Below are 46,018 nucleotides of genomic sequence, written 5' to 3'. Positions count from 1 at the left end.
TCCGCCAGGTAGGCCCGGCCTTTTCCGGTCAGTTGTGGCTTGCCATGACGTTGAACGGCAAGTCTGAGGCCGTAAAATTTCTTCAAATATAGTTCTGGGATCGATGCTGAATTGTTCTTTTCAAGTTCAAGCAAAGCGTCTTGCTCGAACGGACTTAGCTTGCAAAAAATTATCTTATTGAGAACTTTTTCGACTAGGATCGTTAGGCCAATCATGATCGCGTTTCGCTCCGCATCCTCAGGCGTTCTTGCATAATTTTCGACTGTTTCCACGTGTAATTCGGTGGCGCCCTTTGAAATGTGAAAACTTCCTTGCCATTTGCCTGGGCGAATTTCATGACTCACCGCGCCTAGGAAAAACCCCATGTATTCGACCGGATTGTCGTAAATCATAGTGACCTCCCTAAAAAGGCAGTTGTAGCGTGTGCAGGGCCAATTTCCAGCATCAAGGAGTTTTTTTGCCGATCAACAGTGTTTTTGTCTCAAATAGGGAATCGCGGAATACTACTTACTGCTAAGCCAGAATTTGACAGAGTAATGGAAATATTTCTCTGTGGAAATAGCTAAGTGTAGGTTAAGGGGGGCGTTTGTCAACGTAGTTATAGTTTGCGTCCAAGTGCTGTCTTTTGCTGTCGAGTGACTTATCAGACGCAACATTGGCAGCGAGCTAAAGAAAGTGGAACGGCAGCGTCAGGATCATCTTGATTGGGCAATTGAACAATGGGGGAGCGGTGTGGACGATGAATTTTTGTCGGATACCACGTCGCATCCATCAGAGAAATCCAAGCATTTTCGGTTCCAACCAGAGGCAGATACAACCACACTGCCACCTCCCGGCGATAGCAACGTTTCATAGGCTCGGCAGAATATGATTCCAGTCATTCCTGTATGAATGCGGCGTGGCGCGTCGAGTCGCAGAGGATGCGTTTGCTGATGCGTGTCCAATGCTCTTTGAACTTAGGTTACTTGCTTCTATCAAATAAACAGGCCGCGAAAGAATCATGTCTATCAGTTCAGCCAGTATTTATCGAGACGAATTTTGTGGTCTGAGAGCAGGTATTGTCTGCATAGTTAACAGCTGAAAAGGAGTTATATCATGCTGCAACACAGTGAGATCAAGCGACGCTTCGACCGCATTGAACACGATATCGAAGAAGCCGCAACTGCTTGCCAGGCCAGTGCAAAACTGCCGCAAGATTTGAAAGATTGCGTTATGCAGTGGGAACACCACTCGACTAAAGCGAAGAAGATTTTTGATTCGCAAGATGACAGGAACATACGTCGTTGCGTAGATGATCTTGAAGAAATCGGCGGCCGCGCTGAGCTGGCGCTGCAAGGCGCTGTTGGGGTGGACGCCAAGGTAAGAACCGCCGTAGTGCATGCGCACAGTGAGCTTGCCGACCTCAAAAGGCAATTGCATTAAAACTGTCTGAAAAAATGAGCAAATTTGATGCCGGCCTGCGTCCCATCCGTGGAGTAGCTGGTGGATTTTCGCCGAGTGAGGTACAAAATCTAGGTATCTCGGCAAGTTGGCTAAAGGGTTCCTACGTTTGCTTAGCCCAAGGGGTGCTACGTACAGCTCTACATAGCGCCCCAAAGCTGACAGAATTTGCGTCAGCGTGATTGTCAGCCTGATTCATACGAGTACCAACTCCTCGCATCCCATTCGATATCGCGCGTCGCCGCTTCGCGCAGCGTGCATTTTTCCCGGAAGGCCAACTGCATGTAAGACGCGATATCGGCCGCACCGCCAAAGACGGGCGCCTGATCGCCGCCTGTCATCAAGACGTCGCTGGCGGCACGGAAATCTTGCCACCAATGGCGCAGCGAACCATTCTGCAGCGCCTGCATCAATCCTGCGGTCAGCGCTGTCGGCACCGCATCGTCGATGGAGAACAGATGTAAGCCACTGATTGCGCGGGGATTGCATTCGATCACGCATGGGCCGTCGGCGTCCGAGTCGATCCAGTCGAAGGAAATCTGGCCGGTAAATTCAAGCCTGGCGACGATTTTCTCGACACTACGCCAATATAGCTGGCTACGATCTCGACATCGAACCCAATCCATTTCTACGGCAGACGCCATTTCAGCGTTGGCTGCTGCAGTTCCGCTATCAGCATCTCTACTGGCCTTTGATCGCTGCCTTGTCGCTGCCTTATCTCTGCTGGTATTCGGATTGGATGGACAGGCTCGGAGAGTCAATGCCTATGCTCGGAGAGTCAACGCCCACGCTCGGAGAGTCAACGTCGAGCCTCCGAGGTTTGACGTCCTGCCTCGGAAGCTAAATTCCACTTCGCCGCGGGCTCGCCGGCAGGATTAAGGGGCTCTGGGGCGCTGCCGTTGAGCCGCATTCAGGCTTCATTTCAACAGAAATTCTGTATGTTTTAGCAGCCGTACACTTTGCGTCCGTTCACCCACTGGTAGCGCCCGCCGCGCGGCCCGATGTGGCAAGTTGCATCCGGTGCGGTGCGGCGCCGATAAAGCCAGGGGGCGACCGGATGCGGGTCTGACCATAATCCTGTTTTTTCATCGCGGGCGGTTGCCTCAAGCATCTTCAGATCGCTGCCCTTTTTCGCAGTAGCCCAAGCCATGCCGCGCTCCACCTGAGCCTGGCTTGCATCAATACCGTTGCAGCGTACGGTCGCAACGGTGCGATCGTAACTGTCGATGGCTTTTGCATCGTATTGCACATCCTTGCCAGAACATAGCTGGAGCAGCGATTGCCTGGCCTGTAGCCCGAACGCTTGTTTTATTTCCGGCGCATCGATGCCGGCGAGGCGCAGCTTGAGCCGGCTTTGGCCGAGCAGCAGAGTCATGCTGTCGCCATCGGCCACGCTGACAACCTTATACGCGTGCGCGGCCAGCGGCGCGATCAGCAGTAAAGTGGCAAGCAATATTCTCATTTACACTGTAGCGAAGTCCAACGGTTATATGGTGCAGCGTAGAGTCAGGCGAGCCTGGCCCAACGCTGCTGATCCGATAGCTTACAGAGGAGGGGCAATGAAGAATATAAGAGGTATCGTATTTGATCTCTACGGTACGCTTTACGATGTGCACTCGGTCGCAGCAGCCTGCGATACCTATCATCCAGGGCGGGGACGCGAAATCAGCACGGTCTGGCGGCAGAAGCAGCTTGAGTACACCTGGTTGCGCAGCCTGATGGGCGACTATGTCGATTTCGAACAGGCCACTCGCGACGCCCTGGTGTTTACTTCCAGGCAGCTGCAGCTGCCGCTTGACGATGCGGCGCGTCTGGCGCTCTGCCAGGAATATCTCAGGATTGCGCCGTATCCAGAGGTGCCCCAGGCGCTGGCAAGGCTGCAGGCGATGCAGCTGCCGCTCGCCATCTTGTCCAACGGTTCTGTTAATTCCATCCGTAGCGTGGTTGCCGCATCCGGATTGGAGCATTGCTTCCAACATCTGATCAGCGCCGACAGCGTCCAGATCTTCAAGCCGCACGACAGCGTCTACCTGCTGGCCGAGCAGCAGTTGAGTTGCGATCGTTCGGAGCTTCTGTTCGTTTCGTCAAACGCTTGGGATGCATCCGGAGCGCGGCATTTCGGTTACCCCGTGTGTTGGATCAACCGGGCAGGCAACGCGTTTGACGAGCTGGGACAGTCTCCCGATCATGTGGTGCAGGGACTGGACCAGCTGGCTGACTGGATGGAAGCGCAGCAGCATACTGTTTGAAATTACCTAGCTCAAAAGCCGCTCACGTTTCTGCTCTTCGTCAAAAAACAGGCGCGACGGCTTGATCAGGTCGCTACGGCTGATGATGCCGACCAGGCGCCGGCTTTGCAGGTCGCTGACCACCGGCAGCCGTTCCAGATGATGGGTCGCCATGCGCGCCGCCACGATGCGGCAGGTTTCGGACGGCAGCGCAACCAGGGCGGCGGATTGCTCCGTGTGCGCGGGATTGAACAAGGTTGTCAGAAGATTGCCGCCGTCAGCTTGCGGACTGAAACTGCTGCGTTCGACCATTCCCAGCAAACCGTACTCTATGTCGACCACCGGGTAGCAGCGATGCGTTTGCTGCGTGCCGAAATAGCGCTCCAGGGTTTCCGCGATGGTGAGGCTGGCAGGAATTGCCATTGTTGCATGCGTCATCACCTCGTCAACGTGCTGGCGTTCCAGCGGATCGACGCCGTATTCGCGATAGATGTGATAACCGCGCCGGGCGATCTTCTCGGTCATGATCGAGCGCCGCATGGTCAGGACGGTGAAGCCGTAGGCGACGCCGGTGGTGAGCAGCAGCGGCAGCAGGGCGTTTGTGTCGTGGGTCAGGCCGAAGGCGAACACCGCTGCGGTAAGCGGTGCGCCGAGCACGCCGGCCAGGACCGCGGCCATGCATACGAGTGGCCACAAATGCGCGTCGCCGCCTGGCAGCCACGGCGCCAGCACGGTGCCCAGGCCGGCGCCGATAATCAGCAACGGCGCCAGGACGCCGCCGGAGGTGCCGGAGCCGAGCGCGATGACCCAGATCACGGCTTTCACCAGCAGCAGGCTGAGCGCCAGCTGCAAGGCCAGGTTGCCGTTGAGCAGATCGCCGATGACATCGTAGCCGACGCCTAGCGCACGCGGTTCAAAATAGCCGCCTATGCCTACCGCGACGCCACCCAGTGCAGGCCACCACATCCAGTGGACGGGCAGCTTGCTGAACAGGTCCTCGACTCGGTACAAGGCGGTCGACATCAGCGCCGACAAGGCGCCGCCCAGGACGCCGGCGACGACGCAGGAGAACAGCGCGCTGGGGCCGATTTCCGGCGTCTGCAATGGAAACAACGGACCGGCGTCCAACAGCAGCGGCCGGGTGAATCCGGCTACCGCGCAGGCGACGATCACCGGCAACAAGCTGCGTGGCCGCAATTCGAACAACAGCAACTCCACTGCCAGCAGCACGGCGGCCACCGGCGTGCCGAACACCGCAGTCATGCCGGCAGCAGCGCCGGCAACCAGCAGGGTCTTGCGTTCAGCCGCCGTCAGATGGAAATGCTGGGCGATCAGCGACCCGATGGCGCCGCCGGTCATGATGATCGGGCCTTCCGCGCCAAACGGGCCGCCGCTGCCGATCACGATGCCGGACGATAAAGGCTTGAGGATGGCGACCTTAGCTGACATCTTGCTTTTGCCGAACAGGATCGCTTCGATCGCTTCCGGAATGCCGTGGCCGCGAATCTTGTCGGAGCCGAAGCGCGCGATCAGGCCGACGATCAAGCCACCCACGACAGGTAGCACGATGACCCAGGCCCCCAGATGATGGTCGGCGGGTGAACGGGTGACGAAAGACAGCGTTTGATAGAAGAACAGGTTGGTGAACAGCCGGATCAGGTTCAACAAGGCGTATGCCGCCAGTGTGCCGAAGCCGCCGATGACTACCGCAATCAAGGAAATTCTGAGCAGGCGCGTGTCAGCCGCGAAATCGCGTTTGTGCAAATGGGGGTTCGAAGACATGGTGAAATCCTCAGGTATTGATAGTCGGCACGCGGAAGATATCGGTCAGGGTATTCAGTTCGGCGCGGTGCAACTCCGCCAGCTTGGCGAGGCAACGTTCGCCCGCCGGCAACAGGTGGATATTGACCTGGCGGCGGTCGATCTCGCTGCTGCGGCGTTCGACCAATTCGAGTTTTTCGCAACGTGAGATCAGTGCTACCACGCTGTGATGCTGCGATTGCAAACGTTCGGCAAGTTCACCGACACTGGCCCAGTCGCGGCCGGGCGTGCCTTTTACGTGCAGCAACAGCAAATACTGCTGCGGCGTGACACCCTCACTCTGGGCCGCTTCTTCACTGAAACGCAGGAATTTCCGGAGTTGATAGCGGAATGTCGATAAAGCTTCAAAGTCTTGCTTGGACAGGGATCGGGGTTGCATTTGACGCTCGGCTCTACGCGGGATGGGATTTTTGAGATCGAATAATATATCACAATACGATATATTTGTTTTGAGGTGGGAAATCTGACTCTGATTGGTTTCCTTGCTTGTCCCGAGCTGCGGCCAGGAAAATCTGGGAAATAGTAATAAAATGCGGTTTCCATCAGCGCAGGAAAAAAGCAGATGAATCCAGATCACGGCAAGGTTGCGGAGTTACCGATACAGCTTTTCGATCAGCAGAAAGATTGGGCCGCATGGCTGAAAAAGAACCATGACAAGGCGTCTGGAGTCTGGCTGCGTCTGGCGAAGAAAAATTCGGATCGGGGCTCGGTTTCTTACCAGGAAGCGCTAGAGTTAGCCTTGTGCTACGGCTGGATAGATGGCCAGAAAAAGAGTGACGATGAAGATTACTGGCTGCAGAAATTTACGCCGCGTTCAGCCAGGAGCATCTGGTCCAAGATTAACCGCGACAAAGCCTTGTTGCTGATAGAGACCGGACGGATGGCGCCGCCTGGTCTCAAGGAAGTCGAGCGCGCCCAAAGCGACGGCCGTTGGGACGCTGCTTATGACTCGGCGAGCAGCTCGACCGTGCCGGCCGATTTCCAGGCGGCGCTGGACGCCAGTCCGCGGGCACAGGCATTTTTTGCCACCCTCAACGGCAGTAATCGCTACGCTGTCCTGTTCAGGATTCAAACTGCTAAAAAAGCGGAGACCCGCGCCAAGCGCATCCAGGATTTCACCCACATGCTGGAACGACATGAGAAGTTGCATCCTTGAGTCCCTGCTTGCTTCGGTTGTGAGCCGGGCGCCGGCAGTGGAAAGATCAGCGATTTGGCGGCGTGATGCGCAATGTGCCCGGTCATGTGGTGGTGTTCCTGGTGGATGTGGCCATAGAACACGGTCACGTTGGCGTGCGGCATAACGTGATCACTTGATCGACAAAACCCTATACCGGTGTAACCTGTTATTTATTTCCGTTTTGCCCCTGTTTTTAGCCCCGTCTAAATTTTTGCCGGAACCGGTTTTTCGGGAATAAATCTTTCATATCAACGGTCTTGTGTTGCATGAACCCTGGAAGCGCCTGGATGATAGCCTCGACAAAAAAACAGCGATTCCAAGCAAGCGTACTGCCGCACTTGAATTCCGCATTCAACCTGGCGTGCTGGCTCACGCACAGCCGTCCGGATGCGGAGGATGTGGTGCAGGAGGCGTATTTGCGAGCCTTTAAATTCTTCGACGGTTTTCATGGCGAAGACAGCCGCGCCTGGTTGCTTACGATTGTGCGCAATACTTTCTACACCTGGTATCAGCAGCAGCATCGGCAGGAAACCGAGTTTGACGAGGAGCTGCACGATTTCAACGCCGGCGACGGCGTCGGCATGGCGTTTGCTGACAACAACCCGGAGACGTTATTGATGCAAAAGGACAGCGAGCGGCAGTTACAGCAGGCGCTGCAAGCCTTGCCGCTGGAATTTCGCGAGGTGATGGTGATGCGCGAACTGGAAGAGCTGTCCTATAAACAAATTGCCGCCATCGTTGGCATTCCCATCGGTACCGTAATGTCGCGCCTTGGGCGCGGCCGTAAATTGCTGGCGACAATTCTTGCGCCGGCCAGGCAGGAGGCATGATGGATCATCAGGAAATACTGGAGCTATTGCCAGCATATGCAGATCAGGAGCTCGGCGTAGTAGAGGCGCTGGAGGTGCAGCGTCATCTTGAGAGCTGTGCCGATTGTCAGCGCGAATATGCCGCGCAGCGCATCGTCAGCGCACGCTTCAAGAAGGAGGCAGTATATTTCGATGCCCCGTTGCACCTGGCGCAGCGCATCAAAGCGGCTTTGCCGCAGGATGTGCCACGGGCCAAGCCTTGGCATATCAATTGGCAGAATTTCGGCGCCGCTTTGGCGGCTGGGCTGGCGCTGGCGTGGAGCGTCGGCTTGTATCTCAATTTGCCGTCAGACCAGGAAAAAATGACTGAGGAAGTAGTGGCCAGCCATGTTCGTTCACTCCAGGTAAATCATCTTTCGGACGTGGCCTCAAGCGACCAGCATACGGTTAAACCCTGGTTCAACGGTAAATTGAATTTTTCTCCGCCGGTGGTCGATCTGGCGTCCCAGGGGTTTCCGTTGATCGGCGGCCGCCTCGATTATCTTGGAGGCCGGCCGGTGGCCGCGCTGATTTACCGGCGCGCGCAGCATCCGATCAATTTGTATATATGGCCGAGCAGCGACAAGGACAGTGCGCCGCAGTTGCAAAATCGTCAGGGCTATCATCTGGTGCGCTGGACCTGGGATGGCATGAATTACTGGACGGTGTCTGATCTGGCCGCGAACGAATTGGAAAATTTCGCTGGGATGGTGCGCTCTACGGTACGTCAATAACTGGGACCGAATGCTTCTTCAGCCGCGCTGCGCTGCAGCATCGCGCAGCCATGCGATACGTCGCCGATAAGATGTTGTCTTTTATTCCACTATGGAAGAAATGCCGAAGCGAATTTCTGCTCATGGCTTGGTCATGTCATCAGCGTTTTTTGATAAGCGCCAACAAATTAATAACATTTTCTTGTTTGACAGATAGCCATTCGTAGACGAAAGTGAATAAGTCCGGAATGGCAGTAATTCGCGGCAACTAGCTCGCTTGTCTGGATGGCGGGCCGCGGATATGCATAGCTGCCAGTATTGACAGTTCAAGAAGAATCACCAAAAGCGTACTATCAAGGAAATGAAGCGGGCCACGTGCCCGGCGCGCCGTTATTGCGGCAGAGCCGGGTATTCGCAATCTTTCCATACACTGCAATATCGTTATTTTTTCTTGCGCTAAGCGGGAAGCCGATACATTTTGCAGTGCTGGGACGGCCTGTCCTTTTGACACTAAGCTAAGGAGATTGTAATGGTTAGGCTGAATGAGGCAACCGTCACTTTTAAAGGACTGGCTTACGAATTTGATAGCACCGCCGAGGCAGCAGAATTCAAGAAACGCCTGGAAGCCGGCGGCGATCCAAAGCGTTATATCGATACGTTTAGATGTGTTGACATCTACACAACCCCGAGTAAGCGCGAGGTACAGGAAGCCTGATGTGACTGGCTTTCCTTGTTGCTTGTGTTGATGCAAGGACGGCATACAGCGACGCTGTCTTGATGCTGCTGTCTTGATGCTGTTCTGTGCTAGGATTCCTTTCGATAAATTCAATGCGCCACTGCATCTGTCAGATGCGGTGGCGTTCGTCGTTGAACCATCAACAGGAGAAACTATGCAGCTCATCGGTATGCTTGATTCACCCTACGTCCGTCGCGTCTCGATTTCCTTGCAACTGCTTGCCATTCCGTTCGAACACCGGTCTATCTCGGTATTCAGCACTTTCGAACAATTCCGGCAAATCAATCCGGTAGTTAAAGCGCCGTCGCTGGTGTGCGACGATGGCGAACTGTTGATGGATTCAACGCTGATCCTGGACTATGCCGAAGCATTGGCGACGCCTGGAAAAAGCCTCATGCCGACCGCTATCGGTGAGCGTCTGCATGCATTGCGGGTGATCGGACTGGCGTTGGCGGCATGTGAAAAAACTGTGCAGATTGCCTATGAACGCAACTTGCGACCGGTAGAAAAGCAGTACGAGCCATGGGTCACTCGTGTCCAAGGCCAGCTGTTTGCTGCGTATCAGGCGTTAGAACTGGAACTGCGTAATAAGCCGCTGGAAGTCACCAGCACGACCATTAACCAGGCCGGAGTGACGACCGCCGTTGCCTGGCATTTCACGCAAATGATGCTACCTGAAATCGTCATTGCGGCGGATTATCCGACGCTGCAATCATTCTCTGAACAGGCTGAACATCTGGCTGAATTCATCGCCGCGCCGCCGCGATAAAAATCTGAGGAGCCGCGCTGCCGGGGCCGGCAGCGTTGCGTCTATTGCGGATGTTTGGCGTCGTGCATGCCGCCGGTGTCGTCGCAATAGGACGGGCGGACGTCGGGATCGTCGCATTTCAGGCGTGGATAGGCACAGCCGGTCAGCAGCGAAATGATGGCAAGTATTCCTAGTGCTGTTTTCATGAGAGCCGCCTGTGGCCTGGGTTTTGATACCGGGGAGGGTAATTCCGAACTTACTTCCGAACCTAATTCATCATGCGGCATTGCCGCTGCTCGCACTTGTAAAGCTGTTGCTGACCGTCCTGGCAACTGACCTGATAGGTTTCGACAGCGCCGGTCCTGGCGATCAAGGTTGCGCCGGCGGCGGGGATGCAAGCCGTCTTTCTCGCCATGCGCTCCACGGTGTCAGATAACTCGCCACCTTTCCGTTTGGTAGACTGCTGCGGCACATCGATAATTTGTTCGGACGGGCTCAGCGATTCTGACAGCGATACCGGCGCCGGGGTGCTGCCGCGCGGTGGCGGTGTATAGGTGCGCACGGTAGGTTGCGCGACGCAGCCGGCGAGGATGATAGCGGCGATGGCGAGATATAGAGATGGACTTTTCATGCGTCTCCCAATAAACAATGCATCAAGCTTCTGCCTGAATCGAGTGTGCTAAATGTATCACCTTTTGGAACTGTTGAGCTTGGCTTTAAGTGTAGTCCCGGATGGCAAAAATGGAAACCGCAGGCGGCTGCCAGTGCTAACAAAGGATACGGCGCGCCCGGTCAGAATTTCAGGGTCTTGAGATAACCCGTCAGCTCCAGATAACCGCGTCCCGTACGCCGGCCGTCGCGATTGATAGTTACAGCACCTTCCCAATACACCGATCCGGTCGATAGCCGCGAGTCCAGTTCCTGATCGTCTTGCAAGGGGACCAGCGACCATTCGATAGCGCCGGTACGCAATACCTGTTGCACCGGATAGCTGGCGTCGGTGCGCGGCGAACGCCAGTTGCGTTGCGGCTCGAAACTGACTTGCTCAGGCGCGAATTGCGTCACTTTGCCGCTAGCATCGCGCAAGGCGGCATGCGCCCATATCTTGCTACCGCTACGGCTGCGAATCTGGAACGCCATCAAGGCCGAGCCATCGTCCAGATTTGCGCCCAGCCAATCCCAGCCGGTGGCGTCGGCGTCCAGCACGCTGGTCGACCATTCATGATCGAGCCAGGCGCTGCCGCTAACCGCCTGTTCACGGCCGGAGCGGATCAGCTTGCCGCTGACCTGCAACTGCGGTTCGCTATAGTAATAGCTGGCTTGCGCCGCCTGCGGCCCCTTGCGTGAATAGCCGCGCTCGCCTTGCAGCAAGGGCGGCTGGCTTGGCGTCAAATTCAGTTGCAGGGTAAATTCGTCGGCGGCGATGCTGGCCTGATAGCTGCCGTCGGCGTTACGCAGCAAGCGCCAGTCGTCCAGAGCGACATCAGTGTTGCCTTCTTTTGCGTAGGCCAGGCCGAAACCGGCGCGGGCGCTTTTTTGCGCATGCAAGAGTTTGCCCCGGCTGGGGTCGGACAGCGCCGCATGAGCAATGATCAATTGGGTCGGCGCGAAGGCGCTTGGATTGGCGCGATCATGTTCGGTGGCGGAGCGGAAGAAGGTGATCTGGAAGCCTATCGGTTTGCCGTCCGGAGTAGCCAGCCAGCCGGTGGCGTACCACCACTCGGTGCGAAAAGCGGGATGGGCGCCGCTATCCTGCGGCAGGGTCACGGGCCGCTCCGGGCTTACCTGCGCAAACTGGGGCGGCGCCACAAATGGCGCTGGCGCGGCCAACAGCAGCAGGGCGCCTGATAGCCCGCATAGCCAACCACGCAGCCAGCGACCAATCTCGTGCAACATTACCAATCCTCCCTTACCGAATGCAGCACATCGACAGACACCGCGCGCAAGCCTGCCAGCAAAGCCGTGGCGCCGGCGGATAACAGCAGCGACAACGCCACCGCCGCTAAACCCAGCCATGGCATGTGTAGTTCCATGGACCAGTGAAACGATTGCGGATTGACGATGAACACCAGAATCAGGCTGATGACCCAGCCGAGCAGGAAACCGACCAGCATGCCCAGCGCGGTCAGCAAGCCGCCTTCCAACGCCAGCATAGCCAGGATCTGGCGGCGCGTGACGCCGACATGGCGCAGCATGCCGAACTCCCGCGCCCGCGCCAGCGTCTGCGCCGAGAAGGTGGCCGCGACGCCAAACAGGCCGATCACGATGGCGACGATTTCCAGCAGATAAGTGACGGCAAAACTTCTATCGAAAATCTTCAAGGTCAGCGCGCGGATTTCTCCTGGCTGGGAGAATTCCAGGTTTGCCCCGAACGGCAAAGCACGCAACGCCGCAATCACCACGTTGGGATCGGCGTCGCGTTGCAAGCTGAGGGCGGCGTCGGTGATTTCAGTATCGCCGCTTAAGCGCTGGTAATCCGCCAGGCGCAACTGGATTGCTCCCGATTGCCGCGCATAATCGCGCCAGACGCCGGCCACCGTGAAGCGATAGGAATGTGTCGCCAGCGGTAGCGTGATTTGCTGGCCCAGATGATAGCCGTACAGATCGACCATGGCTTCCGAGACCCAGATCGGCAAGCTATCCGCGGCAATCGCGCTGGGCGGCAGTACCGGGCCTGTCATGGGCAGCATGCGCGCCGGATCGGCAGCGTCGATGGCGCGTGCGATCAATATCACTGGTGGCCGCGCCGGGTCCAGCGTCAGCGTTGAGGTGCGCAAGAAACTGGCGCTCGCCACGCCTGGCGCCGTGCTCAGCAATTGTTGCTCGGCAGGCTGCAAGGCGCCGGTCTCACCGCTGCTGGCCGAGCGCACATACAGGTCAGCCGACAGCAATTGCTGCATCCAGTCGTCCACCGATACGCGGAAACTGGTGACCATGATTGCCATTGCCACGATCAGGCTAAAGCTTGACAGCACGCCGCCGAGGGCAATCGAAGCTTGCCCCGGCACATTCGCCAGGCGCGCCAGCACCAGCGTTGTGATGAGGCCGTTGCGACGTCCCAGGCTGAATCTCTGCAGCGCGGAAAACACCAGTGCCGCCACCCGCGGCATCAATGTAATACCGCCGATCAGCAGCAGTGCGACTGCGATATAACCGAAGATGGGCAAGTCGAACCAGGGCGGCAATTGCGTCAGCACGGCGCCGAGCAGCAGGCAAGCCAATGCCGGCCACGGCGTCGCCAGCCGCGCCAATGCGGTTTCTTCGCTGCCGGCTTTGAGTGCCGCCGCCGGTTGCGCCCGCGCCGCTTCCAGCGCCGGCGCCAGGCTGCCGAGCAGGGCGATGCCGCTGCCGAGCGCAAAAAAAACCAGCGCCGCCGGCAGATCGAATTGCACGCTTGCCTGCACCCCGCGGAAATAACCGCCGCCGAGGTCGCCGCCAAAAAAATGCAAGGCAGCCGCCGCCAAGATATACCCCAGCGCCAGTCCGAGCAGCGCTCCCAGGCAGCCTAGCAGGCCGCCTTCCAACAACACCTGGCGTAATAGCTGTGCGCGCCGCAAGCCCAGCACACGCAGCAGGGCAAATTGGGAGCGGCGCCGGATCACCGACAGCGCCTGGGTCGAGAACACCAGGAAGGCGCCGGTAAACAGCGCCACCAGCGCCAGTACATTCAGATTGATGCGATAGGCGCGCGACATATTATTGTTGCGGCTGTCCTGATCCTGGCTTTCTGATACCTGCAAGCGCAGCGGCCACTCAGCTTGCAAGGCGCGCTTGAATGCTTCCCGATTGACGCCTGGCTGCAGCTTGAGGTCGATACGCGATAGTTTGCCGATGCGGCCGAAGCGCCATTGCGCCGCACCGATATCCATCACCGCAAGCCGCTGTCCGGCCCGCGCGCGCACCAGGCCGCCGGCCACCCGCAGCTTGACGATGGCAGTGCCGTTGCGCACAGCCAGGGTTTGGCCCGGCCGTACTTGCAGCCATTGCTGGGCTGCCGGCGACAGGAAGATGGCGTCGTCGGCCAGGGTGTCGAACGGCCGCCCCGGATCGGCTACGCCAATCAAGTCGGGCGTGATACGGGCGGCGCGAAAAGTATCGACGCCAAGCACTTTCAGTGCGCTGCTCTGGCCCGGTACGGTGACGTTGAGTTCCAGCACCGGGCTGGCTACGGCTACGCCATCGCGTTTTGCCAGTTGCGGATAGACGGCGTCGTCGAACCAGCCTTGCACCCCGCGCAGCTGCAGATCGGACTGGCCGGACAAGCTTCTGGTGGCGGCCGAGAATTCATTGAAAGCAGCGCCGTTGATCAGATCGACCGCATAGCCCAGTGCGACGCCGAGCGCGATAGCGGCAATCGCCACCAGCGCCCGTACCGGATGCGAACGCCATTCGCCCGCCAGCAGCCAACGCGACAAGATCACGATCGGATTACCCACTCTGAAAGCCAGGGCGGCGCTCGATTTCATTGCGTCGTCAGGAGTCAAGATTTTTCAGGCAACGGCTGCAGACCGTCGGCGCTCATGATCAGGATGCGGTCGGCACTGGCCGCTGCGGCGGCAGAATGGGTCACCATGATGGCCGAGGCGCCGTTGGCCTTGATCTCCTGACGCAGCAGGGCCAAAACCTCATGTGCAGTATCCGGATCCAGGTTGCCGGTCGGTTCGTCGGCAAGGATCAGCTTGGGCCGATGCACCAAAGCGCGCGCAATGGCGACTCTTTGCATTTCACCGCCTGACAGCTGGCGTGGGAAATCGTTGCCGCGGCCAGCCAGCCCGACTGCCGCCAGCAACTCCAGCGCTCGCTCCTGCGGCGCATCGTTGAGCAGCAAGGGCAGGGCAACGTTCTGTTGCAAAGTCAGGTGCGGCAGCACATGGAAGGCCTGGAAAATGAAGCCCATTTTCTGGCGCCGCAGCAGGGTAGCGGCATCGTCGTCGAGGCTCGACATGCTAACGCCATCGATCAACACCGAACCGCTGTTGGCGCTGTCGAGGCCGGCGATCAGGTTCAGCAAGGTCGACTTGCCGACTCCGGAATCGCCCATGATGGCGACGTATTCGCCCGCGCCCAAGGTGAAATCGAGATGCGCCAGCACCACCCGGCCATGACCGTAGGACTTGCGCAGGCCGCGGCATTCCAGCGCCGGGAAGGCGGTATCAGCGGCGGCATCGTCGGTATCGATAGGAAACATGGTGTCGGTGTGCATGCGAGCTTGATTTGTCGAATAGGGTAAATGCCAGCAGTGTAGAGGATTTTGCGTAACGACCCGGGTCCTTCAGGCAAACCAGCCTTTGCCCACTTCCTTGCCCGCTTGCCGTAGCTCAATAGTCAATAGAATGAAAATAATGTATCAAATGATTGCAGAAAGTTGGAATAAACTGGTTAGGCCGGCCGTTTAACTGCTATTCCAGCCGTCATTCCGAGAGCTGGTGCCGGGCTGCATTTTTTTCTACCGATCAACCTGAGGAGGAATCATGCGAAAGACCATATTTCTGTTACTAAGCTGCGCCACTCTTGCCGGCCCCGCCCTGGCAGAAGCGCCCAAGGCCGTCAAAGGGATGCTGGTAGATGCAGACGGCCGCACACTGTACACCTTTGACAAGGATACGGTGCCCGGCAAGAGCGCTTGCGAGGGCGGTTGCGCTGCGAATTGGCCAGCGGCACAGGCTGATTCCTATGACAAGGCCGCCGGCGACTGGAGTTTTGTGACAGCTGCTGACGGCAAGCGTCAATGGGCCTACAAAGGACATCCGCTGTACCGCTTTGCCATGGACCAGAAACCCGGCGACGCCACCGGTGACGGCAAGGGTGGCATGTGGCACACGGCGAAACCCTGATCAAACGCGGCGCGCTGAGCGCCGCTAGCAGGAGGCAGCTATGAAAGCAATTCGGTTCTTTTTAGTCATTTTCTTGTTGCTGCTGTCCGGCTGTTCGCCAAACGACGCTGGGCACAGCGGCGATAAGCCGTCCGGCGACAGCAGCCGCAGCAGTTATTGAAGATTAATACGACGATTAATACTGACGACTAGCCTGGGTGCTAGAGCAGGCGCTTATGAGTTTCGAGGCCGACATGGTGGTCTGGCTGCCGGCGTTGCGGCGTTATGCCCGCGCGCTGACAGGCGATGCCGCGTGGGCCGACGATCTGGTGCAGGACACGGCGGAACGCGCCCTGAACCGATGGCATACCTTGCAGCCGCACAGTAATTTGCGGGCGTGGCTGCTGACCATCCTCAGGCATCTGTATATCGACCAGTTGCGCAAGCGCCGCGAGATCGCCGTCGACGACGACAGTGCACCCTGGCGCACGATGGCGGCGCCGGCCGATGAAGTCGACGGCCTGTTTCTGCTCGATGTCCAGCGCGCGCTGTATTGCTTGCCGGTCGAACAGCGCGAGGTGCTGCTGCTGGTCGGCCTGGAAGAGCTCAGCTATCAGCAGGTAGCGAGCATCCTGGAGGTTCCGGTCGGCACGGTGATGTCGCGCTTGTCGCGCGCCCGGGAGCGCATGCGCTCTCTGTTGAAAGAAGATCCAGGCAGCAAACGGCCGCCTCTTACAGTAGTAAGGAAGGTAGTGAAAGACAAGTAGCGAGATACAGGTAACGAGATACAAGTAGCGAGATATAGGTAGCGAGATATAGGTAGCGAGATACAAGCCATGAATGAAGAGACCACATCCAGGTTGCCAGATCCGGACCAGGCGCATCTGCAGACGCTATCGGCATGGGTCGACAATGAGCTTTCCGACGCCGAGCGGGCTGTCGTCGTTGAGCATCTGGCGAGCAATTCACAGGATAGCGCGCGCGTGGCTGATTACCGGGCACAGAATGCTGCCTTAAAAGCCTTGTTTGCGACACCGCAAGACAACGTCCGGTGCATTTTTCTACCGCGCCGGGAGCCGTTGTGGCGGCGTGCCGGGGTAGCCGGCGGCTGGCTGGCAGCGGGTCTGTTGTGTGGTGTGGCGTCCGGCTGGCTGGGCCCGTATTTCTCTAACGATCAGCCGGCGTTCGCCAAGCGCGCCGACATTGCGTACGCTGTATATGCGCCAGAGCAACGGCATCCGGTTGAAGTTGCCGCAGCCGAAGAAGAGCATTTGATCAACTGGTTGTCGAAGCGCCTCGATCGTCCGCTGACGGCGCCATCGCTTCAGGAATACGGTTACATGCTGGTTGGAGGGCGCCTGCTGCCTGGGGAAACCGGACCGGCGGCGCAGTTCATGTATCAGAACGGCAAGGGTGAGCGCCTGACCCTGTACGTTACTGCGGCAGCCAAGGAAACCACGGCGTTCCGGCTGCTGAATGATGGTAAACGGAGTACCTTTTACTGGGTAAATCAGGGCATGGGATATGCACTGTCCGGCCAAACCTCGGTGGCCCGTTTGCGCTCGATGGCGATTGATGTATGCAGCGCTTTGGGCGGCCATCCCGAAGCATGGCGTTAATGCATCTGCTGTGCTGTCGACTAGCCGTCAGCGCCAGCCGCAAGCGTTTTCTCAAAAAAATACGCACGTCGCTGGAATAGTTGCGTCGCGCCCTTCGTTTACACAATACAGGCAGGCTTATCGCCGGACAATGTGGCGTCAAGTACCTGGTAGCGAGCCGATATTGCGGGTCGCTTGGTTTGCGCTTGGTTTGTTTACGCATGCGCGGCCGCCCTTGCATCGGGCATTCATTTAGGACGACATCATGCTTACCATGTTTAACGAAGTTCCTTTGGTAGTACTGCTACTGGCCCTCTCGGGCTGCGCCGGAACGCAAGGTACGTCGGGCTACGCCGGCAAACCGAGTTGCCAGAAACTGACCACCCAAGCTGAAATTAACGGCAAGGTAGAGCCGGTTACCGGCGTTGCTTGCCAGCAAAGCGACGGCACCTGGCAATTCATGCAAAATACCGACGGGCCATATTACGGTTACCCGTATGCCTATTACGATCCTTGGTATTGGGGACCGTACGGCTTCTTCGGTGCGGACTTTGTCTTTATAGACCGGGACCATCATCACCATCACTTTGATCACGGTTCGATGATGCATCAAGGTGTTGCGGCCGGTACTGGGGCTGGCGCAGGTACTGGTTTCCATGCGCGAGGCATGGGTGGCGCGATGCGCCACTGAACACGCATTGGGACGGCGCCGGGCGACCATCGAATGGCCGCCGGGCGGCGTTGCGTGAATGCATGCTGCGGACGCGGCGCTAATCGTTAATAAGCCTTCACAGAAGGGGGCAAGCGCACTATATTGAGACAAACAGCCCATAATTTTCTGTCCACCTCAGCCCGGAGGAGGATCATCATGTCAGTTTCCGCCACCTTGGAAGATTGCCTGCGCGACAAAGGCAGTCATTACAAAATCCTGCATCATCCGCACACCCGCACCAGCATCGAAACCGCAGAGGCAGCGCATATTCCGGGCGATCGCCTGGCCAAAACCATCGTCCTGGAAGACGAACATGGCTATGTGGCGGCGGTGCTGCCATCGACCTACCATTTGCAGTTGTCCGAGCTTTGGGACAAGACCGGGCGGCGTCTGGTGCTGGCCGACGAAGCCGAACTGCGAGAGCTGTTCAAGGATTGCGATATCGGCGCGCTCCATCCGGTGTGCACCGCCTACGGCTTGCAAACTTATCTCGACGAGAGCTTGGTGCGGCAGCCTGAAATCTACTTCGAGGCCGGTGATCACGAAGCCTTGATCCAGATGCATACGGCGCAATTCCTCGATCTCATGGATCAGGCTGAAAGAGGCAATTTCTCCTATCGGATGTAAGGCATTGCCATGCAACTGATCACGGTGAAAATCGAGAAGCCGGAAGCGACTAACTTCATTCTTGGCCAGGCCCATTTCATCAAAACCGTGGAGGATCTGCATGAAGCCCTGGTGGCTGCGGTGCCAGGCATCCGCTTTGGCCTGGCCTTTTGCGAAGCCTCCGGCAAATGCCTGGTACGCTGGTCGGGCACCGATCCCGCCATGGTCGAGCTTGCAAAACAGAACGCGCAGGCGATTGGTGCCGGCCATTGCTTCATCATTTTCCTGGGTGATGGTTTCTATCCCTTGAATGTCTTGAACACAGTAAAAATGGTGGCGGAGGTATGCCGCATCTTTTGCGCAACCGCCAATCCGACCGAAGTGATTCTTGCTGAAACGGAGCAGGGGCGGGGCGTGCTGGGTGTGGTGGACGGCCTTTTCACTAAAGGCATCGAAGGCGACGACGACATCAAGTGGCGTAAGGATTTGTTGCGGCAAATCGGTTACAAGCTATGACCGCTCGCACAGTTCGCAGCGCTTTATCGATTAAGTGAGAGACAAAATCAAGCCGCACAAAGTTAAAGCCCGCCAGCGCTAAAGTTTGCTAAACTCAACTGGACATCACCAAGCGCGAGGGAGCGGGTATGAGCCAGTGCAAGCCTCTGACGTTGCATGTTCCGGAACCGAGTGGCCGGCCTGGTCACGAAACCGACTTCTCCTACCTGCATCTGGCTCCCGCCGGCGCCGTACGCCGGCCGCCGCTGGAAGTGCTGCCGTCCGACACCAGCGATCTCGCCTATGCCTTGATACGGGTGCTCGATGACGACGGCAACGCCGTCGGCCCGTGGGCGATAGAAATAGATCGTCAATTGCTGCGGCGCGGCATGCGGGCCATGATGAAAACCCGGATTTTCGACGCCCGCATGGTGATCGCCCAGCGCCAGAAAAAAATGTCCTTCTACATGCAGAGCCTGGGCGAGGAAGCGATCGGCACGGCGCATGCGCTAGCGTTGCAGGAAGGCGACATGTGCTTTCCCACCTATCGCCAGCAAAGCCTGCTGATGGCGCGCGATGTACCGCTGGTGGACTTGATTTGCCAGCTGCTGTCGAACCAGCGCGATCCGATGAAGGGACGGCAATTGCCGGTGCTGTATTCGGTGCGCGCTGCCGGTTTCTTCTCCGTTTCCGGCAATCTTGCAACCCAATTCATCCAGGCGGTCGGCTGGGGCATGGCCTCGGCGATCAAGGGCGATACCAAAATCGCTTCTGCCTGGATTGGCGACGGCTCCACCGCCGAATCCGATTTCCACACCGCGCTCACTTTTGCGCATGTATATCAGGCCCCGGTGATTCTTAACGTGGTCAACAACCAGTGGGCCATCTCCACCTTTCAGACGCTCGCCGGCGGCGAAAGCACCACGTTCGCCGCGCGCGGCATCGGCTGCGGCATCGCCTCGCTGCGGGTCGACGGCAATGACTTCCTGGCGGTGTACGCCGCCTCACGCTGGGCCGCAGAACGGGCGCGCTGCAACCTGGGGCCGACCCTGATCGAATGGATCACCTATCGCGCCGGCCCGCATTCGACCTCCGATGATCCGTCCAAGTACCGGCCGGCAGATGACTGGTCGCACTTTCCGCTGGGAGATCCGATTGCCCGTCTCAAACAACATCTGATACGGATTGGCGCATGGTCCGAGCAGGAACATCAGGACACCGAAAAGGAATTGGAGGCAGAAGTGATCGCGGCCCAGAAAGAGGCAGAACGCTACGGTACCCTGGCCAGCGGCCAGATTCCTGAGCCGGCGACGATGTTCGAGGATGTCTATAAAGACATGCCCGAGCATCTGCGGCAGCAGCGCCGCCAACTGGGAGTGTGATCATGGCAGCCCAGAAAGATGTCAAACCGGCGACGGAGCAGATGACTACGCAGATGACCATGATCCAGGCGCTGCGTTCGGCGATGGACATCATGCTGGAGCGTGACAGCAATGTGGTCATTTTCGGTGAGGACGTGGGTTTTTTTGGCGGCGTGTTCCGTTGTACCGAAGGCTTGCAGGCGAAGTACGGCGCGTCGCGCGTATTCGACGCTCCGATCTCTGAAGGCGGCATCGTCGGCGCCGCCGTCGGCATGGCTGCCTACGGCTTGCGGCCGGTAGTCGAAATTCAGTTCGCCGACTACTTCTATCCGGCCTCGGACCAGATCGTCTCCGAGGCGGCGCGCCTGCGTTACCGTTCGGCCGGCGAATTCACGGCGTCGATGACGATCCGCATGCCCTGCGGCGGCGGCATCTATGGCGGCCAGACCCACAGCCAGAGCCCGGAAGCCTTGTTCACCCACGTCTGCGGCTTGCGCACGGTGATGCCATCCAATCCGTATGACGCCAAGGGCTTGCTGATTGCATCGATCGAGAATGACGATCCGGTGATCTTTCTGGAACCGAAACGCCTGTATAACGGTCCCTTCGACGGCCATCACGACCAGCCGATGGTGCCCTGGTCCAAGCATCCGTTGGGCGCGGTGCCGGACGGCTATTACACCGTGCCGTTGGAGTCTGCGGCGATATTTCGTGCGGGCGCCGAGCTGACGGTGATTACCTACGGCACCATGGTGTTCGTGTCGGCAGCCGCGGCGCGTGAGACCGGCATCGACGCCGAGATTATCGATTTGCGCAGCCTGTGGCCGCTCGACCTGGAAACTATCGTCGCCTCGGTCAAGAAGACCGGGCGTTGTGTGGTGGTGCACGAGGCCACCCGCACCAGCGGCTTTGGCGCGGAATTGACGGCATTGGTGCAGGAGCACTGTTTCTACCATCTGGAGGCGCCGATCGAGCGCGTGACCGGTTGGGACACGCCTTATCCGCACGCTCAGGAATGGGCTTATTTCCCTGGTCCGGCCCGTGTCGGCGCGGCCTTCAAACGCGCGCTGGAGGCAAGATGAGTGTCCATGTCATCAAAATGCCGGATATCGGCGAAGGGATAACCGAAGTTGAATTGGTGGCGTGGCGCGTCACGCTTGGCGAGCGCGTGGTCGAGGACCAGGTGCTGGCCGACGTCATGACCGACAAGGCCACCGTCGAGATTCCGTCGCCGGTGGTGGGGCGGGTGGTGTCGCTGGGCGGCGAGCCCGGCCAGGTGTTGGCGGTAGGAGGCGAGCTGATACGGATTGAGGTGGAGGAGGCAGAGCATGCAAGTGCGGCAGCGACCGCACTGGTGCAGACACCAGCGCCGTCAATGCCCGCGCCGCCAACACCAGCGCCGGTCGCCGCGTCGTCGAGCGAAGCCCATGCGCCAAAGCTCGTTATGCCGGCGCCAGGCTCTGGCTCCGTGCTCGCGATGCGGCAAGCCGCGACCAATTTGTCGACTGCGTCGACAGCGCCTACTGCATCGCCCGCCGTGCGCCGACGCGCCCACCAGCTCGGTATCGAATTGCAAAATGTACCTGCCAGCGGCGCCGACGGCCGTATCACGCATGAAGATCTCGACGCTTACGTCACTCGTTGCAGCAGTTCGCCGGTGGCCAGTACCGGCGACAATCGCTATGCCGAGCGCCACGACGAAGCGGCGATTCCGGTGATTGGCTTGCGTCGCAAGATCGCTCAAAAGATGCAGGAAGCCAAGCGCCGCATCCCGCACTTTACCTACGTTGAAGAATGCGATGTCACCGAAATCGAGGCGCTGCGCGCGCATCTGAACACAAGATGGGCTGGCGAACGCGGTCGCCTGACCTTGTTGCCGCTGCTGATGCGCGCCATGGTGCTGGCGTTGCGCGAGTACCCGCAATGCAACGCCCGCTTTGACGATGACGCCGGCGTGGTCACACGCTATGGTGCCGTGCATATCGGCATAGCGACCCAGACTGCAGCCGGCTTGATGGTGCCGGTGGTGCATCACGCCGAGGCGCGCGACCTGTGGTCGAATGCGGCTGAAATCAGCCGTCTGGCCGAGGCTGCGCGCGCGGGGCGTGCAGTGCGTGCAGAACTCTCCGGCTCAACCATCACCGTCACCAGCCTGGGCGCCTTGGGCGGCCTGGTATCGACGCCGGTGATCAATCATCCGGAAGTGGCGATTGTCGGTGTCAACCGGATTATCGAGCGGCCGGTGGTGCGTGACAATCTGGTGGTGGCGCGCAAGATGATGAATTTGTCATCCTCTTTCGACCATCGGGTGGTCGACGGCCTGGATGCAGCCGAGTTCGTGCAAGCGCTGCGCGCTTATCTCGAATCTCCCGCCACCTTGTTTGTTGAGTAACACGGATTCGATGCGGGGATTCCCTGGTCCGGGAAATAGGCGGATAAATGGACGGATCGGACGGATCAATCGCAGCTAGACATAGCCTGAAAAGGCGATTATCTTGAAATACAGGCACTCCCGCCAAGCCGCATTTCAACTTCTAAAAAAAGTGACGCTACGTAATTGGGCCAAGTTACTGTTGCTGATCAGCTTGCTCGGGCTGCTGGCGTTTGCGGCCCGGCTGGTCAATAACGAGTTGCGTACATCTGAATGGCAAGCGCGCCATCTGACCGAACTTGGCCGCAAACTGACATTCAAAGTTGAATCCGGGGCAAGCAACGCTATCCGGTTTCCCAAATCCGGCCCATACGACGAACGCCTCGGGTATAGCAAGATCCCGGCTTTTACCGAATATCTTGGCAGGCACGATTACCGTATTACGCAACAAGCGCGGATCTCGCCAAAATTTGCGCAACTGGTCGATAGAGGGCTGTCTCCGGCCTATAGCGAGAAGACTCAGGCGGGCCTCGATTTACTCGATTGCAATCAACAACCTCTGTACTCGGAACGTTTTCCCGAGCGTAGTTATAAGGATTTCGAGTCGGTACCGCGCTTGCTGGCGGACACACTGCTGTTTATCGAAGACCGTGACTTGCTCACTACCAGCTATCCGCTGCACAATCCGGCGATCGACTGGAGCCGCTTCGGCAGGGCGCTCTTCGATCAGGGCTTGCATGTGTTCGACAAATCGCACCAGACGCCGGGCGCCAGCACGCTAGTGACGCAGATCGAAAAATATCGTCATTCGCCTGAGGGCCGTACCGCATCGCCGCAGGAAAAGCTGCGGCAGATGGCGTCGGCCTCGGTCAGAGCGTATCTGGGCGGGGAGAACACGCTGCCGGCACGCCGGCAGATTATGGTGGATTACCTGAATACCGTGCCGCTTGCGGCCAAGCCCGGTTATGGCGAGATCGATGGGCTCGGCGACGGTTTGTGGGCCTGGTACGGCCGCGATTTCGATGAAGTCAATCAGCTCCTGGATAGTAACGCCGATCTGGGGCCGGGCGATTCCACCCCCGGCCTCGCCGCCAACCCCGTCCCCGATCAACATCAACTAGAACGCCGGGCAGAGGCATTCAAACAAGCGCTTTCGCTAATGATTGCGCAACGCCGGCCATCTTATTACCTGCGCGAAGGCGCCGCCGATCTGGAGCAACTGACCGATAGTCATTTACGGTTGCTGGCGACGGCAGGAATTATTCCGTCGGCCTTGCGCGACGCGGCATTGCCGGTCAAGTTGAATCTGCAGCAAAAAACAGTCAGCGCGCCACCGATCTCATTCATTACGCGTAAAGCGGTGACTGCGTTGCGCAGCCATCTTTCCACCTTGTTGCATGTCAACCACCTTTACGATCTGGACCGTCTGGACCTTAGTGCAGCGACCACCATGAATGGCGAACTGCAGCGCGCGGTGACGACCGTGCTGCGCCAGCTCAAGCAACCGGACAAGGCAAAAGCCGCGGAGTTGTACGGTCATAACATGCTCAGTCCTGGCGACGACCCAAGCAAGCTGATTTTCAGTTTCACGCTGTTCGAGCAGCGCGACGGCGCCAACCTGTTGCGCGTACAGACCGATAATTTCGATCAACCCTTCGATATCAATGAGGGCGCCAGACTCAATCTGGGTTCTACCGCCAAGTTGCGCACGCTGATTACCTATCTCGAAATAATCGCCGATCTGCATCAGCGTTACGTTGGCATGACGGCGGAGCAGCGGGCCAAACTGCTGGTAGAGAAGGAGGATGTATTGAGCCAATGGGCGTTGACCTATCTGGCGCAGGCACAGGATCGCGGCCTGCCGGCGATGCTGGAAGCGGCCATGGAGCGCCGCTACTCGGGTAGTCCGGGAGAGGCATTCGTGACCGGCGGCGGGGTGCAGACATTTTCCAATTTTGAATCTGAAGAAAACTACAAGGTGATGACGATACGCGAAGGTTTCCAGCAATCGGTGAACCTGGTTTTTGTACGGCTCATGCGCGACATCGTAAGGCATTACAAATTCAAGATGGCCGGCGCCGGTTCGGCAACGCTGGACGGCCTGAGTGCCGCCAAGCGGCAAGAAATACTGTCCCGCTTTGCCGACAAAGAAGGGCGTCAGTTCATGCTGCGCTTCTATAAGAAATACCACGGCAAGACGCCGCAGGAGGCGCAAGAGCTGTTGCTGGAAAATACGCATCCGGTGCCGGCTCGGCTTGCCACGATATTTCGCAGCATAGCTCCGGACGCGGATCTGCAACTTTTCTCCGGCTTCATGCGCAAGCAATTCCCCAAAGACGGCTTGTCAGACGCCAAGTTGAGTGCGCTGTATCTGCAGTACGGGCCGGACAAGTTTTCATTGGCAGATCGCGGCTACATCGCGCGCATCCATCCATTGGAGTTGTGGCTGCTCGGATTCATGCGCCAGCATCCCGACGCGACACTGACGCAAACCCTGGACGCCAGCCGCGATGCGCGCCAGGATGTCTACGCCTGGCTGTTCAAAACCCACAGTAAAAACAAGCAAGATAAACGCATACGGCAGATGCTGGAACTGGAGGCGTTTCTGGAGATCGGCCGCGCCTGGCGGCGGCTTGGTTATCCCTTCGAATCGCTTACTCCCTCTTATGCGAGCGCGGTTGGCGCCGCGGGCGACCGGCCTGCCGCGCTGGCGGAATTGATAGGGATTATCGTCAACAAAGGCATGCGTCTGCCGCTCAAAAAATTGCAAACCCTGGAGCTGGCGCAAGGAACGCCTTATGAGACCCACTTTGAGAACAGCGGGCCGGCGCCGGAACGGCTTTTGCCCGAAGAGATAACCGACGTGGTGCGCCGTTCGCTGATCGACGTGGTGGAGGGCGGCACCGCCAAGCGCCTCAAGGGCGGCTTGCCGTCGAGCCATGCGAACGGCAAGCCGGTGGCGGTTGGCGGCAAGACCGGCACAGGCGACCAGCGCTTCGAGGTCTACGCAGCGGGCGGCCGGCTGATTTCCTCGCGCGCTGTGAACCGTTCTGCCACTTTCGTGTTTTTTATCGGCGATCGTTTTTTCGGCACCATGACCACCTACGTCCACGAGCCGTATGCGGCCAGCTATAAGTTCACGAGTGCGCTTTCTGTACAATTGCTGAAATCGCTGACGCCGACCCTGCTACCCATGATAGAAGCGGACGCCAGCGACACGCCGTTAGCCTGTCGGCATTGACAGCTCACAACAATAGAATAAATCTCATGGTTACTCCAATCAATCCGTCCGAACTGAAACAATCTGCAATAAATATCAAAACACGTTTCGTCGCGATTTCATGGCGCGACCTGGCCATCAGTTTCGGCCCGATTGCCTTGCTGGCGGTGGTCGCCATCTGGCTGGCGATCTGGTTCATCCATCCGGCGCCGCCGAATACCATCACCATGGTTACGGGTCCAGAGCACAGCAATTTCTGGAACACGGCCGAGAAATACCAGAAGATTTTGGCGCACAATGGCATCAAGCTGAAAATCGTGACTTCCGAAGGGTCGCTGGATAATTTGAAAAAACTCAACGATCCGCACTCGGGGATCGATGTCGGTTTTGTTCAGGGCGGGGTGGCGGCGGAGCTGCCGATTGATCACCTGGTGTCGCTGGGCAGTGTTTCCTATGTGCCGGTGTCGGTGTTTTACCGCGGCCGCGAGATGCTGAACCGTTTGTCTGAATTGAACGGAAAGCGCGTGTCTATCGGCGTGCCAGGCAGCGGTTCGCGGGTGTTGGCGCTGACCTTGTTGAAAGCGAATGGCATCGAAGTCGGCGGCAAGACCGAGCTGCTCGATATGGCCGGCGACGAAGCTGCGCAAGCGCTGACCGACGGCAAGATCGACGCCGCTTTCCTGATGGGCGATTCAGCCTCGCCGCCGACCATGGGCAAACTGTTGCGCACGCCCGGCATCCATCTGCTCGATTTTTCCCAGGCGGCCGCCTACGCCCGCCGTTTCAGCTATCTGAACCAGTTGAATATTCCGAAGGGAGTATTCGATCTGGGCAAGAACATCCCTAGTCGCGATATTCGCCTGATTGCGCCGACAGCCGAACTGATCGCCCGCGAAGACTTGCATCCGGCGCTCTCCGATTTGCTGATTGAAGCCGCCAAGGAAGTGCATAGCGACGCCAACGTATTGCAGCGCGCCGGCGAGTTTCCGGCGCCGCTGGCGCATGAGTTCCGTATCAGCGACGACGCCACACGCTACTATAAATCGGGCAAGGGGTTTTTCTACCGCACCTTGCCGTTCTGGCTGGCGAGCCTGGTGGATCGGACCCTTGTAGTGCTGCTGCCGATTATCCTGTTGCTGATCCCTGGTTTCAAGTTGGTGCCGATGCTGTACGGCTGGCGCATCAAGTCGCGCATCTATCGCTGGTACGGCATCTTGATTGCATTGGAGCGGGCCGCTATCACGCACACGGAGGAAGAGCAGGAGCAATTGCTGAAGCGTTTGGACCATATCGAAGAGGCGGTAAACCGGATGAAGATGCCGCTGGCTTTTGCCGATCAGTTTTATGTATTACGTGAGCATATCGGTTTCGTGCGCAGCCGCCTGCTCAATCGTAGCTGACCGCGCCTAACAATTGTGGGTAGATTCACGCATTGTAAGTACAGCAGATATCTAGCACATTACGAATGACAAGAACAGTTGCTGATGTTAAAACATCTTTGCAAATTGCTGTGCAGCATCGGTTATGATTTACGCTGAAATATGTCAATCGAGCAGAGGTGAACCATGAGATTTCCTGTTTCTGTGATTTGCGCATTACTGTTTGCGCAATCCGTGCCAGCGTTTGCTGCACTCGGTGCAGCCGCTGGTCCGGCCGCCGGCGTGGCCCAGGCCGCCGGTGCGAGTGCCAAGGTCAGCGCTCGCGTGACCAGCTACAACGGCTATTCGGTCAGTGAGGTGGTAGAGCCGTCAGGCACCACCGTGCGGGAATATATAGGCGCCGATAACGTCGTGTTTGCTGTCAGCTGGCAAGGACCAAGCATGCCCAATCTGCAGCAATTGCTGGGCAGTTACGCCGATCAATATGTGAGCGCAGCCAGTGAGCCGCATGCCGGCCGGCGCGCCGTGGCGATTCAATCGGATCAACTGGTATTGCGTTCGGGCGGCCATATGCGCTCCTTCGCCGGCAGTGCTTATGTGCCTGCCTTGCTGCCGCAAGGCGTGACCCCTGACAATATTCGCTGAGCGGAGATGACTATGCGCTTTTCAAATTATCTGCTATGCCTGCTCAGCAGCTTGATCTTGGTCGCCTGCGGTGGCGGCGGTGGCTCTGGCAGCAGCCCAGCCCCAGCCCCGACTCCAGCCCCGCCGCAACCGGTCCAAAATGTCCAGACTATCGTAATCGATAGCGGCCCCTCGGCGGCCTCCGGTTCCATCAATTCGCCCTATGTCACGATAACCGTCTGCCAGCCCGGCAGCACAACCCTATGCCAGACCATCGATCATATCCTGGTGGATACCGGATCGAGCGGCTTGCGCATCATCTCTTCAGCCCTGGCCGGCAATATGACGCTGCCTTCGGTGACCAACGCGAGTGGCAATCCCGTGGCGGAATGCGCGCGTTTTGCCGACGGTTATAGCTGGGGTTCGGTGAAGCAGGCCGATTTGCGTGTCGCCGGTGAAGTTGCCAGCAGCATTTCGGTGCATATCATTGGCGATAGCGCCTTTCCGTCCGTGCCTAACGGTTGTTCCGGCAGCCTAGTGGCGGAAAATACGGTGGCGGCATTCCACGCCAACGGCTTGCTTGGCATTAGTACCTTTATCCAGGATTGCGGCGCTGCCTGCGCCAGCCAGGCGCTGGAAGGGTGGTACTACGCTTGTCCAGGTGCGGGCTGCGGCGCTACCGCGCTGGCAGCAGCCAAGCAAGTGGGTAATCCGGTAGCAGCTTTCGCGCAGGATAATAACGGTACCTTGGTACAACTGCCGCCAATCGGCGCCAATGGCGCAGCCGGTGTCACCGGGTCGCTGATTTTTGGCATCGGCACGCAAACCAATAATGCGCTTGGCAGCGCCGGCATCTATACCTTGAACAGTGCGGGTAATGTGAGCGCCTTGTATCAGGGGCAGGTCATGCAAGCCTTTTTTGACAGCGGCTCGAACGGACTGTTCTTTGACGATTCGACCATCCCCACCTGCACCCGGAGCAAGGGTTTTTATTGCCCTTTGGTCACGCTTAGCCGGAGTGTGACGAATACCGGCTTGAACGGGCGCAGCAGCAACGTCAGCTTCGATGTGGTCAACGCGGATTCTCTGTTCCAGTCCAACCCGGGTAACACAGCATTCAATAATCTGGCCGGCAGCGCGGCTTTCTCTTCGTTTTTCGATTGGGGGCTGCCATTCTTCTTTGGCCGCTCGGTCTATACCGCGCTTGAGGGAGTTTCGGCCGGCGGCACGACAGGGCCTTACGTAGCCTATTGAGCAGTGGTTGGGGCTTGGCAGTGAGTGATCCGAAGGACGCAGCGATGCGTCCTTTTTTTTCGCCTGACTTATCGCCTGACTTAATTAGCGACTTGGTAAAAAACGCGACGGGTCTACAGGTTTTCCTTGGCGACGGATCTCGAAATACAGTTTTACTGCATTACTGTCGGATTTTCCCATCTCAGCTATTTGCTGGCCCTTGCTGACCATTTGTCCCTCTTTGACAACGATGGTTTTGTTGTGGGCGTAGACCGATAGCAGGTTGCTGTTATGTTTGATGATGACCAGGTTGCCGTAGCCGCGTATGCCGCTACCGGAGTACATGACCTTGCCGGCGGCGGCAGCCAGCACCGGCTGTCCGAGCTGGCCGAAAATATCTATCCCCTTTTTTCCCTGGCCAACGCCGTCGCTGGATTGGCCGCTTGCCGGCCAGGTCCAGTCGACCGGATCTTTTTCGTCGCTGGTCGCGGTTGGCGTGTCGGTGCTGTCAACGCTGCGCGGCGTGGTTTTGCTGCTGACTGCGCTGGCAGCGCGAGCACCTTGAGGCAAGACCCGCAATACCTGATCCACCTTGATGTCGTTAGGATCCGTCAGCTTGTTCCAGGCGATGATGTCGCTATTGCTGCGCCGGAATTTGCGCGCGATGCTGGACAAGGTATCGCCCTTTTGCACCGTGTAATAACCGGGTCCGCTGGGCTGTGCGGCATTGGAATCGGGGCCGGACGGCGTGCTGCAGGCGGTGAGGGCGGCCAGCAGGATCAGTGCCGGGCCGAAACGCTTGATGCCGTTTTGTTTTTTCGAGCTGGGTGCTTCGGTATTCTGAACCAACAATGACATTCCTTTGATCAATCGATCTCACTTTAGTTAAACAATGACAGGCGCAATGACCGGCGCCTCCGGCGCCAATGCGCATCTTCTGACCTCGTTTGGTGTAACTAGTTGCGTACTTTGCATTCACCGCGTTGTGAAATATACATGTGTTGCCGTTTTTTCTAGCGGCTTGAGGATATCTCAATTGTGCTGGTGGGGTAAATACCGACGGCGGCTTGGATTCTTTTACGCCAAATTAACTGCCGGTATCCTGCCTTCAAATGGTTTTATGTTTAATGTCAATAATGTATTTATTTGTACCTGTCCCAAGCTCGTTGTTACGTTACATGTAACGTATCAATTGCTGTTGGATATCTCTGGTTTGCGAATCGCCTTGGTTTGCGAATACATTCTATTTATTGCTTAGTTATTGATTTATAAGGTTTTATTTTTTTCGGGAAAGTAAATGACGATGTGATTTTTCCCTTTATTTCGAGGTTTTTCTGTTGGCATGTTCTTTGCGAATAGACAAGTAGGAACGTTCGAATATTCACTAAGGGGAAATACATCATGAACACATCGCAAAAAGGCAGCTTGATTGTCGCATCGTTGTTGTTGACCAGCTTGCTGGCCGGTTGCGCCAGCGGAGGCGGGAGTTTCGGCAAATCGCTCGGTTCGGGATCGGCAGCAGGAACAGGAGCTGCTCAGGGGGCAGGCAGTATGGGCGGAGGTAACGGAGGTAGCGGAGGTGGCGCTGGTACTGGCACTGTGGCTGGAGGCGGTGGAGGGGGGGCTGACGGTGGTGGAACCGGTGGTGGCACAGGCGGTGGCACAGGTGGTGGCACAGGTGGTGGCACAGGTGGTGGCACAGGCGGTGGCACAGGCGGTGGCACAGGCGGTGGCACAGGCAGCCCTTCGATCAACTTCCTTTCTAATGCCGGTGGCACCGTATCCGGCACGGGCGCTGCACTGGGTACGATAGGCAATACCGTGATTAATAACGTGCCGCTGTTGTCGACGCAGGCAAAAGCCGGGTTGGCCGGGGTGGTAGATAACGGCGCCGGTATTGTCTCCGGCTTGGGTAACGGCATCAGCAATGGCCTGGGCCTGCTCGGCGCTAACCCGAATGCACTAGGCGCCACTGTCGGCGGCACCGGCGGCGTAGTCACGCAAGCGGGGAATGCGGTACAGAGCGCCGGGCAGGTGGTGGCCGGGTTGGGCGGCGGGCCGCTGGCGCCATTGGCAGCAGTGACCACACCGCTAGGTGGTTTGGTGACCCAGGCAGGTGCTGCTGTCTCCGCTTTGGGAACACCTTTGAGCAATGGCTTGAATAGCGGTCCGGTGCAACAGATCACGCAGACCGTCAACCAGGCAATTGTGCCGCTGACCAGCACGGTGACTACCTTGACACAGACCGTCGGCAATGCAACCGGCCTGAACCAGCCTGTGAATAACTTATTGGTTGCAGTGGGCGGCGGGGTTGGCAGTTTGGGGAACGCTCTGACTGGCGCCAAAGTACCTGGGGCCAGCAGCTTAGGTGCAGTAGTGAGTGATGTCGGTGGCACGGTGGCCGGCCTTGGCACGAACGCTTTGGCCGGTACCGGTCAACCGCTACTCGGCAACAAGACAGGTGGTTCGCTGCAGCCTTCGAATAATGTGCTTACCGGTGTGGGCGGCGGATTGGGTGGCGCCGCCGGTGGCGGTCCATTGGCCCCAGTCACCGGCTTGTTGGGCGGTTTGACTGGCGCGACTGGTGGTACAACGGGCGGTGCTAGTCCGTTGGCTCCAGTCACCAGCCTGGTAAGCGGTCTGACTGGCGCAGTCGGTGGTGCAAGTGGTTCTAGCGCCACTCCGCTGGCTCCGGTGACCAATCTGGTGGCTGGTCTGACTAGTGGCAAAGGTACGACAGGAACCGCCAGCGGCCCATTGGCGCCAGTGACAGGTTTGCTGGGCGGGCTGTTGGCAGGGGGTAAAAAATAATAAGTTGCATTGCTCTTTTAAGGAAGCGCTGGCCGCACGACAGGCTTCCTTGTTTCAAGGCTGGGTGCGTGGCAATGAAGAGATGCAGCGTCTGTCGCAGTATTTTGCGTAATCCTTGGTCTTGTATTTAATCTTTCTGAGGTGGGATCATGAGAGCCGAACAAATAGTCGATTTGATCGCTTGCGCCAGCCCGCAAGCACAGGTGCCTGGCAATGATTTGCTGATCGGGATGCTGGCACGCGAGATTGCTGCGCTGTCGTACAAGCTGACCGAGCAGGAGTTATACCGGCTGATAGCCGTTGGTTCATTGGTGTACGAGCGCGGGCGTCGCAGCAGGATATGAGATAACACCTGATGAGATAACACCTGTTTAATGTGGATCGGCACTTGAGCAAACACGATTGCGACCGGCTGATTTTGCAGCGTACAGTGCCTTGTCTGCTGCCTGAATCAGCTCAAAAGGAATATTGCCATCCCGGACCGGAACGAAAGCGTCGACACCGGCACTGATCGTCACTACGCCGGTAGGATCATAGGGATGTTTGATGTGTAAATTGTAGATGGCAAGGCGAATCTTTTCTGCCACTGCGATGGCGCCGGCCAGATTAGTGTCAGGCAGCAAGACCGCCATCTCTTCACCGCCGTAGCGCGTAGCCAGGTCGCCCGGACGGTTTTTACTGGCTTTCACCACTTCACTGATCTGCCGCAGGCATTCGTCGCCGGCCAGGTGTCCGTAAATATCATTGTATTGCTTGAAGTAGTCGACATCGATCATCACCAGCGCCAGTGAATTCCCGGTGCGCATGGCGCGGCTGAATTCGTCACGCAGCGCACTGTCGAACTGGCGCCGGTTTGCCAGGCCGGTCAAGCTGTCTTGCAAGGCAAGTTGCTCCAGATGCCGGTTGAGGGTTTTCAGCGATTCCTGAACCCGCAGCAGATCGGTCTCCGCCAGTAAGCGCAATTTAATCTGATGAATCAGGCGCCAGCCGAGCAGACCCAGGGCCAGCGTCAGCAGCATGGCGCCGAGCAGATGCAAATAAGTGTCGGCACGCCAGTCAGCCAATACCTCGTCCTTTGAGCGCGCGACGGTGACGAACAGTGGATATCTTTCCAGATGGCGATAGGCGATCAGGCGATCCACGCCATCCTGGCCGGACTTCATGACGGCGGTGCCGGCGGTGCTCCTTGATGCGTAATCGCGATAGATGGGATAGCTGGACAAATTCTTGCCGATCGTGTCGTCCATCATTGGCCGTCTCACCAGCATGGTGCCGTCATTCAGGCTGAGAAAAATGGAGCCGAGGCGGCCGATATCAAAGCTTTCGTAATAGGTCTTGAAATAATCGATGTTGATGGTGCCCAAAGCCAGGCCGGCGAAACTGCCGTCAGGATGGTTGAAGCGTCTGGACACAGTGACTATCCATTTACCGGTGGAGCGGCTACGTATCGGCGGCCCGATATATGGTCCGCGTTCAGGATGGCTGCGATGGTATTGGAAGTATTGACGATCAGCATTGTTAACGACCGGGATTGGCCCGCTGCGGGCGTTGACCAGCCATAAACCGTTTTCGTCGTAAATCGACAGATCATTGAGTTGCGGCAATTCGGCGATATGCTGGATCAATAATTTATGCAGACGCTCCAGCGAGGCGCCGCCGGTACCTTCCACTTCGAGGCGTTCAATCACGCCTACCAGGACGGTGTCGGCTTCCTTTATCGTGTCATCGGCATGCTGCGACAGGGCCCGCGCCAGATTGGATGTGTCAATTTCGGTGTCGTGCAATTCGACGTCATGCGCGTTCCAGCTGCGCCATACTTCGACCGTCATCAACGAGACGCAAACCAGCGCCACGAAGATGGTCGCAAGAAAGGTGATCGGCAGTGCCTTAAGTTTTATGTGCGCTGGCGGGTGCGCTATCGCGATGGGAATGTTCATCGTCTCTCCAGACAATAGCGCGTTGGTCCATGCATCAGGATGGGCGGATGCCCTTGCGATATTCGGTTGGAGAGGTCCACATATGCTTGCGGAATAATTTGGCGACATGCTCGCCGCTGAACAGGCCGCAGCGCCGCGCTATCTTGTCTACCGGCAGATCTGTCTCGGTCAGTTGCTGGCGTACCGCTTCCAGGCGCAGATTCAACAGGAAGTCGTGCGGAGTCTGACCGGTTTCGCGCTTGAATTGCCGCACGAAGTTACGCTCGCTCATGGAAACATAATTGGCGGCGTCGACCACGCTGATGGAGTCCGCCAGATGTTCGACAAACCACAGCGAGGCTTTGTGGATTTTGCTGGTCTTGGCGGGCGCGCTGGTGGGCGAGGGCTGATTGACGGGCGGTGTATCGCGCCGGCGCTGGCATACCACCAGGCTTTGCGCCACACGCCGCGCGACGGCCGGGCCCAGATCGCTTTCCAGCAAGCGCAGCGCCAGATCGGTCGCCATGCCGACGTCGCAAGACGTGAAGATGCCGTCGTCTTCGCTGATCTGCGCTTCTCGGTCAATTTTAATCAGCGGGAATTCACGTGCCAGCTTATCCAGCAACGCCCAATGCGTAGTGGCGCGGCGGTTGTTCAGAAAGCCGGCAGCGCCGATCACGAATACGCCGGTGCAGATCGCCGCGATACGGCGTACGCTGCTGCGCATTTGTTGCAGCCAGGCGATCAGATCGGGATCTCGGTAGGCGTCGAAGTTTCCAGTGCCGCTGGCGATGAGCAGTGTATCGAACTGATGCTTGTCGAATGACGCTAGCGGCGAGGTCATGATCTGTACTGAGGCTGACGACATGATCATGCCGCCGGAGATGGATAGAACCGACACAGCATAACGCGTGGTGCCTGGGAACACCGTCGAAATCAGCTTGTCGCCGATGCCGAAAACATCTGCTGCGCCAACCACATCAGCCAGTACGACACCTTCAAAAACGATAATTCCTATATGCCTGGTTGAGCAGTTGTCGTCTATCACCTCAAGTGTCTTTGTGCACTCGATATCCATGTGATTCTCCCCGCGAGCAATCCACTTTTTTGCATTGCCGGAACGCAATTTTTTATTAGTAAATTACTATTTTCCATTCTGCTACAAAATAAGATTTTGTCCAGCGAATGATTGTTAAATATCGTTGATTCTGTGGCGTATTCACACAAGATTTCTTGCGGCAACAAAAAATCTCGCGACGACATTTCTCCTGTGCACCAATGTTAATTTTGGTCAACCATTTGCTGAGATGCACAACTGTTTTTTCCGCATCTGAACTCAAACAATATTGCGTGCCAAGTCATCTCTTTTCAGGTCAGTCGCTTGCATTCAATTTGAAGAATTGTAGTGCTCATGCATACCTCTCTTGTTTTCCAGCGCATCTTGCAAGCGAGAATTTTCCAGCGTCAGTTCAGCCACAATCTGTTTCAGCTTGGCATTTTCTTCTTGCAGGCACTTCATGTCGTGCGGATAAGCTTGCAGGCCACCGTATTGCTTCTTCCAGGTAAGGAAGGTGCGCTCGGTAATTCCAGCTTGCCTGATCACATCGGCCAAGGGCATGCCGAGCTCCTCTTGCTTGAGAGCCGCAGCAATTTGGTCGCTTGAGAATGGCGTGCGCTTCATGGCATCCCCTCGCGTCTCTTTTTAGTGGTCTTTTAAAGTCGATATGTCGGACAATTTATCCAGACCGAGTCGGGCACGTATTACCGGATCCTTGTACTGATCGCCGATGGTGTCGATGTTTTGACCGATGACGCCGGTTGACGATGCAGAAGGGGCAGCCGGTGCGGCAGGTGCTCCAGGTGCAGCAGCTCGTTCCATGCCGGGGCAAGAGCGTCCGGTCGATTCAACTGCTTTGCGGTTTGCTTCGCTTTGGCACAGCAGGGCAAGTGCAACGTCGTTTAAACCCATCGCGCGAAATTCTCTGGAATCGAGCCGGCGCACGCAAGCCTGATCGACCATGGTGGTGCCGCCGGTTGCGCCGAAACCAGTGAAGGACAAGCCGAATGATGCCGAACCCATGCAAGTGTCGGACAAGGTTGTGGTTAACGATGGCGCCACAATATTTGGCACCGTCTTGACGGAATAACTGCCGCCATAGTCAACCGTGGTTTTGGTGTTGTTTGGGCTGCTGCCTGGATCGCCTGCGGCGGCGCTGGCGCCAGTTCCAGTTCCGGCTGAAGTCCCGCTTGCTCCGGATCCGGTCCCGGTTCCGCTTCCGGATGTGCCAGAGTTCGGCAAGGAAACCGATACGCTCACCGTTGAATTGCCGCCGGTCCCTGAGCCGCCGGTTGCGCTGCCGCCATTGGTGGCCGATGCACCATATGTTCCTGAAATCGTATTCGAAGCGGTGCCGCCGGCTGCAGTACCGCCTGCTGCCGAGCCGCCGCTGCCGCCGGCGCCGCCAGCGGCTGTTGCCGTGGAAGTCGATGTGGTTGTTGGTCCTGCCCCTGATCCTGACCCTGATCCTGAGTCATGCGCTAGCACTGGTGCAGTGACGGCTGAGGCTACCAGGATACCTATTAGTATGTGTTTCATGGCTTCTCCATCGTAATGATTTGTTTGATAAACGAGAGGGAAAAATTTCTTTCCCCCTCCCGCAACTCATCGGTAACCGAGCCGCTGTTTGTTGTTGTTTTTTGTTATTAGAGATTGCCAGCGTTTGCCGTCGAACGTGCACCGCCACCCCAACCGCCGTTACCAGCAGTTGCGTTGCCAGAGGCGGCGCCACCGCCAAACACAAAGTTTCCAGCCGAGCCGCCGGTATTGCTGACGCCAGAAATCGATGCATCAGAGTTACCGCTGCTGGAGCTGCTGGTGCCGCCACCTGCAGATGCATTGCCGTTATAGGCTTGGGTGCTGCCGGTAGTGCTGGATGTGCCGCCTGCGCCGCCAGAGGACATACCGCCGGCTTTGCCGCCATTGGCGCCGCTGCCAGTTGTTGAGCCGGCGTTGGTTGCGCCGCCAGTTGCCGTGCTGCCGCCGGCGCCGGTCCAGTTGTTGCCACTGGTTGCCATACCGCCGGTGATGGTTTGAGTCGCATTGCCGCCGGTTGCTGTACCGCCAGTGGCCGATCCACCACTAGCGCCGCCCGAACTTGCTGAGCCACCTGCGCCGCCTGCGCCGCCGATAGACGCCGCAGTAGCGGTGCTAGTGGTAGTGGTAGAGGAGCTAGAGCCACTTGAAGAGTGATGAGCGAATGCAGAGACGGCGAACAATGAAACTATCGATGCGGCAATAATTTGCTTTTTCATTTCTGTTTCTCCTTGGAGTAGGGGCATCATTCACCAGAATGTTTTGTCCATGCGCCCCGAGCCACAGACAAGTAGTTACTGCGGTAAGGACCATGTCGGCAGCGCCTCGGGCCTGAGATGTCCGTTTGTCTCGAGCGAGATTCTTATACGGCGACAAGTACTGCGGATGCCTCACCTAGCTAGAACGAAAATGTCTTTTTTCGACAAGGCCAAGCGTGACCGGGGCGTGGGTATGTGAGCCGATCAACGCCGGGTTCGTCGAGCAAGTGCATTTGCGCTGATCTGATAATAGGAGTGCAAGACCGAGTGCTTATGACAAAACCTTGTCAGGTTCGGACAGCCGGAATGGCTGATATGGATAATTTTTTCATGACAAGCGCATGTGAGCGCTAACAAAAAAATGTTTAAAAATACATTACATTCGTGGCGCCTCTGCGCAGCTCGCAATGATTGGTGACGCACGGAAATTTCGTTGGTAATACTTGTTGTCCGTTTTTGACAAGGGTGCAAAAAAAGTCTTGTGTGTTTTAGCTGGCGCTCGTTGCTTGGTGGTCTTGTGCAATTTAGAGGCGCGATGGAAAGCAAAAGAATTTCGTCTGCGTCCTTTCTTGTTATCGGATATATTGCCGCATGAAAACATACGCACTAACGTTTGTATTAACGTTTGCCGTTTATCCAAATTGAAAAGCCAACCATGAATATTGCAGAACTTTTTTTGCTTGCCGCCATTTGGGGTGCGTCGTTTCTTTTCATGCGCGTCGGCACGCCGGAATTCGGCCCGGTACCGCTGATAGCCTTGCGCGTGGGGATCGCGGCGCTGGTGTTGTTGCCGGTGCTGCGCAGCGCCGCCGCCCGCAGCCATTTGCGTAGCAAGGCATGGCCGCTGCTGATTGTCGGCGTCACCAATTCAGCGCTGCCGTTTTCATTGTTTGCCTACTCGACGTTGTATCTCAATGCGGGTTTCGATGCGATCTTGAACGCCACCGTGCCGCTATGGACCGGTGTGATCGCTTTCGTCTGGCTGAAAGCGCCAATGAGCCGGCCGCAAGTTATCGGCATGCTGGTCGGCATGGTGGGTGTGATGGCCTTGGTGTGGGACAAGATCGGCGTCGGCGCATCCAGCGTGTGGCTGGCGATAGGCGCGGTGTTGCTGGCTACGTTGTCCTACGGCTTCGCCATCAACTATTCGAAAACGCGGCTGGCAGGAGTGCCGCCTTTTGTGGTCGCCTGCGGTAGTCAATTGGCGGCGACCCTGGTGTTGTTGCCGCTGGCAGTATGGTATTGGCCGGCCGCGCCGGTGTCTGCCACGGCCTGGTATTCGGTGCTGGCTTTGGGAGTGGTCTGTACTGGCGTCGCCTACGCGATTTTCTATCGTTTGCTGGAACATGCCGGCTCGGCATATGCCGCCTCCGTGACCCTTCTGATTCCAATCTTCGGGGTGATCTGGGGCGCGGTTTTTCTAAAGGAAGAAGTTACCGCGACGATGCTGGTCGGTTGCCTGATCGTGTTGCTTGGCACTGCTTTAGCGACCGGCAAGCTCAATCTGGGCGGCTATCTGACCGGTAAGGTGGCGAAATGAGGTAGCGAAATGAGGTAGCGAAGTAAAGTAGTGCAGGAAACTTTGATCTCTGCACCGCTGGGGACGGCGCTAAAAGTGAATATATGCAACATGCCGGCGGCCAGTATGTCGTTTTCGCGCCGTCAAGCAGCATTAATTGACTGCTTCTATGGCATAATCAAGAGCTAAATTCACTGTTTTGCGCGGCCTCGAAGCTGCCCCGGATCATGCTTAAAACGCTCTACGATAAACTTTGGGAATCCCACGTCGTTCATACCGAACAGGATGGCACGGCGATTCTGTATATTGATCGACATCTTTTGCATGAGGTCACCAGCCCTCAGGCTTTCGAAGGCCTGAAGCTAGCCGGCCGCAAGCCATGGCGGCTGTCGGCCAACCTGATGGTAGCCGACCATAACGTGCCGACTACCGGCCGCGCTAACGGCATTGCCGATCCGGTCTCGCGTCTGCAAGTGGAAACCCTGGATGGCAACGCCAAGAGTTATGGCCTGACCTATTTCGGCATGAACGACCATCGTCAAGGCATTGTCCATGTGATCGGCCCCGAGCAGGGCGCGACCTTGCCAGGCATGACCGTGGTCTGCGGCGATTCCCACACTTCAACCCACGGCGCTTTCGGCTGCCTGGCGCACGGCATTGGCACCTCTGAAGTCGAACATGTGCTGGCTACCCAGACCTTGCTGACCAAGAAATCGAAATCGATGCTGGTCCAGGTCGATGGCGCGATTCCTAACGGCGTTACCGCCAAAGACATCGTGCTGGCCGTGATCGGTCGCATCGGCACCGCTGGCGGCACCGGTTATGCGATCGAATTTGCCGGTTCGGCGATTCGCGCCTTGTCGATGGAAGGCCGCATGACGGTGTGCAATATGGCGATTGAAGCTGGCGCCCGTGCCGGCATGATCGCGGTCGACGACACCACGCTCAACTATGTCAAGGGCCGGCCGTTTTCGCCGGTCGGACCGCATTGGGAGCGCGCCGTGTCTTACTGGCGCACCTTGCATTCCGATCCGGGCGCCAAATTCGACATGGTGGTTACCCTGAACGCCGCCGAGATCAAACCGCAAGTGACCTGGGGCACTTCGCCGGAAATGGTGGTAGCGGTGGATGGCCGGATACCTGATCCGGATAAGGAAAAAGACGCCACCAAACGCGACGGCATGGAAAAAGCCCTGGCGTATATGGCGTTGAAACCGAATACCGCGATTGAAGATATCCGTATCGACAAGGTCTTCATCGGCTCCTGCACCAATTCGCGGATTGAAGATTTACGTTCGGCAGCAGCGGTAGTTCGCGGCAAGTTCCGCGCTTCCAACGTCAAGCTGGCGATGGTGGTGCCGGGCTCCGGACTGGTCAAGGAGCAAGCCGAGCGCGAAGGCCTGGACAAGATTTTCAAGGACGCCGGTTTCGAGTGGCGCGAGCCGGGCTGTTCGATGTGCCTGGCAATGAATGCCGACCGCCTCGAACCGGGCGAGCGTTGCGCCTCTACCTCGAACCGCAATTTCGAAGGCCGCCAAGGCGCCGGCGGCCGCACGCATCTGGTCAGCCCTGCAATGGCGGCTGCCGCGGGCATTGCCGGCCATTTTGTTGATATTCGATCGCTATAATTCGTTCGCTATAAATAATTACCGAAGGACAAAAGATGAAGAAAATAATTACCCTGTGTGTTTTGCTGGCCAGCATCTATGCACTGAGCGCTTGCAATACTTTCCACGGCTTTGGTAAAGACGTGGAACACGTCGGCGAGAAAATTCAAGGCAAGTGATCATAGCGCGTGTCGCATGAGACGCGCCATTATTGGAATCAAAGTATGAATAAATTTACTGTGCTGGATGGCTTGGTGGCGCCGCTGGATCGCGCCAATGTCGATACCGATGCCATTATCCCCAAGCAGTTTCTGAAATCGATTCAACGTACCGGTTTCGGTCCGAATCTGTTTGACGAGTGGCGTTACCTGGACCACGGCGAGCCAGGCATGGATAATTCGCGGCGGCCGCTAAACCCGGATTTCGTCCTGAATCAGCAGCGCTATCAGGGCGCTTCGATTTTACTGACCCGCAAGAATTTCGGTTGCGGTTCGTCGCGTGAGCACGCGCCGTGGGCCTTGGGTCAATACGGTTTCCGTGCCGTCATCGCTCCCAGTTTTGCCGATATTTTCTTCAATAACTGCTTCAAGAACGGCTTGTTGCCGCTGGTCTTGCCCGAGGCCCAAATCGATCGCTTGTTCGATGAAGTCAAGGCTTTCCCGGGTTATCGCCTGGTGATCGATCTGGAAAAACAATTGGTCAGCACCGCCAATGGCAACCTGGCTTTCCCGTTCGAAGTGGGCGAGTTCCGCAAATACTGCCTGTTGAACGGTCTCGACGATATCGGCCTGACCTTGCGCCAAGCCGACAAGATTCGCGAGTTTGAAGAGCGGCATCTGTTTGCGCAGCCTTGGTTGAGCAATACAATTTAATTTATTGTGGGGCAGAGTTTAAGAGTCGCAAGGTTAACCTTGCGACGGGTTACTCTGTCCTCAACTGACTAGACAGGAAAAAATGAAAATAGCAATTTTGCCAGGTGATGGCATAGGTCCGGAAATCGTTGAGCAAGCGGTCAATGTGCTGCAGACGCTGGGTGAAAAATTTGAACTGGAAACTGCGCCAGTCGGCGGCGCCGGTTATGCCGCCCACGGCCATCCGTTGCCGGACGGCACCTTGAAACTGGCAAAAGAAGCCGATGCGGTGTTGTTTGGTGCGGTCGGCGACTGGCAGTACGACAGCCTGGAACGTGCGCTGCGCCCTGAGCAGGCGATCCTCGGCTTGCGCAAGAATCTGGGCCTGTTCGCCAATTTGCGTCCGGCGATTCTGTATCCTGAGCTGGCCGGCGCCTCGACCCTGAAGCCGGAGGTGGTGTCGGGACTGGATATCCTGATCATTCGCGAACTGACCGGCGATGTTTATTTCGGCCAGCCCCGCGGCGTGCGTACTGCGCCGGATGGTGCTTTCAAGGGCGAGCGCGAAGGTTTTGACACCATGCGTTACGCCGAATCCGAGATCCGCCGCATCGCCCATGTGGCGTTCCAGGCCGCGCAAAAGCGCGACAAGCGCCTGACCAGCGTCGACAAAGCCAACGTACTCGAGACTTTCCAGTTCTGGAGAGATATCGTGACCGAGGTGCACAAGGATTATCCCGATGTCGCTCTGGATCACATGTATATCGACAATGCCGCGATGCAGCTGGTGCGGGCCCCGAAAAAATTCGACGTGATCGTCACCGGCAACATGTTCGGCGACATCCTGTCCGACGCTGCGGCCATGCTGACCGGTTCGATCGGCATGCTGCCGTCGGCTTCGCTGGACGCCAACAACAAGGGCTTGTACGAGCCGTCGCACGGTTCGGCGCCGGATATCGCTGGCAAAGGCATTGCCAATCCGCTGGCGACTATCCTGTCGGCCGCCATGATGTTGCGCTACTCCCTGAATAAGGCAGAGCAGGCTGACCGGATTGAAACAGCGGTCAAGAAAGTGCTGGCGCAAGGTTTGCGTACCGCAGATATCTATGAAGCCGGCACCACCAAGGTCAGCACCACGGAAATGGGCGCGGCCGTGGTCAAGGCTTTGGGTTAAAGAATTTGGCAGGCGGTCTGCCGTGAAGTGCGGGACTTTTCCCGATTTTAGTATGTTAGGGAATCATGATGAAACTGGTTGGTCTAGTCGGTTGGCGTGGCATGGTGGGTTCGGTCTTGTTGCAGCGTATGCAGGAAGAGGGCGATTTCGCCCATATCGAGCCGGTATTCTTTTCAACTTCAAATGCCGGCGGTAAAGCCCCTGCATTGGCGAAAAACGAGACAACGTTAAAAGACGCCAGCGATATTGAAGCCTTGAAAAAATGCGACATCATTATTACCTGCCAGGGCGGCGATTACACCAGCGAGATTTTCCCGCAGCTGCGCGCCGCCGGCTGGAATGGCTACTGGATCGACGCGGCTTCGACGCTGCGCATGAAAGATGACGCCATCATCGTGCTGGATCCGGTCAACCTGGATGTCATCAAGGATGGTTTGCAGCGCGGCGTCAAGAACTACATCGGCGGCAATTGCACCGTCTCTTGCATGATGATGGGCCTGGGCGGCTTGTTCCAGCAAGACCTGATCGAATGGATGACCTCCATGACATATCAGGCTGCATCAGGCGGCGGTGCGCAGCACATGCGCGAGCTGTTGACCCAGTACGGTTCCATCAACGCCGAAGTCAAGGCGTTGCTGGACGATCCGAAATCAGCAATTCTGGAAATCGATCGCAAGGTGCTGGGCAAGCAGCATTCCATGTCGGCTGACGAAACCAAGCAATTCGGCGTGCCGCTGGGCGGCAACCTGATTCCCTGGATCGACAAGGATCTGGGGGGCGGGTTGTCGAAAGAAGAATGGAAAGCCGGCGCCGAAACCAACAAGATCCTTGGCCGCGGCGAAGGTTTCAGCAACGGCGGCAAGGTGATTCCGGTGGATGGCTTGTGCATCCGCATCGGCGCCATGCGCTGTCATTCGCAGGCATTGACCATCAAATTGAAAAAAGATGTGCCGCTGGATGAAATCAATGACATCATCGCTAGCAATAATCAATGGGTGAAAGTGGTGCCAAACGATAAGGAGTCATCGATGCACGACTTGACGCCTGCGGCAGTGACCGGCAGCCTGACAATTCCTGTCGGTCGTTTGCGCAAACTGCAGATGGGTGGCGATTATTTGTCAGCCTTTACCGTAGGTGACCAATTATTGTGGGGTGCGGCAGAACCGTTGCGCCGCATGCTACGGATTGTTCTGGATGCCTGACTTGTTACCGTAGTTGTGATATTGTTGCCGACTTGCAATATGGCCCGCTAAGTATTTTCTTGAAGAAAGTCTTAGCGGGCTTAGTGTATCTGTCGGTATTTACCGAATATTGTTACGCTAGCATGTCAATCTGGGTATTGATTTTTAGAATAACTGGGTACAGTATTTGCTTTCAGCAAGATTTGTTTCCCTATACGCCAACGGACAGTCCTTCATGCCACACAATATGCACTTGAATTCATCGAATAAATTTATTTCCACCGGTTTAAAGACCCTCACTGCGGCGGTAGTTTCCACCCTGCTGATGGTATCTAATGTCGAGGCTGCCGGGCTGGGTAAATTAACCGTGCTGTCCTCGCTGGGACAACCGTTACGTGCAGAAATTGAGCTGACCTCGGTCAGCCAGGACGAAGCCGGCTCGTTGGTTGCCAAACTGGCCAGCCAGGAAACTTATCAGCAAGCTAATATCGATTTCAATCCAGCCTTGTTGTCTTTGCAATTCGCCATCGATCAGCGCAACGGCCGCCGTTTTGTGCGGGTTACCTCGACCCAGCCGATCAATGAGCCGTTCGTCGACATGCTGATGGAACTAGGCGGCACCAAAGCACGCCTGGTACGCGAATACACCCTGTTGCTTGATCCCGCCGGCCAGCGTCAGGCGCAACCGGCGCAAATCGCTGCGGCTGCTGCAACTGCCGCGCCGCGTGCTGCGACTGGCGCAGCTACTGCAGCTCCGCGCTCGGCGCCAGTTGCGCAGACTGCTCAGCCTCAGCAGCAAACGGGTGTCACATCGACCATTACCGACGCCACTCGCGCAGCGGCAGCCAGAGCAGTCGCCGGCGGTGCTACCAGCACACCTAGCAAACCGGTAGCCGCGGCCAACGCAGCCCCTGCTGCCAATGGCGGTAGCCCGGCCAAAGCCGCAGCGGCAGCGCCTGCAGGCGGCGATTATCACGTCAAGAAGGGCGATACGCTGGCACGTATTGCTAGCGAAAACCTGCCGGCCGGCATATCTCTGGACCAGATGCTGGTGGCGTTGTACCGCAGCAACGAAGCTGCGTTTGCCGGCAAGAATATGAATCGCCTGCGCTCAGGCCAGATCCTGTCGATTCCTGATGCTGACAGCGCAGGCAGCGTCAGCAAGTCGGAAGCCAGGAACGTCGTGCTGGCGCAGTCCAATGATTTCAAGAGCTATCGCAATACGCTGGCGGGGCTGGTTGAAGCGGCGGCGCCTAATGCGGCAGCCGAGTCCAAGCAAAGCAGTGGCGGCAAGATTACTGCCAAGGTGGAAGAGCAAGCCACTCCCGCCAGCGAATCCAAGGACAAGCTGAAATTGTCGCGCGGCGCGGCTGCGGTCGGCGCTGCCGATGCTAAGGCTGCTGCTACTGTAGCGGCAGAAGAGAAGATCGCACGAGAAAAAGCTGCTGCTGAAGCGGAAGCTCGCGTCAAGGCATTGGAAAAAAATGTCAGCGATCTGCAGAAAACGCTGGAATTGAAAAATAAGAATCTGGCAGACCTGCAGAATCAAGCTGCTAATGTGAAGCCAGCAGCGCCTGCACCTGTGCCGGCTCCTGTGGCGGCCACACCTGCAGCGCCGGTAACTCCACCCCCGGCAGCAGCAGTTCCTGCAGCTGTCGTAGCCCCGGCAGCCCCGGTGGCTTCGGCTCCAGCTGAACCGGTTGCAGCAAGCCCAGCTCCTGCCGCTACCGCTGATGCATCGGCGGCCAGCGCCGCGGCGCCTGCGGTTGCAGCGGCGCCAGCCGCCGCACCGACACCTGCCAAGCCTAAGGTAGTCGCACCGCCACCGGCAGAGCCAAGTTTCCTTGAAAGCATTACCGAAAATCCATTGCTGCTGCCGGTGGGCGGCGTCCTGGTGGCGTTGCTGGCCGGCCTCGGCCTGTTCCGTTACCGTCGTAATCGTGCGCGCCAGCAGGCTTTCCTGGATAGCAGCGGAGCGCCGATGACGAATACCGGCTTGAAGGGTAATTCCTTGTTTGGCTCGACAGGCGGCCAAAGCGTCGATACCAAGAACAGCATCTTCAATTCGAATTTCGTACCGTCGGTCAGCCATCTGGATACCAACGTCGACCCAGTCGCCGAAGCGGATGTATATATCGCCTACGGACGCGATGCGCAAGCCGAAGAAATCCTGAAAGAAGCCCTGCGTAACCAGCCAAGCCGCAACGCGATTCGCGTCAAGCTACTGGAAATCTACGCTAACCGCAAAGACCCGCGCTCCTTTGAAATCCTGGCCAGCGAGCTCTACAGCCTGACCCGCGGCGAAGGTGAAGATTGGCAGCAGGCGGCTGCATTGGGTTTGAGCGTCGATCCGACCAACCCCTTGTACGGCGGCGGTAAGCTGCAGGACCAGGTGATCGCCAAGGCCGATTCGATTACTGCGCCGACCCAGCCGATGGATGGCCTCGACTTCAATTCTTTGACAGCGCCGACCCAACCACAAGCT

At 57.5% G+C, this 46,018-nt stretch carries 46 protein-coding genes and 1 pseudogene (1 of these 47 running past the window's edge); 30 read left to right on the top strand and 17 right to left on the bottom strand.

What is annotated here, in order from left to right; genetic code table 11:
* Window positions 1–392 (bottom strand): hypothetical protein (locus tag VNZ60_RS04025; RefSeq protein WP_325657134.1); only part of this gene is annotated, 392 nt, incomplete at its 3' end.
* 703 nt (window positions 393–1,095) lie between these two features.
* Between VNZ60_RS04025 and VNZ60_RS04020 the strand changes: the two genes are divergently transcribed.
* Window positions 1,096–1,422: a hypothetical protein gene (locus tag VNZ60_RS04020; RefSeq protein WP_325657133.1), complete on the top strand. Its 327-nt coding sequence runs from the start codon at window positions 1,096–1,098 to the stop codon at window positions 1,420–1,422.
* 203 nt (window positions 1,423–1,625) lie between these two features.
* On the opposite strand, the gene VNZ60_RS04015 is transcribed toward VNZ60_RS04020, so the two are convergent.
* Both VNZ60_RS04015 and VNZ60_RS04010 read right to left on the bottom strand, forming a co-directional pair.
* Window positions 1,626–2,084 (bottom strand): ATP-grasp domain-containing protein, encoded by a 459-nt coding sequence (locus tag VNZ60_RS04015; RefSeq protein WP_325657132.1) that lies wholly within the window; start codon window positions 2,082–2,084, stop codon window positions 1,626–1,628.
* A gap of 299 nt (window positions 2,085–2,383) precedes the next feature.
* Window positions 2,384–2,902 carry a thermonuclease family protein gene (locus tag VNZ60_RS04010; RefSeq protein ID WP_325657131.1) on the bottom strand — a complete coding sequence of 173 codons (519 nt, stop codon included), beginning with the start codon at window positions 2,900–2,902 and terminating at the stop codon, window positions 2,384–2,386.
* Between the two features lie 97 nt (window positions 2,903–2,999).
* Here VNZ60_RS04010 and VNZ60_RS04005 point away from each other — a divergent pair, with 97 nt between their 5' ends.
* Window positions 3,000–3,689, top strand: a complete 690-nt coding sequence (locus tag VNZ60_RS04005) for a haloacid dehalogenase type II (RefSeq protein WP_325657130.1) — start codon at window positions 3,000–3,002, stop codon at window positions 3,687–3,689.
* 6 nt (window positions 3,690–3,695) lie between these two features.
* On the opposite strand, the gene VNZ60_RS04000 is transcribed toward VNZ60_RS04005, so the two are convergent.
* Together VNZ60_RS04000 and VNZ60_RS03995 are read right to left on the bottom strand one after the other, a co-directional pair.
* Window positions 3,696–5,450: a chloride channel protein gene (locus tag VNZ60_RS04000; RefSeq protein ID WP_325657129.1), complete on the bottom strand. Its 1,755-nt coding sequence runs from the start codon at window positions 5,448–5,450 to the stop codon at window positions 3,696–3,698.
* A 10-nt stretch (window positions 5,451–5,460) separates the two neighbouring features.
* Window positions 5,461–5,868, bottom strand: coding sequence for a MarR family winged helix-turn-helix transcriptional regulator (locus VNZ60_RS03995; RefSeq protein ID WP_325657128.1), 408 nt, complete (start codon window positions 5,866–5,868; stop codon window positions 5,461–5,463).
* Window positions 5,869–6,051: 183 nt separating this feature from the next.
* Between VNZ60_RS03995 and VNZ60_RS03990 the strand changes: the two genes are divergently transcribed.
* Window positions 6,052–6,645, top strand: coding sequence for a YdeI/OmpD-associated family protein (locus tag VNZ60_RS03990; protein ID WP_325657127.1), 594 nt, complete (start codon window positions 6,052–6,054; stop codon window positions 6,643–6,645).
* An 8-nt stretch (window positions 6,646–6,653) separates the two neighbouring features.
* On the opposite strand, the pseudogene VNZ60_RS03985 reads toward VNZ60_RS03990, so the two are convergent.
* Window positions 6,654–6,797, bottom strand: a pseudogene (locus VNZ60_RS03985) (metallophosphoesterase family protein); the annotation flags it as partial.
* A 207-nt stretch (window positions 6,798–7,004) separates the two neighbouring features.
* Between VNZ60_RS03985 and VNZ60_RS03980 the strand changes: the two are divergent.
* The 4 genes from VNZ60_RS03980 to VNZ60_RS03965 all read left to right on the top strand — a co-directional run bounded on the left by VNZ60_RS03980 (window position 7,005) and on the right by VNZ60_RS03965 (window position 9,732).
* Window positions 7,005–7,496, top strand: a complete 492-nt coding sequence (locus tag VNZ60_RS03980) for a sigma-70 family RNA polymerase sigma factor (protein ID WP_325657126.1) — start codon at window positions 7,005–7,007, stop codon at window positions 7,494–7,496.
* A complete protein-coding gene (locus VNZ60_RS03975; protein WP_325657125.1) occupies window positions 7,493–8,248 on the top strand; it encodes an anti-sigma factor family protein in 756 nt (251 codons plus the stop codon). Before VNZ60_RS03980 ends, VNZ60_RS03975 begins: the two co-directional genes overlap by 4 nt.
* 508 nt (window positions 8,249–8,756) lie before the next feature.
* Complete coding sequence (locus VNZ60_RS03970) at window positions 8,757–8,942, top strand: hypothetical protein (protein ID WP_325657124.1); 186 nt, start codon at window positions 8,757–8,759, stop codon at window positions 8,940–8,942.
* Window positions 8,943–9,117: 175 nt separating this feature from the next.
* Complete coding sequence (locus VNZ60_RS03965) at window positions 9,118–9,732, top strand: glutathione S-transferase (protein WP_325657123.1); 615 nt, start codon at window positions 9,118–9,120, stop codon at window positions 9,730–9,732.
* 41 nt (window positions 9,733–9,773) lie between these two features.
* Here VNZ60_RS03965 and VNZ60_RS03960 read toward each other — a convergent pair whose 3' ends face one another.
* The 5 genes from VNZ60_RS03960 to VNZ60_RS03940 all read right to left on the bottom strand — a co-directional run bounded on the left by VNZ60_RS03960 (window position 9,774) and on the right by VNZ60_RS03940 (window position 14,914).
* Entirely contained in the window at window positions 9,774–9,917 is a 144-nt protein-coding gene (locus VNZ60_RS03960; protein WP_325657122.1) for a hypothetical protein, read from the bottom strand.
* A 62-nt stretch (window positions 9,918–9,979) separates the two neighbouring features.
* Entirely contained in the window at window positions 9,980–10,342 is a 363-nt protein-coding gene (locus VNZ60_RS03955) for a hypothetical protein (protein WP_325657121.1), read from the bottom strand.
* Between the two features lie 161 nt (window positions 10,343–10,503).
* Window positions 10,504–11,607 carry a lipocalin-like domain-containing protein gene (locus VNZ60_RS03950; RefSeq protein WP_325657120.1) on the bottom strand — a complete coding sequence of 368 codons (1,104 nt, stop codon included), beginning with the start codon at window positions 11,605–11,607 and terminating at the stop codon, window positions 10,504–10,506.
* A complete protein-coding gene (locus VNZ60_RS03945; protein WP_325657139.1) occupies window positions 11,607–14,177 on the bottom strand; it encodes an ABC transporter permease in 2,571 nt (856 codons plus the stop codon). The genes VNZ60_RS03950 and VNZ60_RS03945 overlap by 1 nt, the downstream gene beginning before the upstream one ends.
* Before the next feature lie 14 nt (window positions 14,178–14,191).
* Window positions 14,192–14,914 carry an ABC transporter ATP-binding protein gene (locus tag VNZ60_RS03940; protein ID WP_414648768.1) on the bottom strand — a complete coding sequence of 241 codons (723 nt, stop codon included), beginning with the start codon at window positions 14,912–14,914 and terminating at the stop codon, window positions 14,192–14,194.
* 268 nt (window positions 14,915–15,182) lie between these two features.
* On the opposite strand from VNZ60_RS03940, the gene VNZ60_RS03935 reads away from it, so the two are divergent.
* The 13 genes from VNZ60_RS03935 to VNZ60_RS03875 all read left to right on the top strand — a co-directional run bounded on the left by VNZ60_RS03935 (window position 15,183) and on the right by VNZ60_RS03875 (window position 29,144).
* Window positions 15,183–15,545 carry a COG4315 family predicted lipoprotein gene (locus VNZ60_RS03935; RefSeq protein ID WP_325657119.1) on the top strand — a complete coding sequence of 121 codons (363 nt, stop codon included), beginning with the start codon at window positions 15,183–15,185 and terminating at the stop codon, window positions 15,543–15,545.
* 215 nt (window positions 15,546–15,760) lie between these two features.
* Window positions 15,761–16,291, top strand: a complete 531-nt coding sequence (locus VNZ60_RS03930; protein WP_325657118.1) for a sigma-70 family RNA polymerase sigma factor — start codon at window positions 15,761–15,763, stop codon at window positions 16,289–16,291.
* A gap of 69 nt (window positions 16,292–16,360) precedes the next feature.
* Window positions 16,361–17,143 carry an anti-sigma factor family protein gene (locus VNZ60_RS03925; RefSeq protein WP_325657117.1) on the top strand — a complete coding sequence of 261 codons (783 nt, stop codon included), beginning with the start codon at window positions 16,361–16,363 and terminating at the stop codon, window positions 17,141–17,143.
* Window positions 17,144–17,387: 244 nt separating this feature from the next.
* The gene (locus VNZ60_RS03920) at window positions 17,388–17,813 is read left to right on the top strand and encodes a hypothetical protein (RefSeq protein WP_325657116.1); all 426 of its coding nucleotides are present in this window, start codon (window positions 17,388–17,390) and stop codon (window positions 17,811–17,813) included.
* Window positions 17,814–17,990: 177 nt separating this feature from the next.
* Window positions 17,991–18,461: an aminoacyl-tRNA deacylase gene (locus tag VNZ60_RS03915; RefSeq protein ID WP_325657115.1), complete on the top strand. Its 471-nt coding sequence runs from the start codon at window positions 17,991–17,993 to the stop codon at window positions 18,459–18,461.
* Between the two features lie 9 nt (window positions 18,462–18,470).
* Entirely contained in the window at window positions 18,471–18,956 is a 486-nt protein-coding gene (locus VNZ60_RS03910) for an adenosine-specific kinase (RefSeq protein WP_325657114.1), read from the top strand.
* Between the two features lie 128 nt (window positions 18,957–19,084).
* Window positions 19,085–20,317: a 3-methyl-2-oxobutanoate dehydrogenase (2-methylpropanoyl-transferring) subunit alpha gene (locus VNZ60_RS03905; RefSeq protein WP_325657113.1), complete on the top strand. Its 1,233-nt coding sequence runs from the start codon at window positions 19,085–19,087 to the stop codon at window positions 20,315–20,317.
* A gap of 2 nt (window positions 20,318–20,319) precedes the next feature.
* A complete protein-coding gene (locus VNZ60_RS03900; protein ID WP_325657112.1) occupies window positions 20,320–21,378 on the top strand; it encodes an alpha-ketoacid dehydrogenase subunit beta in 1,059 nt (352 codons plus the stop codon).
* Entirely contained in the window at window positions 21,375–22,688 is a 1,314-nt protein-coding gene (locus VNZ60_RS03895; RefSeq protein ID WP_325657111.1) for a dihydrolipoamide acetyltransferase family protein, read from the top strand. Before VNZ60_RS03900 ends, VNZ60_RS03895 begins: the two co-directional genes overlap by 4 nt.
* A 151-nt stretch (window positions 22,689–22,839) precedes the next feature.
* Window positions 22,840–25,908, top strand: coding sequence for a transglycosylase domain-containing protein (locus tag VNZ60_RS03890; protein ID WP_325657110.1), 3,069 nt, complete (start codon window positions 22,840–22,842; stop codon window positions 25,906–25,908).
* Between the two features lie 26 nt (window positions 25,909–25,934).
* Window positions 25,935–27,287, top strand: coding sequence for a TAXI family TRAP transporter solute-binding subunit (locus VNZ60_RS03885; RefSeq protein ID WP_325657109.1), 1,353 nt, complete (start codon window positions 25,935–25,937; stop codon window positions 27,285–27,287).
* Between the two features lie 165 nt (window positions 27,288–27,452).
* Window positions 27,453–27,911: a DUF2844 domain-containing protein gene (locus VNZ60_RS03880; protein ID WP_325657108.1), complete on the top strand. Its 459-nt coding sequence runs from the start codon at window positions 27,453–27,455 to the stop codon at window positions 27,909–27,911.
* Between the two features lie 12 nt (window positions 27,912–27,923).
* On the top strand, window positions 27,924–29,144 hold the full coding sequence (locus VNZ60_RS03875) for a DUF3443 domain-containing protein (protein WP_325657107.1): 1,221 nt from the start codon (window positions 27,924–27,926) through the stop codon (window positions 29,142–29,144).
* Between the two features lie 84 nt (window positions 29,145–29,228).
* On the opposite strand, the gene VNZ60_RS03870 is transcribed toward VNZ60_RS03875, so the two are convergent.
* Complete coding sequence (locus tag VNZ60_RS03870) at window positions 29,229–29,981, bottom strand: peptidoglycan DD-metalloendopeptidase family protein (RefSeq protein ID WP_325657106.1); 753 nt, start codon at window positions 29,979–29,981, stop codon at window positions 29,229–29,231.
* A gap of 46 nt (window positions 29,982–30,027) precedes the next feature.
* Here VNZ60_RS03870 and VNZ60_RS03865 point away from each other — a divergent pair, with 46 nt between their 5' ends.
* The 3 genes from VNZ60_RS03865 (at window position 30,028) to VNZ60_RS03855 (ending at window position 32,278) form a co-directional block, all read left to right on the top strand.
* The gene (locus VNZ60_RS03865; RefSeq protein WP_325657105.1) at window positions 30,028–30,381 is read left to right on the top strand and encodes a hypothetical protein; all 354 of its coding nucleotides are present in this window, start codon (window positions 30,028–30,030) and stop codon (window positions 30,379–30,381) included.
* A 143-nt stretch (window positions 30,382–30,524) separates the two neighbouring features.
* Entirely contained in the window at window positions 30,525–31,934 is a 1,410-nt protein-coding gene (locus VNZ60_RS03860) for a collagen-like triple helix repeat-containing protein (protein WP_325657104.1), read from the top strand.
* 149 nt (window positions 31,935–32,083) lie between these two features.
* Window positions 32,084–32,278, top strand: a complete 195-nt coding sequence (locus VNZ60_RS03855) for a hypothetical protein (protein WP_325657103.1) — start codon at window positions 32,084–32,086, stop codon at window positions 32,276–32,278.
* A gap of 27 nt (window positions 32,279–32,305) precedes the next feature.
* On the opposite strand, the gene VNZ60_RS03850 is transcribed toward VNZ60_RS03855, so the two are convergent.
* The 5 genes from VNZ60_RS03850 to VNZ60_RS03830 form a co-directional block, all read right to left on the bottom strand.
* Entirely contained in the window at window positions 32,306–33,871 is a 1,566-nt protein-coding gene (locus VNZ60_RS03850; RefSeq protein WP_325657102.1) for a sensor domain-containing diguanylate cyclase, read from the bottom strand.
* A 34-nt stretch (window positions 33,872–33,905) separates the two neighbouring features.
* A complete protein-coding gene (locus tag VNZ60_RS03845; RefSeq protein ID WP_325657101.1) occupies window positions 33,906–34,928 on the bottom strand; it encodes a GlxA family transcriptional regulator in 1,023 nt (340 codons plus the stop codon).
* A gap of 309 nt (window positions 34,929–35,237) precedes the next feature.
* Window positions 35,238–35,531, bottom strand: coding sequence for a transposase (locus VNZ60_RS03840; protein WP_325657100.1), 294 nt, complete (start codon window positions 35,529–35,531; stop codon window positions 35,238–35,240).
* A 21-nt stretch (window positions 35,532–35,552) separates the two neighbouring features.
* Window positions 35,553–36,446: a hypothetical protein gene (locus VNZ60_RS03835; protein ID WP_325657099.1), complete on the bottom strand. Its 894-nt coding sequence runs from the start codon at window positions 36,444–36,446 to the stop codon at window positions 35,553–35,555.
* A gap of 107 nt (window positions 36,447–36,553) precedes the next feature.
* A complete protein-coding gene (locus VNZ60_RS03830; RefSeq protein WP_325657098.1) occupies window positions 36,554–37,162 on the bottom strand; it encodes a hypothetical protein in 609 nt (202 codons plus the stop codon).
* Between the two features lie 694 nt (window positions 37,163–37,856).
* Between VNZ60_RS03830 and VNZ60_RS03825 the strand changes: the two genes are divergently transcribed.
* The 7 genes from VNZ60_RS03825 to VNZ60_RS03795 form a co-directional block, all read left to right on the top strand.
* Window positions 37,857–38,741 carry a DMT family transporter gene (locus VNZ60_RS03825; RefSeq protein ID WP_325657097.1) on the top strand — a complete coding sequence of 295 codons (885 nt, stop codon included), beginning with the start codon at window positions 37,857–37,859 and terminating at the stop codon, window positions 38,739–38,741.
* 206 nt (window positions 38,742–38,947) lie between these two features.
* The gene (gene leuC, locus VNZ60_RS03820; RefSeq protein WP_325657096.1) at window positions 38,948–40,348 is read left to right on the top strand and encodes a 3-isopropylmalate dehydratase large subunit; all 1,401 of its coding nucleotides are present in this window, start codon (window positions 38,948–38,950) and stop codon (window positions 40,346–40,348) included.
* Between the two features lie 35 nt (window positions 40,349–40,383).
* Window positions 40,384–40,506, top strand: a complete 123-nt coding sequence (locus VNZ60_RS03815; RefSeq protein ID WP_325657095.1) for an entericidin A/B family lipoprotein — start codon at window positions 40,384–40,386, stop codon at window positions 40,504–40,506.
* Window positions 40,507–40,551: 45 nt separating this feature from the next.
* Window positions 40,552–41,199 (top strand): 3-isopropylmalate dehydratase small subunit, encoded by a 648-nt coding sequence (gene leuD, locus VNZ60_RS03810; RefSeq protein ID WP_325657094.1) that lies wholly within the window; start codon window positions 40,552–40,554, stop codon window positions 41,197–41,199.
* An 82-nt stretch (window positions 41,200–41,281) separates the two neighbouring features.
* A complete protein-coding gene (gene leuB / locus VNZ60_RS03805) occupies window positions 41,282–42,352 on the top strand; it encodes a 3-isopropylmalate dehydrogenase (protein WP_325657093.1) in 1,071 nt (356 codons plus the stop codon).
* Window positions 42,353–42,420: 68 nt separating this feature from the next.
* Window positions 42,421–43,554, top strand: a complete 1,134-nt coding sequence (asd, locus tag VNZ60_RS03800; protein ID WP_325657137.1) for an aspartate-semialdehyde dehydrogenase — start codon at window positions 42,421–42,423, stop codon at window positions 43,552–43,554.
* A 214-nt stretch (window positions 43,555–43,768) separates the two neighbouring features.
* A protein-coding gene (locus tag VNZ60_RS03795) for a motility hub landmark protein FimV (RefSeq protein WP_325657092.1) crosses the window boundary here: on the top strand, window positions 43,769–46,018 show its 5' portion. Its footprint extends 750 nt past the window's final position; 2,250 of the gene's 3,000 nt are visible here — the first part of the coding sequence; its start codon is at window positions 43,769–43,771; its stop codon lies beyond the right edge, outside the window.

It is taken from the genome of Collimonas sp. (assembly GCF_035566375.1).
GTDB lineage: Bacteria > Pseudomonadota > Gammaproteobacteria > Burkholderiales > Burkholderiaceae_D > Collimonas.
The sequence above is the reverse complement of the archived record's forward strand: the minus strand, read 5'-3'. Positions and strand labels throughout refer to the sequence as shown.

Coding starts and splice junctions, on each gene's coding strand:
- VNZ60_RS03915 (WP_325657115.1), top strand. CDS start 17,991: ATGTCAGTTTCCGCCACCTTGGAAGATTGCCTGCGCGACAAAGGCAGT.
- VNZ60_RS03850 (WP_325657102.1), bottom strand. CDS start 33,871: ATGAACATTCCCATCGCGATAGCGCACCCGCCAGCGCACATAAAACTT.
- VNZ60_RS03920 (WP_325657116.1), top strand. CDS start 17,388: ATGCTTACCATGTTTAACGAAGTTCCTTTGGTAGTACTGCTACTGGCC.
- VNZ60_RS03875 (WP_325657107.1), top strand. CDS start 27,924: ATGCGCTTTTCAAATTATCTGCTATGCCTGCTCAGCAGCTTGATCTTG.
- leuD (WP_325657094.1), top strand. CDS start 40,552: ATGAATAAATTTACTGTGCTGGATGGCTTGGTGGCGCCGCTGGATCGC.
- VNZ60_RS04015 (WP_325657132.1), bottom strand. CDS start 2,084: ATGGCGTCTGCCGTAGAAATGGATTGGGTTCGATGTCGAGATCGTAGC.
- VNZ60_RS03960 (WP_325657122.1), bottom strand. CDS start 9,917: ATGAAAACAGCACTAGGAATACTTGCCATCATTTCGCTGCTGACCGGC.
- VNZ60_RS03955 (WP_325657121.1), bottom strand. CDS start 10,342: ATGAAAAGTCCATCTCTATATCTCGCCATCGCCGCTATCATCCTCGCC.
- VNZ60_RS03925 (WP_325657117.1), top strand. CDS start 16,361: ATGAATGAAGAGACCACATCCAGGTTGCCAGATCCGGACCAGGCGCAT.
- VNZ60_RS03840 (WP_325657100.1), bottom strand. CDS start 35,531: ATGAAGCGCACGCCATTCTCAAGCGACCAAATTGCTGCGGCTCTCAAG.
- VNZ60_RS03965 (WP_325657123.1), top strand. CDS start 9,118: ATGCAGCTCATCGGTATGCTTGATTCACCCTACGTCCGTCGCGTCTCG.
- VNZ60_RS03835 (WP_325657099.1), bottom strand. CDS start 36,446: ATGAAACACATACTAATAGGTATCCTGGTAGCCTCAGCCGTCACTGCA.
- VNZ60_RS03935 (WP_325657119.1), top strand. CDS start 15,183: ATGCGAAAGACCATATTTCTGTTACTAAGCTGCGCCACTCTTGCCGGC.
- VNZ60_RS04005 (WP_325657130.1), top strand. CDS start 3,000: ATGAAGAATATAAGAGGTATCGTATTTGATCTCTACGGTACGCTTTAC.
- VNZ60_RS03860 (WP_325657104.1), top strand. CDS start 30,525: ATGAACACATCGCAAAAAGGCAGCTTGATTGTCGCATCGTTGTTGTTG.
- VNZ60_RS03865 (WP_325657105.1), top strand. CDS start 30,028: ATGACCGGCGCCTCCGGCGCCAATGCGCATCTTCTGACCTCGTTTGGT.
- VNZ60_RS03900 (WP_325657112.1), top strand. CDS start 20,320: ATGGCAGCCCAGAAAGATGTCAAACCGGCGACGGAGCAGATGACTACG.
- VNZ60_RS03885 (WP_325657109.1), top strand. CDS start 25,935: ATGGTTACTCCAATCAATCCGTCCGAACTGAAACAATCTGCAATAAAT.
- VNZ60_RS03825 (WP_325657097.1), top strand. CDS start 37,857: ATGAATATTGCAGAACTTTTTTTGCTTGCCGCCATTTGGGGTGCGTCG.
- VNZ60_RS04020 (WP_325657133.1), top strand. CDS start 1,096: ATGCTGCAACACAGTGAGATCAAGCGACGCTTCGACCGCATTGAACAC.
- VNZ60_RS03910 (WP_325657114.1), top strand. CDS start 18,471: ATGCAACTGATCACGGTGAAAATCGAGAAGCCGGAAGCGACTAACTTC.
- VNZ60_RS03990 (WP_325657127.1), top strand. CDS start 6,052: ATGAATCCAGATCACGGCAAGGTTGCGGAGTTACCGATACAGCTTTTC.
- VNZ60_RS03895 (WP_325657111.1), top strand. CDS start 21,375: ATGAGTGTCCATGTCATCAAAATGCCGGATATCGGCGAAGGGATAACC.
- VNZ60_RS03970 (WP_325657124.1), top strand. CDS start 8,757: ATGGTTAGGCTGAATGAGGCAACCGTCACTTTTAAAGGACTGGCTTAC.
- leuB (WP_325657093.1), top strand. CDS start 41,282: ATGAAAATAGCAATTTTGCCAGGTGATGGCATAGGTCCGGAAATCGTT.
- VNZ60_RS03975 (WP_325657125.1), top strand. CDS start 7,493: ATGATGGATCATCAGGAAATACTGGAGCTATTGCCAGCATATGCAGAT.
- leuC (WP_325657096.1), top strand. CDS start 38,948: ATGCTTAAAACGCTCTACGATAAACTTTGGGAATCCCACGTCGTTCAT.
- asd (WP_325657137.1), top strand. CDS start 42,421: ATGAAACTGGTTGGTCTAGTCGGTTGGCGTGGCATGGTGGGTTCGGTC.
- VNZ60_RS03995 (WP_325657128.1), bottom strand. CDS start 5,868: ATGCAACCCCGATCCCTGTCCAAGCAAGACTTTGAAGCTTTATCGACA.
- VNZ60_RS03845 (WP_325657101.1), bottom strand. CDS start 34,928: ATGGATATCGAGTGCACAAAGACACTTGAGGTGATAGACGACAACTGC.
- VNZ60_RS03905 (WP_325657113.1), top strand. CDS start 19,085: ATGAGCCAGTGCAAGCCTCTGACGTTGCATGTTCCGGAACCGAGTGGC.
- VNZ60_RS03945 (WP_325657139.1), bottom strand. CDS start 14,177: ATGAAATCGAGCGCCGCCCTGGCTTTCAGAGTGGGTAATCCGATCGTG.
- VNZ60_RS04000 (WP_325657129.1), bottom strand. CDS start 5,450: ATGTCTTCGAACCCCCATTTGCACAAACGCGATTTCGCGGCTGACACG.
- VNZ60_RS03940 (WP_414648768.1), bottom strand. CDS start 14,914: ATGCACACCGACACCATGTTTCCTATCGATACCGACGATGCCGCCGCT.
- VNZ60_RS04010 (WP_325657131.1), bottom strand. CDS start 2,902: ATGAGAATATTGCTTGCCACTTTACTGCTGATCGCGCCGCTGGCCGCG.
- VNZ60_RS03815 (WP_325657095.1), top strand. CDS start 40,384: ATGAAGAAAATAATTACCCTGTGTGTTTTGCTGGCCAGCATCTATGCA.
- VNZ60_RS03830 (WP_325657098.1), bottom strand. CDS start 37,162: ATGAAAAAGCAAATTATTGCCGCATCGATAGTTTCATTGTTCGCCGTC.
- VNZ60_RS03880 (WP_325657108.1), top strand. CDS start 27,453: ATGAGATTTCCTGTTTCTGTGATTTGCGCATTACTGTTTGCGCAATCC.
- VNZ60_RS03950 (WP_325657120.1), bottom strand. CDS start 11,607: ATGTTGCACGAGATTGGTCGCTGGCTGCGTGGTTGGCTATGCGGGCTA.
- VNZ60_RS03870 (WP_325657106.1), bottom strand. CDS start 29,981: ATGTCATTGTTGGTTCAGAATACCGAAGCACCCAGCTCGAAAAAACAA.
- VNZ60_RS03855 (WP_325657103.1), top strand. CDS start 32,084: ATGAGAGCCGAACAAATAGTCGATTTGATCGCTTGCGCCAGCCCGCAA.
- VNZ60_RS03930 (WP_325657118.1), top strand. CDS start 15,761: ATGAGTTTCGAGGCCGACATGGTGGTCTGGCTGCCGGCGTTGCGGCGT.